49 protein-coding genes and 1 pseudogene (2 of these 50 cut by a window edge) are annotated in these 57671 nt (G+C 72.2%); 23 read left to right on the top strand and 27 right to left on the bottom strand.

All coding sequences use genetic code 11. From position 1 onward, the window contains the following. Positions 1-17, top strand: the end of a protein-coding gene (locus tag AB0K14_RS33945; protein ID WP_360465364.1) for a PHB depolymerase family esterase. 1132 nt of this gene lie to the left of the window's left edge; 17 of the gene's 1149 nt are visible here — the last part of the coding sequence; its start codon lies beyond the left edge, outside the window; the stop codon is at positions 15-17. A gap of 181 nt (positions 18-198) precedes the next feature. On the opposite strand, the gene AB0K14_RS33940 is transcribed toward AB0K14_RS33945, so the two are convergent. Both AB0K14_RS33940 and AB0K14_RS33935 read right to left on the bottom strand, forming a co-directional pair. Next, the gene (locus AB0K14_RS33940; RefSeq protein ID WP_360465367.1) at positions 199-996 is read right to left on the bottom strand and encodes a hypothetical protein; all 798 of its coding nucleotides are present in this window, start codon (positions 994-996) and stop codon (positions 199-201) included. Then, positions 993-1490: a SigE family RNA polymerase sigma factor gene (locus tag AB0K14_RS33935; protein ID WP_360465370.1), complete on the bottom strand. Its 498-nt coding sequence runs from the start codon at positions 1488-1490 to the stop codon at positions 993-995. The genes AB0K14_RS33940 and AB0K14_RS33935 overlap by 4 nt, the downstream gene beginning before the upstream one ends. Before the next feature lie 275 nt (positions 1491-1765). Between AB0K14_RS33935 and AB0K14_RS33930 the strand changes: the two genes are divergently transcribed. After that, positions 1766-3088 carry an amidohydrolase gene (locus AB0K14_RS33930; RefSeq protein WP_360465373.1) on the top strand — a complete coding sequence of 441 codons (1323 nt, stop codon included), beginning with the start codon at positions 1766-1768 and terminating at the stop codon, positions 3086-3088. Here AB0K14_RS33930 and AB0K14_RS33925 read toward each other — a convergent pair. From AB0K14_RS33925 to AB0K14_RS33905, 5 genes are all read right to left on the bottom strand, one after another. Continuing rightward, entirely contained in the window at positions 3072-3659 is a 588-nt protein-coding gene (locus tag AB0K14_RS33925; RefSeq protein WP_360465375.1) for a hypothetical protein, read from the bottom strand. The genes AB0K14_RS33930 and AB0K14_RS33925 overlap by 17 nt on opposite strands. An 18-nt stretch (positions 3660-3677) precedes the next feature. Continuing rightward, positions 3678-4994, bottom strand: a complete 1317-nt coding sequence (locus tag AB0K14_RS33920) for a hypothetical protein (protein WP_360465378.1) — start codon at positions 4992-4994, stop codon at positions 3678-3680. Further along, complete coding sequence (locus tag AB0K14_RS33915) at positions 4991-6349, bottom strand: alpha/beta hydrolase domain-containing protein (protein WP_360465381.1); 1359 nt, start codon at positions 6347-6349, stop codon at positions 4991-4993. Before AB0K14_RS33915 ends, AB0K14_RS33920 begins: the two co-directional genes overlap by 4 nt. A gap of 142 nt (positions 6350-6491) precedes the next feature. Further along, positions 6492-7034 carry a QsdR family transcriptional regulator gene (locus tag AB0K14_RS33910; protein WP_360465384.1) on the bottom strand — a complete coding sequence of 181 codons (543 nt, stop codon included), beginning with the start codon at positions 7032-7034 and terminating at the stop codon, positions 6492-6494. Between the two features lie 231 nt (positions 7035-7265). Continuing rightward, entirely contained in the window at positions 7266-7688 is a 423-nt protein-coding gene (locus AB0K14_RS33905) for a hypothetical protein (RefSeq protein ID WP_360465386.1), read from the bottom strand. 148 nt (positions 7689-7836) lie between these two features. On the opposite strand from AB0K14_RS33905, the gene AB0K14_RS33900 reads away from it, so the two are divergent. Together AB0K14_RS33900 and AB0K14_RS33895 are read left to right on the top strand one after the other, a co-directional pair. Next, the gene (locus tag AB0K14_RS33900; RefSeq protein ID WP_360465389.1) at positions 7837-7965 is read left to right on the top strand and encodes a hypothetical protein; all 129 of its coding nucleotides are present in this window, start codon (positions 7837-7839) and stop codon (positions 7963-7965) included. 56 nt (positions 7966-8021) lie between these two features. Next, positions 8022-12380 (top strand): cation-transporting P-type ATPase, encoded by a 4359-nt coding sequence (locus AB0K14_RS33895; RefSeq protein WP_360465391.1) that lies wholly within the window; start codon positions 8022-8024, stop codon positions 12378-12380. On the opposite strand, the gene AB0K14_RS33890 is transcribed toward AB0K14_RS33895, so the two are convergent. From AB0K14_RS33890 to AB0K14_RS33880, 3 genes are read right to left on the bottom strand one after another with little or no spacing between them, the layout of a single operon-like run. Next, positions 12361-13176, bottom strand: coding sequence for a carbohydrate ABC transporter permease (locus AB0K14_RS33890; RefSeq protein ID WP_360465393.1), 816 nt, complete (start codon positions 13174-13176; stop codon positions 12361-12363). The genes AB0K14_RS33895 and AB0K14_RS33890 overlap by 20 nt on opposite strands. Beyond that, positions 13173-14075, bottom strand: coding sequence for a sugar ABC transporter permease (locus tag AB0K14_RS33885; RefSeq protein ID WP_360465396.1), 903 nt, complete (start codon positions 14073-14075; stop codon positions 13173-13175). Before AB0K14_RS33885 ends, AB0K14_RS33890 begins: the two co-directional genes overlap by 4 nt. A 4-nt stretch (positions 14076-14079) precedes the next feature. Then, positions 14080-15387, bottom strand: a complete 1308-nt coding sequence (locus tag AB0K14_RS33880; RefSeq protein ID WP_360465399.1) for an extracellular solute-binding protein — start codon at positions 15385-15387, stop codon at positions 14080-14082. Between the two features lie 194 nt (positions 15388-15581). On the opposite strand from AB0K14_RS33880, the gene AB0K14_RS33875 reads away from it, so the two are divergent. Both AB0K14_RS33875 and AB0K14_RS33870 read left to right on the top strand, forming a co-directional pair. Continuing rightward, the gene (locus tag AB0K14_RS33875) at positions 15582-16793 is read left to right on the top strand and encodes an SGNH/GDSL hydrolase family protein (RefSeq protein ID WP_360465401.1); all 1212 of its coding nucleotides are present in this window, start codon (positions 15582-15584) and stop codon (positions 16791-16793) included. Between the two features lie 153 nt (positions 16794-16946). Continuing rightward, positions 16947-18929, top strand: coding sequence for an alpha-glucuronidase (locus tag AB0K14_RS33870; protein ID WP_360465404.1), 1983 nt, complete (start codon positions 16947-16949; stop codon positions 18927-18929). Here AB0K14_RS33870 and AB0K14_RS33865 read toward each other — a convergent pair. The 7 genes from AB0K14_RS33865 to AB0K14_RS33835 form a co-directional block, all read right to left on the bottom strand. After that, positions 18923-20947 (bottom strand): beta-galactosidase, encoded by a 2025-nt coding sequence (locus AB0K14_RS33865; RefSeq protein ID WP_360465407.1) that lies wholly within the window; start codon positions 20945-20947, stop codon positions 18923-18925. The genes AB0K14_RS33870 and AB0K14_RS33865 overlap by 7 nt on opposite strands. After that, positions 20944-21636, bottom strand: coding sequence for a DUF624 domain-containing protein (locus AB0K14_RS33860; protein WP_360465410.1), 693 nt, complete (start codon positions 21634-21636; stop codon positions 20944-20946). Before AB0K14_RS33860 ends, AB0K14_RS33865 begins: the two co-directional genes overlap by 4 nt. A gap of 2 nt (positions 21637-21638) precedes the next feature. Beyond that, positions 21639-23171, bottom strand: a complete 1533-nt coding sequence (locus AB0K14_RS33855; protein WP_360465413.1) for a xylan 1,4-beta-xylosidase — start codon at positions 23169-23171, stop codon at positions 21639-21641. An 83-nt stretch (positions 23172-23254) separates the two neighbouring features. After that, a complete protein-coding gene (locus tag AB0K14_RS33850; protein WP_360463814.1) occupies positions 23255-24850 on the bottom strand; it encodes an extracellular solute-binding protein in 1596 nt (531 codons plus the stop codon). Positions 24851-24935: 85 nt separating this feature from the next. Beyond that, positions 24936-25871: a carbohydrate ABC transporter permease gene (locus AB0K14_RS33845; protein WP_360463817.1), complete on the bottom strand. Its 936-nt coding sequence runs from the start codon at positions 25869-25871 to the stop codon at positions 24936-24938. Beyond that, positions 25868-26857 carry an ABC transporter permease subunit gene (locus tag AB0K14_RS33840; RefSeq protein ID WP_360463820.1) on the bottom strand — a complete coding sequence of 330 codons (990 nt, stop codon included), beginning with the start codon at positions 26855-26857 and terminating at the stop codon, positions 25868-25870. The genes AB0K14_RS33845 and AB0K14_RS33840 overlap by 4 nt, the downstream gene beginning before the upstream one ends. After that, positions 26854-29247 (bottom strand): glycoside hydrolase family 3 N-terminal domain-containing protein, encoded by a 2394-nt coding sequence (locus tag AB0K14_RS33835; RefSeq protein ID WP_360463823.1) that lies wholly within the window; start codon positions 29245-29247, stop codon positions 26854-26856. Before AB0K14_RS33835 ends, AB0K14_RS33840 begins: the two co-directional genes overlap by 4 nt. A 299-nt stretch (positions 29248-29546) precedes the next feature. Between AB0K14_RS33835 and AB0K14_RS33830 the strand changes: the two genes are divergently transcribed. Next, positions 29547-30605 carry a LacI family DNA-binding transcriptional regulator gene (locus tag AB0K14_RS33830; RefSeq protein WP_360463826.1) on the top strand — a complete coding sequence of 353 codons (1059 nt, stop codon included), beginning with the start codon at positions 29547-29549 and terminating at the stop codon, positions 30603-30605. A gap of 147 nt (positions 30606-30752) precedes the next feature. Here the strand turns inward: AB0K14_RS33830 and AB0K14_RS33825 are convergent, their stop codons facing one another. After that, positions 30753-31136, bottom strand: coding sequence for an SH3 domain-containing protein (locus AB0K14_RS33825; RefSeq protein ID WP_360463829.1), 384 nt, complete (start codon positions 31134-31136; stop codon positions 30753-30755). Between the two features lie 393 nt (positions 31137-31529). Then, the gene (locus AB0K14_RS33820) at positions 31530-32534 is read right to left on the bottom strand and encodes a glutathione S-transferase C-terminal domain-containing protein (RefSeq protein ID WP_360463898.1); all 1005 of its coding nucleotides are present in this window, start codon (positions 32532-32534) and stop codon (positions 31530-31532) included. Positions 32535-32760: 226 nt separating this feature from the next. On the opposite strand from AB0K14_RS33820, the gene AB0K14_RS33815 reads away from it, so the two are divergent. Both AB0K14_RS33815 and AB0K14_RS33810 read left to right on the top strand, forming a co-directional pair. Further along, complete coding sequence (locus tag AB0K14_RS33815; protein ID WP_360463831.1) at positions 32761-33909, top strand: AI-2E family transporter; 1149 nt, start codon at positions 32761-32763, stop codon at positions 33907-33909. Positions 33910-34082: 173 nt separating this feature from the next. Continuing rightward, complete coding sequence (locus tag AB0K14_RS33810) at positions 34083-34556, top strand: helix-turn-helix domain-containing protein (protein ID WP_360463834.1); 474 nt, start codon at positions 34083-34085, stop codon at positions 34554-34556. Here AB0K14_RS33810 and AB0K14_RS33805 read toward each other — a convergent pair. From AB0K14_RS33805 to AB0K14_RS33790, 4 genes are all read right to left on the bottom strand, one after another. Further along, entirely contained in the window at positions 34507-34881 is a 375-nt protein-coding gene (locus tag AB0K14_RS33805; protein ID WP_360463837.1) for a DUF4345 domain-containing protein, read from the bottom strand. The two genes, AB0K14_RS33810 and AB0K14_RS33805, sit on opposite strands and share 50 nt — an antisense overlap. 166 nt (positions 34882-35047) lie before the next feature. Further along, positions 35048-35875 carry an MBL fold metallo-hydrolase gene (locus AB0K14_RS33800; RefSeq protein ID WP_360463840.1) on the bottom strand — a complete coding sequence of 276 codons (828 nt, stop codon included), beginning with the start codon at positions 35873-35875 and terminating at the stop codon, positions 35048-35050. Positions 35876-35945: 70 nt separating this feature from the next. Further along, complete coding sequence (locus AB0K14_RS33795; RefSeq protein ID WP_360463843.1) at positions 35946-36563, bottom strand: alpha-ketoglutarate-dependent dioxygenase AlkB; 618 nt, start codon at positions 36561-36563, stop codon at positions 35946-35948. 76 nt (positions 36564-36639) lie between these two features. After that, complete coding sequence (locus AB0K14_RS33790; protein WP_360463846.1) at positions 36640-36804, bottom strand: hypothetical protein; 165 nt, start codon at positions 36802-36804, stop codon at positions 36640-36642. A gap of 213 nt (positions 36805-37017) precedes the next feature. Between AB0K14_RS33790 and icmF the strand changes: the two genes are divergently transcribed. The 4 genes from icmF to AB0K14_RS33770 all read left to right on the top strand — a co-directional run bounded on the left by icmF (position 37018) and on the right by AB0K14_RS33770 (position 44395). After that, positions 37018-40257, top strand: a complete 3240-nt coding sequence (gene icmF, locus AB0K14_RS33785) for a fused isobutyryl-CoA mutase/GTPase IcmF (RefSeq protein WP_360463849.1) — start codon at positions 37018-37020, stop codon at positions 40255-40257. Positions 40258-40339: 82 nt separating this feature from the next. Beyond that, on the top strand, positions 40340-40903 hold the full coding sequence (locus tag AB0K14_RS33780) for a hypothetical protein (protein ID WP_360463852.1): 564 nt from the start codon (positions 40340-40342) through the stop codon (positions 40901-40903). Then, entirely contained in the window at positions 40900-43569 is a 2670-nt protein-coding gene (locus AB0K14_RS33775; protein ID WP_360463855.1) for a hypothetical protein, read from the top strand. Before AB0K14_RS33780 ends, AB0K14_RS33775 begins: the two co-directional genes overlap by 4 nt. Positions 43570-43606: 37 nt before the next feature. Next, positions 43607-44395: an MBL fold metallo-hydrolase gene (locus tag AB0K14_RS33770; protein ID WP_360463858.1), complete on the top strand. Its 789-nt coding sequence runs from the start codon at positions 43607-43609 to the stop codon at positions 44393-44395. Positions 44396-44398: 3 nt separating this feature from the next. On the opposite strand, the pseudogene AB0K14_RS33765 reads toward AB0K14_RS33770, so the two are convergent. Together AB0K14_RS33765 and AB0K14_RS33760 are read right to left on the bottom strand one after the other, a co-directional pair. Beyond that, a pseudogene (locus tag AB0K14_RS33765) lies at positions 44399-45510 on the bottom strand (Nramp family divalent metal transporter). Between the two features lie 182 nt (positions 45511-45692). Then, the gene (locus tag AB0K14_RS33760) at positions 45693-46544 is read right to left on the bottom strand and encodes a manganese catalase family protein (protein WP_360463861.1); all 852 of its coding nucleotides are present in this window, start codon (positions 46542-46544) and stop codon (positions 45693-45695) included. 222 nt (positions 46545-46766) lie between these two features. Here AB0K14_RS33760 and AB0K14_RS33755 point away from each other — a divergent pair, with 222 nt between their 5' ends. The 6 genes from AB0K14_RS33755 to AB0K14_RS33730 all read left to right on the top strand — a co-directional run bounded on the left by AB0K14_RS33755 (position 46767) and on the right by AB0K14_RS33730 (position 51020). Continuing rightward, the gene (locus AB0K14_RS33755; RefSeq protein WP_360463864.1) at positions 46767-47468 is read left to right on the top strand and encodes a BTAD domain-containing putative transcriptional regulator; all 702 of its coding nucleotides are present in this window, start codon (positions 46767-46769) and stop codon (positions 47466-47468) included. After that, complete coding sequence (locus tag AB0K14_RS33750) at positions 47465-47719, top strand: hypothetical protein (RefSeq protein WP_360463867.1); 255 nt, start codon at positions 47465-47467, stop codon at positions 47717-47719. The genes AB0K14_RS33755 and AB0K14_RS33750 overlap by 4 nt, the downstream gene beginning before the upstream one ends. A gap of 71 nt (positions 47720-47790) precedes the next feature. Continuing rightward, positions 47791-48222 carry a hypothetical protein gene (locus tag AB0K14_RS33745; protein WP_360463869.1) on the top strand — a complete coding sequence of 144 codons (432 nt, stop codon included), beginning with the start codon at positions 47791-47793 and terminating at the stop codon, positions 48220-48222. Next, complete coding sequence (locus AB0K14_RS33740; RefSeq protein WP_360463871.1) at positions 48219-49388, top strand: zinc-dependent alcohol dehydrogenase; 1170 nt, start codon at positions 48219-48221, stop codon at positions 49386-49388. Before AB0K14_RS33745 ends, AB0K14_RS33740 begins: the two co-directional genes overlap by 4 nt. A gap of 163 nt (positions 49389-49551) precedes the next feature. After that, entirely contained in the window at positions 49552-50082 is a 531-nt protein-coding gene (locus AB0K14_RS33735; protein ID WP_360463874.1) for a hypothetical protein, read from the top strand. Continuing rightward, entirely contained in the window at positions 50079-51020 is a 942-nt protein-coding gene (locus AB0K14_RS33730; protein WP_360463877.1) for a hypothetical protein, read from the top strand. The genes AB0K14_RS33735 and AB0K14_RS33730 overlap by 4 nt, the downstream gene beginning before the upstream one ends. Positions 51021-51094: 74 nt before the next feature. On the opposite strand, the gene AB0K14_RS33725 is transcribed toward AB0K14_RS33730, so the two are convergent. Next, on the bottom strand, positions 51095-52129 hold the full coding sequence (locus AB0K14_RS33725; protein WP_360463880.1) for a LacI family DNA-binding transcriptional regulator: 1035 nt from the start codon (positions 52127-52129) through the stop codon (positions 51095-51097). Positions 52130-52400: 271 nt separating this feature from the next. Between AB0K14_RS33725 and AB0K14_RS33720 the strand changes: the two genes are divergently transcribed. The 3 genes from AB0K14_RS33720 to AB0K14_RS33710 are packed head-to-tail and all read left to right on the top strand — an operon-like array spanning position 52401 to position 55455. Continuing rightward, positions 52401-53645 carry an extracellular solute-binding protein gene (locus AB0K14_RS33720; RefSeq protein WP_360463883.1) on the top strand — a complete coding sequence of 415 codons (1245 nt, stop codon included), beginning with the start codon at positions 52401-52403 and terminating at the stop codon, positions 53643-53645. Then, a complete protein-coding gene (locus AB0K14_RS33715) occupies positions 53645-54565 on the top strand; it encodes a sugar ABC transporter permease (protein WP_360463886.1) in 921 nt (306 codons plus the stop codon). Before AB0K14_RS33720 ends, AB0K14_RS33715 begins: the two co-directional genes overlap by 1 nt. 11 nt (positions 54566-54576) lie before the next feature. Then, the gene (locus AB0K14_RS33710; RefSeq protein ID WP_360463889.1) at positions 54577-55455 is read left to right on the top strand and encodes a carbohydrate ABC transporter permease; all 879 of its coding nucleotides are present in this window, start codon (positions 54577-54579) and stop codon (positions 55453-55455) included. Here the strand turns inward: AB0K14_RS33710 and AB0K14_RS33705 are convergent. Beyond that, complete coding sequence (locus tag AB0K14_RS33705) at positions 55430-56722, bottom strand: RNA-guided endonuclease TnpB family protein (RefSeq protein WP_360463892.1); 1293 nt, start codon at positions 56720-56722, stop codon at positions 55430-55432. The genes AB0K14_RS33710 and AB0K14_RS33705 overlap by 26 nt on opposite strands. A gap of 35 nt (positions 56723-56757) precedes the next feature. Here AB0K14_RS33705 and AB0K14_RS33700 point away from each other — a divergent pair, with 35 nt between their 5' ends. Continuing rightward, positions 56758-57671, top strand: partial view of a GH1 family beta-glucosidase gene (locus tag AB0K14_RS33700; protein WP_360463895.1) — the 5' portion only. It continues 433 nt past the right edge of the window; the window shows 914 of its 1347 coding nt (coding positions 1-914); its start codon is at positions 56758-56760; its stop codon lies beyond the right edge, outside the window.

Here is a 57671-nt window from a genome sequence, read left to right as displayed (position 1 = left end):
ACTGCTCGGCGATCTGACCTCCGCCTGCCCGGTCGGGACGTCGGTGTCGCCCACCCGGGGCGGCCGATCGACCGGAGCGTGCTGCGGGCCGACCGGCTCAGGGCCTGATCGGGGTGGCGGGATCGCGGCCGACCCGTGCCGCGATCCCACCACCGCGGGGATCGCGACGACGCCCCCCTCGGAGCGTCGTCGCGGCCGTCACCAGCGGTCGGAGGTGGCGATCTGCACCAGCTGCTCGACGGTCAGCGGCGGCCGGTCGGCGAGCAGGGCGCCGCTGCCCTTCGGCGACTGCCGGTTGCTCACGTGCATGCCGAACACCAGGCCGTCGGGGCGGATGAGCTTGACCTCGTTGGTCACGCCCGAGCCCTCCAGCGCGACCTGGCTCGTGGCCAGGGACGAGCCGTCGGGCAGGTCGCGCACGGTGCAGCCGGGCTCCTCGGGCAGGTTGCACTGGGCCTTGTCGCCGACCCTGCCCGGGTACATCAGCAGGTCGAACCCGCCGGTCACACCGGTCGCGGTGAGCGTGCCGACGATCGCCGCGCCGACCCGCTTGCCCGGCTTGGGCCCGAGGTCGGTCGGCGCACCGGTGGGCGGTCCCGCGGGCAGGGTCATCACCGACGCGCCGGGGCCGCTCTCGGTCACGACGAACGTCGCCAGGTCGCCCAGCACGGCCCGGAACCGCTCCGCCAGCACCTCGGGGCTCTCGTGGGCGGGAGGCGGCGGCGTGGACGTGGTGGTGACTGGCGGCGCGGTCGAGGAGGCGCCGGGCTGCGCGGTCCGCGTCACGGGGCCGTCGTCGGGCACGAGCAGCACCGCGCCGGTCGCCACACCGGCCACCACGGCCGCCGCGAGGGCGATCGGCACGAGTCGGGTGCGCGACCGGGACGCGTCGGCACGCGTGCCCGGCGCGATGCCCGGCGGCAGGCCGGCGGTGGCCGCGTCCGCGCGCCGTTCCAACTCGTCGAACGCGTCGTGGAGCGTGCGCAGGTCGGTCATCTCGTCTCCTGGTAGCTGTGGGGGTTCGCGGTCAGGTCGACGCGGAGGGTCGCGAGCGCACGGGAGATCTGGCTGCGCACCGTCGTCACCCGGCAACCCAGCTCGACGGCGATCTCGGCGTCTGGCAGCCCGGCGTAGTAGCGCAGGACGACCGCCGCGCGCTGCCGCCGGGGCAGGCGTGCCAGGCGGCGGATCATCGCGTCCCGGCTCGCCCGTTCGTCGGCGCCGTCGCCGATCCGCGCCACGTCCGGCTCGACGTCGGCCCGTGGCGACGTGCGGGCCAGCCGCCGTCGCCAGGACAGGTACTCGTTGACGACCATCCGCCGCACGTAGGCGTGCGGCTCGGCCATCACCGAGATCCGGTCCCACCGCTCGAAGGCACGGCCGAGCACGTCGCTGACGATGTCCTCGGCCAGCCAGGTCCGGCAGGTCAGCACCGTGGCGAACCGCATCAGCGCCGGTCGCTGCCCGACCACGTACTCACCGAACTCCATCGGCTCTCTCCCGATCGGCCACTTGGCTTGTGATCACGCCCCTCAACGGGGAACCCGGCCGATCTGTTGCACGCCGCCGGGAAAAAGTCGCCGGCGGACCCTCCCCGGCACGTCCGGCGAGCATCCCCGCGCGGCCGGCGGTGCGTCCGCCGAACGGGCGATAACCACTCCCCGCAGTGGATCTTGCACGTACGGTGGGTGATTATGGGCCCGCACACGTGCGACGTGTCGCACCCCGAGGCGGCCTGACGCCCTGGCACGAACGGCGAGCCACCATGACCTTTGTCGCGAGCAACCTGCTGCCGCCGTCGACCGGCTCGGCGGTGGTCACCGGCTCGGGGGTGGTCACCGACGTCCCGCTCGGCTCGGCCGCCGAGGACCTGGTGCCGGTGGCCGACCTCGGCGCCGGTCGCGGGCCGCGGTGGCTCGACGAGTGGCTGGCCGCGAACCTCACGCTGGTGATGTCGTGGCGGCGCACCCTGCACGCGAACCCCGAGCCGATGCGCCGGGAGTTCCGCACCACGGCGATGATCGTGGAGATCCTGGAGTCGCTCGGCCTGCGACCACGCGTGCTGCCCTCCGGGACGGGTGTGATCTGCGAGGTGGGCAGCGGGCCGCGCGGGGTGGCCCTGCGCGCCGACATCGACGCGCTGGCCGTGGCCGAGGGCACCGGCGAGTCGTTCGCGTCCCGCGTGCCGGGCGTCTCCCACGCGTGCGGCCACGACGTGCACACCGCGATCCTGCTCGGCGCGGCCGCGGCGCTGGCCTCCGCGCCGGACCTGCCGGGCCGGGTGCGGCTGCTGTTCCAGCCCGCGGAGGAGGAGCCGGGCGGCGCGCACGACGTGATCGAGGCGGGCGGGGTCGAGGGCGTGGAGCGTGTCTACGGCCTGCACTGCGACCCGAAGGTGCTCGTCGGCCGGGTCGGGACCAGGGTCGGACCCGTCACGTCGGCGTGCGACATGCTCGAACTGCGCGTGACGGGGTGCGGTCCGGGCAGGCGCAACGAGCTCAGCGCCGACGTGGTGCACGCGCTCGGCGTGGTGGCGACCGGGCTGCCCGCGATGCTGGCCCGCCGCGTCGACCCCCGCTCCGGGACGGTGCTGGCGTGGGGCCTGATGGACGCGCCGGAAACGCCGTGCGGCACGCCCCGCGAAGGCCTCCTGCGCGGCACCCTGCGCACCGGCGACCCGGTGGTCAACGGCCAGTTGCCCGCGCTGGTCGAGGAGATCGTCGGCTCGTTGCTGCGACCGACGGGCGTGCGGTTCGAACTCGACCACGTCCCCGCGGTGCCGGTGGTCGACAACGACCCGGACAGCACCGCCGTGCTCCAGACCGCGATCACCACCGCCCTCGGGCCGCAAGCCGTCACGTCGACCACCCAGTCCACCGGTGGCGAGGACTTCGGCTGGTACCTGCGGCACGTCCCCGGCTCGTACGCGCGCCTGGGCGTCTGGTCGGGCGAGGGACCCCAGGGCGACCTGCACCAGCCGACGTTCCACGTCGACGAACGCGCGCTGGCGGTGGGGGTGCGCACGATGGCGCAGGTGGCGCTCGGCGCGCTGACGTCGCCCGCCCCGTCCCTCACCAGCGCGCCGTGAACCCGTACCAGGGGCCGTCGATCGGTTCGAACGTGTAACCCTCGCCGCCGGCGACGACGTCCACCGGTGCCCGGTCCGGGCAGTGGGCGTATCCCGTCGCGTCGAGGAAGCCCGCGTCGGCGACCTTGAGCACCGTGCACCCGGTGGACCCGTCGACGTTCGCCCACGAGACCGTGAACAACCCGACCCGGCGGTCCCGCACCGACCGGTCCGGTGCCGCACCCACCTCCGCGACCAGGGCTTCGAGCGCGGACCGGTGTGCGGCGAACGCGGCGCGCGGTACCACGCCGGTGTCGACCACCACCTCCGTCGTCACCATCAACGCGGGCACCAACAGGTACGGCCACAACCGGGCCAGGTGGCGCGGCCGCGGGGGTGGCAGCACCACCACCGCGGCCACGCCCGTGAACAACCACACGGAACCCACCGCGACCCAGCACAGGAGCGCGACGACGGACGTGGTGAAGTAGCCGCCGGGCGGCGTGTGCGACCACAGCGTGAGCACCACCGGCACGGCCGCCGCGATCACGGTCCACCACGGAGACCACCGGCGCGTCACGCGTTCGAGCATCGAACCCCCCTCGTCCGCTCAGGGGGACGTTCCGCGCAGGCCTCCGGTTCCACTGTCGAGGTAGTCCTTGAACTGCACGGTCACCGCGTGCGCGTCCGACGGCCAGTTCGGCACCGCGATCGTGCGCGTCCGGCCGTCCGTGCCGCGCGCGGTCTGGGTGACGCGGATCGTGCCGGTACCGTCGGCCCGGGCGGGCAGGTAGCTGTCGACCGCGGTCAGGAACGGCAACGTGGTGAAGGGCGGCAGCACGACGCCCGGCGTGGACGTCAGGTCGCAGTGGTCGTCGAACGCGAACGCGGCGAGGACCTGGCGCGCCTTCGGCGAGACGGCCGGTTCGAGGACGTTGACGCCGTTGAGCTCCAGCCGGTCGCCGTCGGGTTGGTCCGACCACCACTCGCGGTTGCGGACCACGGTGAGCGCGGTGTGGGTCGGGCACCGGTCGATGTTGTCGGTGATCCCGCCGGGGCGCGACACCTGCAGCCGCACGAAGCGGTCGCCGCGCTCGAACGGTTCGAAGTACGAGTGGTGGGGGAGCTGACCGTCGCGCAGCACCACCAGCTCGTAGTGGTTGCGGCCGTTGACGGGCAGCGGGCCGAACGCGCCGTCCGCGCCGGTCCGGACGCTGTGCCTGGGTCCGCCGACCCGCGCGCCGGTGCGGCTGTCGAGCTCCCACACCTGCACCACGCCCTCCACGCCCGCGTTCTGCGGGTAGTACGTCGCCCGGCCCGCGATCCGGACCAGGGCGGGCGGCTCGGGCACCACGCGGGTGGTCCACGCGGGCCTGCCGCGCAGGAACCGGTGCATGTGCGCGAAGCCGTCGGCCGACGTGGTGGTTTCGGTGTGCCCCAACGTGGTGAGGTAGACGTTGGTCGCGCCGGTGATGGAGCCGTTGGGTTGCAGGCCGCCCCACAGGGCGAGCGTCGGCACGCCGCCGGGTGGTGCGGCGCTGGACCGCCCGTCGACGTTGACGTACTTGCGGACCGACGCGGCGCGGTCGGGTGAGGCCAGGTAGGCGTGCATGACGGTCGTGCCGCGCGAGTGGGCGATGACGTCCACTCGAGACGCACCGGTGCGGGCCTTGACGGTGGAGATGAAGGCTTCCAGGCCGGCGATGGCGTGGTCGTTGGTGGGGATGCTGGTGTCGTACTCGTAGGCGTGCAGCGAGGCGTCGGGGTAGCCGTTGGTGGAGAACCGCTTGGCGTTGGACTGCCACTGCTGCGCCGAGCCCTGCTGGCCGTGCACGAAGACGACCGGGGTGGGGAGGTCGGCCTGGGCGGGTGCCGCCACGACCGTCGACACCAGTGCGGCGATCAACGCCACCAGGGGGATCCTCATCGCGTGCCTCCGATGGCGTCCGCCAGGTTCTGCCGCGCGTCGGCGGGGAGCAGGTAGCCGGCGTGCACGTTGGCGACGTCGGTGGTGACCACCCGGTGCACGTGGTCGCCGCGCCGCGGGTACAGGCGGGCCAACGTCGCCGCGTCGAACGGCACGTGCGTGCCGAACAGCCGGCAGAACGTCTCGCCGGAGTTGTCGCCGGTGTTCAGCGCCCGCGGCGCGGCGACCTGTGACAGTCGGATGCCGCCGAGGGCGAGACCCAGCTCGTCGCGCTTCTTGGTGACGCCGTCGGCCTCGAACTCCAGCGGTCGGGCGGTCGGCGGCGGTGTGCCGCGCTCGACCCACCGGCGCAGGTGGTCGTAGGACGCGGCGGTGACGTGGTGCATCGGGATCCGGCTGAACGGCGGCCGGTCGCAGTCGTAGTGCGGCGCGCCGCCGAGGTCGCGTTCGGAGATCGGCGCCCGGTAGACCTGGCCCTCGTGGCCGGAGTGCGCGGCGCCCGCGACCTCCCAGCGGCGGAACCGGTCGGTGTCGGCCGGGCGCTGCGCGGTCCGCACGTCGGTCTCCGACAGCACCTGGAAGACGGGTTCCGCGCCGACCCGCGTCGGCGCGGTGCCGACGATGAAGCCGTAGCCGTCGAACACGGGCTGTTGCTGCGGCAGGACGCGGTCGTACAGCACGGTCATCCGGGCGGCGGACTGGGACGCGCCGATGGCCAGCAACGTCCTGGTCCGCAGCCCGCCCGTGGCCGCGCCCGAGTCGATCGCGCGGCCCGCCTGGGTGAACACGTCGTAGGACAGCTCGTCGGCGGTGAACCGGCCGCCGCCGGTCACGTCCAGGGCGCCGTACCGGGCCGGGCTCCAGGTCTTGAGCTGGTCGACCCCGACCCGCTGCGCGGACACGCCGACCCACGCGTGACCGGCGCGGATGGCGGACTCCGCGTTCCACAGGGCGTCCAGGTCGTACCCGGCGGTGACGTTCTGCCACTCGACCAGCGTCGTGCCGGTGAACTCCCGGGCGTGCGCGGGGCGGCGCACGACGACCCGGGTCGTGTACGGCACGCCGGTGGCGACCTTCGTGCCGTCGAGGGCGAAGCCGTCGGCCGTGCCGGAGAGGTGGAACTCCTCTTCGACGTAGCCGGCGGCGGCGAGGTCGTCGGGCGTGGCGAAGAACGGGTAGGTGTCCTCGATCCGGTCGGCCAGCCGGTCGCCCGGCACGGTCCCGGGCAGCGGACCGACCACGCGCGGCACGGGTGCGGCGGAGACGGGTGCGGCGGAGGCGGGCGCGGACGTCGGGAGGAGCAGACCGAGCACGGCCGCGGCGAGGCCGAGGCGGTGCCAGGGGGAAGGGGACATACCGGCTCCCACAGCGATGGGGGATGGGGATCATCGCCGACCGTAGCCGGCCGCGCACGGCGCGCACCAGCACGCGGCCCGATCGTGAGACCGCTGTCGCAGCAAGGGCCGCGGGGTCGCGGCGGTCGGTGGACCGGCGGCCTCAGCGGTGCTGGAGCAGGACCGTTCGGGCGGCCGTCTCGGCCAGGTCGGGGTCCAGCGGCGCGCCGGTGAGGAGTTCCGCGTAGAGCGCCGACTCCACGATCCGCACGTACAGGAAGGCCACCTGGTCCAGGGCCGCGGTCGACCACTGCCCGCCGTCGACTTCGAGCAGGATCTCCTTCTGCGCCGACACCGCCCGCCGGTGCACCCCGCCGGACGCGTTGAACAGCACCCGCGCCGCCGTCTCCGGCTCACCGCGCAGGAACGCCCGGAACGGCCCGGCCGCGCGCAGCTCCGCCACGAACCGCCGCGTCACCTCCAGCACGCCCTCGACCCCGCCGTTCGTGCGTTCCTGCCGGGCGCGGGCCAACGACCGGTCGGCCAGCACCCACAGCACGTCGCCGAGCAGCCCGTCCCGGCTGTGCACGACCCGGTACAGCGTGGCCCGGCTGATGGCGAGGCTCGTCGCCAACGCGTCCATGTCCACCCGGCCGTGCCGCAGGAAGAACCGGCAGGCGCCGCGCAGCACCTGGTCCTGGCTCACGACCCGCCGGGTGCCGGTCGAACCCACCGCTCGCCCCCGCTCCCGCCGGCGCGCCCGTCCGGCTCACCCCGCATCATCGCGCCCACCCCGTCGGTCCGCGAGGGCCGTACCGGTGTGTGCGCCAGGTCACTAGCCGGCGACGCCGACGGCCTGGGGGCGGGCTGGTGGTGATCACGGTGGTGGCGGCGGTCGTCGTCCTCGCCGGCACGCTCCGGGCCCGGGGCTGGTGCCCTACTTCGCGGACGAGGCCGGTTCCTGGAACAGCACGGGCGGCGCGTCGCCGGCCGGACGCGGCGAGGTCGACTCCGGCCGGGGCGCCCACTCCTCGACGACGACCGGCGCCGGCTCGGACGTGACGTCCTCGACCACGACGGTCTCCACGACCGGTGCGGCGGTGGCCTGCACGGCCAGCTGCTGCTGGACCTGACCGATCCACATCAGCCACATGGCCTCGTCGCGGTGACCGCGGTACTCGGCCTTCAAGCCCGCCAACGCGCCGCGGACGCGGGCGGCGATGATGTTGTCCTCACGCACGGCGGACCAGACGGCGCGCGCGGCGGCGTCCCGGGCCTTGACCAGGAGGCGGACCTGGTCTGTCAACTCCGGTGCGGGCAGGCTTGCCCACGCCGCTGCGATTCTCTGTGCCTTGGTCACGGTGCCATCCTTGTCGAGCGGACGGCCCGCGGTGGCCGTGACGCGATGTTATCAACCTCTCGTTTTTCGAGGTCAGGCCCGGGCGCTCGGTGACGTTCGGCCACCGCGCGGCTACGTCCGGGGGTCGAGCGCGTCCCCACGTGGACCCGTGGGCCGCTCGGTGATCCACGGCACCGACCAGCAGCACGTCGAACGCGGCCCAGTCCTCAAGGTGCTCGCGCAGCCACCTCGCGACCTCGTCGGGCGCGTGTGGGCCGAGCTGGTCTTCGACGACTGAGCCCTACCGCCCGATCGTGACGCATAGGTCGCCACCCGATCGGGAAGACAGGCACGGTGGAACTCCTCGGCATCGACCCCGTGCGCGCCGCAGGCGGCATCGCCAAAGGGCTGGTCGGACTGGCCCTCGCACCGCTGGAGCAGACCGCCGTGCTGCGCCGCGACCGCCGCAAGGTGTGGTCCTGCCCGGGACGGCTGCACATCGAGGCCCACGGCGTGCACGGCCCGCGGGGCAGGCAGGTGGCCACCCGGATCGAACGCTCCCTCGAAAGCCACCCCGGGGTGCTCTGGGCCCGCGTCAACGCGCCGTCCGCCAGGGTGATCGTCGCCGTCGAAGAGCCCGCTCCACCGACGAAGGACCTGGTCGCGCTGGTGCGCCGGGCGGAGGCCGAACCCGCCACCGAGGACGAGCGCCTGGTCGAGGACGAGCTGCACCACCCGGCGGACGGCCTCAAGGGCACCCGACTGCTGCCGACCCTCGCCGCCGACGCCGCCGGCCTCGCGCTGGCCGCCCTCACGAAGATCGCGCCGTGGGCGCCGGTACCCGGTGAACTGGGCGCGTTGGTCGCCGCGGTCGACCTGCACCCGAAGCTGCGCGAACTGGCCGCCGGTCGGTTGCAGGGCCGGGAACGCGCCGACACCGCCACGTCGGTGGTCGGCGCGCTCGTGCACGGCCTGGCCTCGCGCAGCGAGGGCACGTTGCTCGACATCGCCCAACGCGTGCAGCAGTGGCGCGAGGTGCGGTCGCACGAGCAGGCCTGGTGCGAGGCCGAGTCCGAGCTGATCCACGGCCCGGACGACGCCGAGGCTGAGCCGATCGTGGTGGAACGGCCGCGCCCGTTCCCCGAAGGCCCGGTCGACCGCTACGCGCGGCAGGCGTTGGCGGCGGGTGCGGCGGCGGTGGTCGGCGCGATCCCGTTCACCGGACTCCGCCGGGCCGCCGCGCTGGGCGTGGCCAGCCTGCCGAAGGCGCCGACGGTCGGCCAGGCCGCGTTCGCCGCGCAGCTGGGCCGCGTGCTGGCCACCAGGAAGGCGCTGGTGATGGAGCGCTCGGCGCTGCGCCGCCTCGACGCGGTGGACGTCCTCGTGCTGGACGAGACCGCGCTCGGTTCGGGCCGGTCCGTGCTCGGCGACCTCGTGCCGCTGCCGGACACCGATCCCACCGAGGCCGCCGAGCGGGCGTTCGCCCTGTTCGACCCCGAGGACCCGACGGCGGTGCGCCAGGACGGCGACTGGGCCATCGGCCCGATCGACCGCCTCGCCCCGCAGGGGCGCAAGGGCGTGCGCGAACAACGCCGGTTGGCGGGCCACGCGGCGGTGCTCGGCCTGACCAGGGGCAGGCGGCTGCAGGCGGTGCTCGCGGTGGACGTCGAGACGCCGCCGGCGGTGGACGCCATCGCGGCGGCGGCACGGGAGGCCGGGCTGCGCGTGGTCGTGGCCACCGACCGCGACCACCTGCCGGTGCGGTTCGCCGACCGCCGCGTCCCGTCCGGCAAGGGCCTGGTGGGTGCGGTGCGCGAGCTCCAGGGCGACGGGCACGTGGTGATGCTCGTGTCCGACGACCGCCGGGCGCTGGGCTCGGCGGACTGCGGCGTCGGCGTGCACCGGGACGGCGGCCCGCCGCCGTGGGGCGCGCACGTCGTCGTCCGGGACCTCGACGTGGCCGTGCTGCTGGTGGAGGCGGTCCCGGCCGCACGGCGGGTCAACCGGGACGGGATCATGCTCGCCCAGGCGGCGAGCGGCATCGGCGCGGTCAGCGCGTTGAGCACGCGCGGCCCGGCACCGGCGCGAGGTGCGGCGCGCGCGGTCGACGGCGCGTCGGCCATCGCCTTCGTGGACGGCGTGTGGCGGGCGAAGCGGTTGCCGGGCAGCCGTGCCGCGGCGGTCGCGCCGGCCACCACCCAGCCGTGGCACCTGATGCCCGCGGCCACCGTGCTGGACCGGCTCGGCTCGGGCCGCGACGGGCTGGCCGAAGCCGAGGCGCAACGCAGGCAGCGCACGTCCACCGGGAGGCAGGCCGTCGGCACGAGCCTGGGCAGCGCGTTCCTGGCGGAGTTGGCCAACCCGCTGACACCGGTGCTCGCGGGCGGCGCGGCCGTGTCGGCGGCGGTGGGCTCACCGGTCGACGCGGCGCTGGTGGCCGGTGTGGTGGGCGTGTCGGCGCTGATCGGCAGCGTGCAGCAGGTCGTCACGGATCGGGCGCTGGCCACCCTGCTCGGCCGCTCGGCGGTGCGCGCCACCGTGGTCCGCGACGGCCGCGACCGCGAGGTGACGGCCGACGAGCTGGTGCGCGGCGACGTGGTGCGCCTGGCGGCGGGCGACGTGGTGCCCGCCGACTGCCGCCTGCTCGCCGGCGACGGGCTGGAAGCCGACGAGTCGTCGGTCACCGGCGAGTCCCTGCCGGTGACCAAGGACCCGGCGCCGGTGGTGGCCGCGGACCTGGCCGACCGGTCGTCCATGCTCTACGAGGGCACCACGATCGCGGCCGGTGAGGCGCTCGCCGTGGTCGTCGCGACCGGCGACGCCACGGAGGTCGGGCGCAGCATGGCCGCGGCCCGCCGCAACACGCCCACCACGGGTGTCGAGGCACGGCTGGCGGAGCTGACCCGCAAGACGCTGCCCGTCGCGCTGGGTTCGGCGGCGGCGGTCACCGGCGCGGGCCTGCTGCGCGGCGTGCCGCTGCGGCAGAGCATGGGCGCGGCGGTGAACCTCGCCGTCGCCTCGGTGCCCGAAGGGCTCCCGTTCCTGGTCAACGCCGCCCAGCTGGCCGCGGCACGCAGGCTGGCCGAGCACGGCGCGCTGGTGCGCAACCCCCGCACCATCGAGGCGCTGGGCCGGGTCGACGTGCTGTGCTTCGACAAGACCGGCACGCTGACCGAGGGCAGGCTGACCGTCAGCCGCGTCGACAACGGTCGCCGCGGCGCCGACCTCGACCAGCTCAACGACGAGCTGCGCCGCGTCCTGGCCGCCGCCGTCCGCGCCACACCCGCCGCCGACGACCCCCGCGACCTCGCCCACCAGACCGACCGGGCGGTGCTGGAGGGCGCCCGGCGAGCCCGCGTCGGCCCCACGACCGGCGCACGCGGCTGGACGCTGGTGGAGGCGTTGCCGTTCGAACCGTCCCGCGGCTACCACGCGACCGTCGGCCAGGTCGGCCGACGGCGGGTGCTGAGCGTCAAGGGCGCGCCGGAGACGGTGCTGCCGCGCTGCGACGTCGACCCGGGCGCGCTGCGGCGGCTGGAGGAGCGGGTGCGCCTGCTCGCCGGTCGTGGCCACCGGGTGCTGGCCGTCGCCGAACGCGCCGGGTTCGACGGCGACTCCGTGACCGACGACGACGTGCGCGGCATGTCGCTGCTGGGTTTCGTCGCGCTGGCCGACCCGGTGCGCGACGGCGCGCCACCGGCCGCGGCGAAGCTGCGCGAGGCGGGCGTGCGGATCGTGATGATCACCGGTGACCACCCGGCCACCGGTGAGGCGATCGCCTCCGAGGTCAACGGCGGCGACGACATGGCCGTGGTGACCGGATCGCGGCTCGACGAGCTGGGCGACGAGGAGCTGGACGCCCTGCTGCCGACGGTGGACGTGATCGCCCGCTGCACGCCCGCGCAGAAGGTGCGGATCATCGAGGCCTACCAGCGGCTGGGCCGGGTGGTCGCGATGACCGGCGACGGCGCGAACGACGCGCCCGCGATCCGGCTCGCCGACGTCGGCATCGCGCTGGGCAAGCGCGGCACGCCGGCCGCCCGTGCCGCCGCCGACCTGGTGGTCACCGACGACCGGCTGGAGACGATCATCGCGGCGCTGGTCGAGGGCCGCGCCATGTGGGCGTCCGTGCGGGAGGCGTTGGCGATCCTGCTCGGCGGCAACCTCGGCGAGATCGCGTTCAGCGTGCTCGGCTCGGCGATCACCGGCCGGTCGCCGCTGACCGCGCGGCAACTCCTGCTGGTCAACCTGCTGACCGACCTGGCGCCCGCGCTGGCCATCGCGCTGAGCCGGCCCGCCCGCGAGTCCGTGCCCGACCTGTTGCGCGAAGGCCCGACCTCGTCCCTGGGCAGCGCCCTGACCAAGGACATCACCGCCCGCGCGATCACCACCACGCTCGGCGCGACGGCGGCGTGGACGGTCGCGAGCCTCACCGGCCGCCCCCGCCGGGCGAGCACCGTGGCGCTGGCCGCGCTGGTCGGCACCCAGCTCGGTCAGACCCTGGTGACCGGCGGGCTGGACCGCTCGGTGCTCGCCGCGAGCCTCGGCTCGGCGGCGGCGCTCGGCGCGGTGATCCAGACACCGGGGGTCAGCCAGTTCTTCGGCTGCACACCGCTGGGCCCGGTCGGCTGGGGCATCGCCCTGTCCAGCGCCACCGCCGCGAACGTCCTGGGCCTGGTGCTGAACCCGCTGGTCACTCGACGTGCTGAGTGACGGTTCCGCGCACGAAGTGCCGTTGCGCCACCAGGAAGAGCAGCACCATCGGCACGGTCGCGACGGCGCTCGCGGCCAGCACCAGCTCCCACTGCTCCTCGCCGCCCTCACCGAACCGGTCCAGCACCGCCTTCAACCCGCGCGGCAACGTGTAGAGCTGCGGCTCGCGCAGGTAGATCAACGGCTTGACCAGGTCCGTCCACGCCGCCTTCAGCTCGAACACGAACACCACGACCAGCCCCGGCTTCGCCAGCGGCAGCGCCATCGAGGTGAACAGCCGCCACGCGCTCGCGCCGTCGACCTTCGCCGCGTCGAACACCTCGCGCGGCAGGCCGAGGAAGAACTGGCGCAGCAGGAAGATGTAGAACGCCGAGCCGAACAGGTTCTGCGCCCACAGCGGGATCTGCGTGGTCGCCAGGCCCAGCGCGTGCCACTCCAGGTACACCGGCACCATCGTCACCGCGCCGGGCAGCATCATGGTCGCCAGCACCACGCCGAACAGCAGGTCGCGGCCCGGGAAGCGGAACATCGCGAAGCCGAACGCCACCAGCGCGCTCGTCACCGTGGCCGCCGCGGCGGCCGCCAACCCCACCGCGACGCTGTTGCCGATCCACGTCAGCAGCGGTACCGCCTGCCACACCTCGACGTAGTTGCCCGGCGAGAACGGCCGGGGCAGCAGGGCGTTGTCGAACACGTGCGCCCGGTCCTTCAACGACGCGCTGACCAGCCACCAGAACGGGTAGCCGAACGCCAGCGTGACGACCAGCAGCGCCGCCCACAGCCCGACCCGCCTCACGACCGCTCTCCCTCGTAGTGCACGTACCGGCGCGACAACCGCACCTGCACGGCGGTGATGACCGCGATCACCGCGAACAGGCCCCACGCCAACGCCGACGCGTACCCCATCCGCAGCGACCCGAACGCCTCCTGGAACAGGTGGATCACGTAGAACAGCGCCGCGTCACCCTCGGCCGACGCCTTGGCCCGCGCGCCGAAGAACATCGCGTACGCCTCGGTGAACACCTGCAACGACGCGATCGTGTTCACCACGACGGTGAAGTACACCGTCCCGCTGATGCCCGGCAGCGTCACGTGCCAGAACTGCCGCCACGGGCTCGCGCCGTCCAGCCGCGCCGCCTCGTAGCGCTCCAGCGGCACCCTGGTCAACGCCGCCAGGTACAGCACCGCCGTGCTGCCGACCGTCCACAGCCCCATCACCACCAGGCCCGGTTTGATCCAGTCCGGGTCGGTGGTCCAGTTCGGCCCCTGGAACCCGAACCAGCCCAGGAACCCGTTCACCGCGCCGTGCTGACCGTTGAGCAGCAACAGGAACATGGCCGCCAGTGCCACCGGCGGCGTCATCACCGGCAGGTACAGCACGGTGCGGAAGAAGCCGCTGCCGCGCCCCGCCCGGCGCAGCAGGCTCGCCAGGCCCAGCGCCAGCACGATCTGCGCGGGCACGTGCAGCGCGGTGAAGAACACCGTGTTCCACAACGCCGTGCCGACCCGCTCGTCGCCCAACGCCTCGCGGTAGTTCTCCAGGCCGACGAACGCGGGCGGTTTGAGCATGTCGTAGTGCGTCAGCGACAGCCAGAGGCTGAACAGCATGGGCCCGGCGGTGAACGCCAGGAACCCGACCACCCACGGCAGCAGGAACAACCACCCCGCCCGCGACTCGCGTCGGCCGACCGTCACGGCACTACCTCCCGCCCACCCGCTTGAGCGCGCGTTCCGCCTCGCGCTGCGCCTGCTCCATCGCCTCCCGCGCGTCCTGCCGCCCGGTCAGCACGCGGTTCACCGCGCCCTCCCAGGCGCGCACCAGCTCGCTCGCGGCCGGGCTCGGCGGCAGCGCGAACGCGTCGTCCTGCAACGACAGCACCACCGGCACGCCCTGTTCGAGGATGCGGTTGCCCTTCGGGTCGAACACCTCGCGGAAGATCCGCTCGTCGGCCACCCGGTTGCCGGTGAACGTGCCGCCGTAGGGCCGCCCGGCCTTCGCCAACGCGTCCCGCCGCGCGGTGGCCGCCTTGACCCACGTCTCCGTGTCGCTCACCGTGACCAGGAAGCGGCAGGCCAGTTCCGGGTGCCGCGCGCCCTTCGGGATCGCCCACGCGTTCCCGCCCGACTCGGTCAACACCCGCCCGTCGCGGTCGGTGAACGGCGCGATCGTCACGTCGGCGTCGGGCGAGTTGGTCGCCAGCGTGTTGATGTACCAGGAGTCCATCGGCATCGCGGCCAGCTGACCGGTCACGTACTGGTTGTTCGCGCCGAACTGGTCGAACGTGTCGCGGAAGGCCTTGAACGACGCCCAGCCGCCCTGCCTGGCCACCAGGTCGGTGGTGTGGCGGACCGCCTCGACGACGCGCGGGTCGTCCAGCCGCGCGTCCGGGCCGATCAGCTCGGCGCCGTTCGCCTTGGCCCACAGCGGCAGGAACTCGGGCACCTTGGGGTCGAAGCCGATGCGCTCCACCCGCCCGTCGCCGACCCGGGCCAGCCGGTCCGCCAGCGCGGGCAACGCCGACCAGTCCGAAGTGGACAGTTGGGCGGGGTCGAGGCCGGCCGCCCGCACCACGGGGTTGTTGACGATCATCAGACGGACGCTGGAGAACTCCGGCAGCCCGTACACCCCGCCCTCGTAGGTGACCTGGCGCAGCGCGGCGTCCCGGAACCGGCCGAGGTCGACGCCGTGCTCCCTCAGGCAGCCGTCCAGGCTCTGCACCGCACCCCGGGCCGCGTACCCGCCGAGCTTGCGCCGCTCGGCGTAGACCAGGTCAGGCGGGTCGCCCGCGGCCACGGCGGACAGGAACTGCTGCTCGTCGAACGCGCCCTCGCTGATCCGCAGGTCCACGCCGGGGTTGGCCTCGCGGAACACCGCCACGCGTGCCGTCGCGTGCTCGTCGGGCAACCCGAAGCCCATGGTGACCAGCGCGTCGGGCGAACCCGACCCCAGCCCGCCGCACCCGGAGACGACCAGCGCCAGCGCCACCGCGACCAGGAGCCCCCGCATGCCCGCCTCCCCGTGCCCGACGTCGCCCGCCGATGACGTCACCGAGACGGTTCCCCGCCGCGACGGCCCGGCACACCAAGGTCGCCCGGTCGGCGCAAGGCCGGGTGGGTACCCACCGCCGACCCGGCTGGCCCGCTGCACCAGAATCGGCACGTCACGCCACACGTCACCGATCCCGGGAGGTCGGCCCACCCATGAGTCGCAGCGCACCACCCGTCGGCCGCTGGGTCCACACGTGGGTCAGCGCACCGCAGACGACGGAGCCGGACAACCTGCCGCCCGCGCCGTTCACCCGTAACGGCCTGGTGCTCGCCGACGCCACGCTCCGGCAGACCGCACGCGTCTCGATCGGCGGTGAACGGCTGCGGCTGCGGTTCTCCAACGCGTTCGGCGGTGCGGCACTGCCCATCACCGCCGTGTCCGTGGCGCGGCCCGTCGACGGCCGGGCCGGGGTCGGCGCGGTCGAGCCGGGATCGGCCCGCCCCGTCACGTTCCACGGCCGCACGGCCGTCGTGGTGCCGGTCGGGGCGCAGGTGGTGTCGGACCCGCTGGACTTCCCGGTCGCGCCGGAGTCGGACGTGACCGTGACGGTGTTCCTGGCCGACGGGCAGGCGTCCGAGCTGGTCACCTCGCACCCCGGCTCCCGGACGACCTCCCACCTGCTCGCGGGCGAGCACGTCGAGGCCGACGACCTGCCGGGCGCGTCGACCACCGACCACTGGTACTTCCTCAGCGGCATCGAGGTGTGGTCGCCACCCACCGCCTCGGCCGCGGTGGTGCTGGGCGACTCGCTGACCGACGGCCGGGGCTCCACCACCAACGGCAACGACCGCTGGCCGAACCGCCTGTCGGCCCGGCTGCGGGCGCACCCGGCCACCGCCGACGTGGCCGTGCTCAACCAGGGCACCGGCGGCAACCGCGTGCTCAGCGACGGGATCGGCCCGAGCGCGCTGGCCAGGCTGGACCGCGACGTGCTGGCGCAGTCCGGGGTGGCGTGGCTGGTGGTGTTCGAGGGCATCAACGACATCTGCACCGCCGACGCCACGCCCGTCGCGCAGAAGCAGGTGGTGGAGGACCTCTGCGCCGCCTACGAGCAGATCGTGGTGCGCGCCCACGCGCACGGCATCACGGTGTACGGGGCGACGCTCGCGCCGCTGGGCGGCAACGGCGCCTACGACGACGAGGGCGGTCACCGCGACGCCGCACGGCAGGCGGTCAACGAGTGGATCCGCACCAGCCGGGTGTTCGACGCGGTGCTCGACTTCGACGCGGCGGCACGTGACCCGCGGGAACACCGGCGACTGCGCGCGGCCTACGACGAGGGCGACCACCTGCACATGACCCCGGCCGGCTACCAGGCGCTCGCGGACGCCGTCCCGGTGGAGCTGTTCACCCGGCGCGCGTGAGGCGGCCCGGAGCGCCGAGGCGTTGCCACGCAAAAGTTTCGTAGCCGCCGCTGTCGAAAGTGGACGTACCCGACCGTCTCGTTTCCTTGCCCGGAAAGTGAACCCGACATAGGTTGGAGCTGTCACCGCGGCCGGACCGGAGGGAACCCGTTCATGATCGACGTGCACCCGGCGTGGCTGCCCTCCTCGGCGTTCCGGTCGATCGGCTCGCGGCGGGTCCGGGTCGTCGGCGCCGGACCGGTCGTCGCCACCGTCCGCGACGAGGTCGGGGCGGCAGTGGGCGAGCACGGCGGCGCTCTGGTCGACGACGGCCCGGTGGACCTGGAACTGGTGTGCGGGCCCGAGGACGGCGAGGCCGACCCCGAGGCGTTCCTGGTGGGACGCGCGGGCACGACCACCTCGGTCCGCGCGATCGACGGGGTCGGCCTGCTCTACGGCCTGCACCACGTGGTGCGCCTGGGCGAGGCGGCGTTCACCGGCGAGGCGGCGGCGCAGCGGCACGCGCCCAGGCAGCCGATCCGGATGCTCGACCACTGGGACAACGTCGACGTGCACCCGGTGATGGGCCAGGTCGAACGCGGGTACGCGGGCGGCTCGATCTTCTACGCCGACGGGGTCGTGCGCGCCGACCTGTCCCGGGCACGGGCCTACGCGCGGCTGCTCGGCTCGATCGGCGTCAACCGGGTGGGTCTCAACAACGTCAACGTGCACCGCACCGAAGCGCGGCTGCTGACCGACCTGCTGCCGGACGTGGTGCGGCTGGCCGAGGTGTTCCGCCCGCACGGGATCAGGGTGCACCTGTCGGTGAGCTTCGCCGCGCCGATGACGCTCGGGGGCCTGCCCACGGCCGACCCGCTCGACCCGGCCGTCCGGGACTGGTGGGCGCGCACCACGGCCGAGGTCTACGCCGCCATCCCCGACTTCGGCGGGTACGTCGTCAAGGCCGACTCGGAGGGCCAACCCGGCCCGTTCGCCTACGGCCGCAGCCACGCCGACGGGGCGAACGCGCTGGCCCGCGCCCTCGCGCCGTTCGGCGGCACGGTGTTCTGGCGCGCGTTCGTCTACGACCACCACCAGGACTGGCGTGACCGCTCGACCGACCGCGCACGTGCCGCGCACGACCACTTCGCCCCGCTGGACGGCTCGTTCGACCCGAACGTGGTGCTGCAGGTGAAGGCCGGACCGGTGGACTTCCAGGTGCGCGAACCGGTGTCCCCGGTGATCTCGTCGATGCCGCGCACGGCGCTCGCGGTCGAGTTGCAGGTGACCCAGGAGTACACCGGTCAGCAGAAGCACGTGTGCTACCTCAACCCGCTGTGGCGGGAGATGCTCGGCTTCCGACCGTGGGGCGGGGGCGGGGGCGGGCCGACGGTGGCGGACGTCGCCGCGGGCCGTGCGGACGCGCCCGCCGGCGGTGTGGTGGCGGTGTCCAACGTCGGCGACGACCCGTTCTGGACCGGGCACCCGTTGGCGCAGGCCAACCTGTTCGGCTTCGGCCGGCTCGCGTGGGACGAGCGGCTCGCGCCGGAGGCGGTGCTGGACGAGTGGATCGGCCTCACGTTCGGCGAGGGGTCGACCGCGCGCGAGGCGCTGCACGACATCATGGACGGCTCGTGGCTGACCTATGAGCGCTACACCGCGCCGCTCGGCGTCGGTTTCATGGTCAACCCGGGCGACCACTACGGGCCCGGGGTCGACGGCTACGAGTACTCGCCGTGGGGCACCTACCACTTCGCCGACCGCGACGGCATCGGCGTGGACCGCACGTGCGCCACGGGCACCGGTTACACCGGCCAGTACCCGGCGCCGTGGCGCGACCTCTACGAGTCCGTCGAGACGTGCCCGGACGAGCTGCTGCTGTTCTTCCACCACGTGCCCTACGGCCACGTCCTGCACTCGGGGACGACGGTCGTCCAGCACATCTACGACACGCACTTCGCCGGCCACGAAGAGGTGTCCCGGATGGTGGCGACGTGGGCGTCGCTGGACGGGCTCGTCCCCGACGCGGTCTTCGGCCGCGTCACCGAGCTGCTGGCCGAGCAGCTGCGGTGCGCGACCGAGTGGCGTGACCAGGTGAACACGTACTTCCGGCGCAAGTCCGGCGTGCCGGACGCCCGTGGCCGCCTGATCTACTGACGGATCACCAGCACCGCCGTCGGTGCCAGCTCCAGCGGCTCGCCGGCCCGCAGCACCCGCCCGTCCAGCAGGCTCGTCCCGTCGACCGGGCACTCCACCCGACGGGCGGGCCCGTGGTTGAGCACGAACAGGTGCCGCGCCCCGTCGGGTGAGACGCGTTCGGCGACCTCGACGTCCGGCACGTCGCCGAGCGGCCCGACCAACCCGTGCTCGTCCAACGCCGCACGCACCACGGCGGCCACCCCGGCGTCGTCGAGCAACGTCGCGACGTACCAGGCGCCGCCACGCCCCCGTGCCGCCCGGGTCACGGCGGGCGTGCCGGCGTAGAAGTCCGCGCCGTAGGTGCCGAGCACCTCCGCGTCGTCCGGCACGACCACCTCGAACACGTGCCGCGCGTCGTGCTCCGCGCCGAACAGCGCCACCGGGTTCACCACGTCGGGCTGCTGGGCGTCGGTCTCCTCGACCCGCAGCCCGAGCAGCGACGCGAACGGCCCCGGCACGTCGGTCGGGAACGCGTTGTCGTCCTCGTCCACCCGACCGGACAGCGCCGTGGTCACGAACGTGCCGCCACCCTCCACCAGCGCCGCCACGCGTTCGGCCAGGTCGCCCTTCACCATGTGCAGCAACGGCGCGACGACCACGTCGTACCCGGAGAGGTCGGCGGTCACCGGCACCACGTCCAGCGGGACGTTCGCCTGCCACAGCGCCCGGTGGCAGGCGGTCAGCACCTCCAGGTAGCGCACGTTGCGGTTCGGTCCGTCGGACATCTCCACGGCCCACCAGCTGTCCCAGTCGACGAGCAGCGCGACCCGCGCGGGCGTGCGACCGCCCAGCAACGCGCCACCGACCCGGGCGAACTCGGCGCCGACCTCGGCGACCTCCCGGAACACCCGCGTGTCCGTGCGGCCCGCGTGGTCGAGCACCGCGCCGTGGTACTTCTCGCACGCCCCGCGCGACTGCCGCAGCTGGAAGTACAGCACCGCGTCCGCGCCGTGCGCGACCGACTGCCACGACCACAGCCGCAGCACACCGGGCCGCTTGACCGGGTTCACGTCCCGGCTCGCGGTGACCGACGGGGTCTGCTCCATGACCCAGAACGGCTCGCCGCCACGCAGTCCGCGCATCACCCCGTGCGCCAACGCCATCCGCGCGGCCGTCCGCGACGACGAGCGGTCCTCCGGCGGGTAGTTGTCCCACGACGCGAAGTCCAGGTGCGGCGCCCACCGGTGGTAGTCGACCGGCTGGTACAGGCCCATCATGTTCGTCGTCACCGGCGTGTGCGGCGAGTGCTCGCGGATGGCCGCCTTCTCCGCCAGGAACCCGCCCAGCAGCGCGTCGGACGTGAACCTGCGGTAGTCCAGCGTGATGCCCTGGAACGCGGTGTGGTTCGGCCCGCGCCAGTGCTCGGACAGCGCGTTCGGCGGCTCGACCTCCGCCCACGCGGTGAACGTGTGCGACCAGAACGTGGTGTTCCACGCGGCGTTGAGCCGGTCGAGGTCGCCGTAGCGCCGGCGGAGCCACTCGCGGAACGCCTCGCCGCACGTCGGGCACCAGCACGCGCCGCCGTACTCGTTGCCGACGTGCCACGCCACGACCGCCGGGTTGTCCCCGTACCGCCGCGCCAGCCGCCCCGCGAGCTCCGCGGAGAGCCTGCGGAAGTCGGGCGAGGACGGGCAGGCGTTGTGCCGCTGCCCGTAGACGTGCCGCCGTCCCTCGAAGTCGACGCGGCACACGTCCGGGTACTTCCGCGCCAGCCACGGCGGCATCGCGCCGGTGGGGGTGGCCAGCACGATCCGCATGCCCTCGGCCGTCGCGCGTTCCACGATCGCGTCCAAGGTCGAGAAGTCGTAGCGGTCCTCGGCGGGTTGGAGGTGGGCCCACGCGAAGACGCCGACGGTCACCGTGTCGATCCCGGCCAGCGTGAACGCCGCGTAGTCGTCGTCCCAGACCTCGCGGGGCCACTGCTCGGGGTTGTAGTCGCCGCCGTAGCCGATGCCGGGCGCGGTCTGCCGGGTCACGCGGTGAACCTCTCGGTGGCGTCGCGCAGCACCGGGTCGGCGTTGCGCAGGAGCAGGAGGGTGAACGGCGAGGCGAGCAGCGCGAGCACCCAGTCCGAGGTCAGCACGACGAGCCCGCCCGCGGCGATGATCAGCGACAACGCGCCGAGCGCGCTCGCCGGCCGCGCGGCGAGGTAGTAGGACGCCAGGCGCGCGGTGTCACGGGTGCGCAGCGAGAGCGTGGACGACAGCACCAGCGCCTGGGTCGACCAGACCAGCACGGCCACCGCGACCACGACCAGCACCAGGCCGTACCCGGCGGGCACGCCGGCCAGGTCCAGGTTCGCCAGGCTGAAGCCGATCACGGTGAGCACCGCCAGCGCGGGCAGCCACCAGCGCAGCACGTCGAGCCAGTTGAGCCGGTAGCCGCGGCGGAAGTGCCGGGCGGGGGAGAGGTCGCGGTCGTGGAGGAACACCCGCCACGCGTAGACGGCGGCCGACAGCGCCGGGCCCACGGGGGCGAAGCACAGCCCGATGAGCGGCGCGTTGCCCGCGCTGCGGTCGAGGAACAGCAGCGCGAGGAACCCGGGCGCCGTCGTCAGCACGAGCATGACCTCGATGACGAGGAACCAGTACACGACGGACGCGATGCGCGACAGGATGCCCGCGCCGATCTCGGCGGCGGGATCACCCCGTCGTTCGGCGGACACCGTCACAGCCCCTCGTGCGGCGCCACGAGCCGGCCGTCGGACGCGCCGAGCAGCCGCCGGTCGTCCAGCCCCTCGTGCTCCTCGGCGTGCACCGGCGTGAGCTCTACGAACGTCACCTCGTGCCGCGCCAGCGCCAGGTCCAGCCCGACCCGCCCGTCCATTACCGCTTCCGACCGGTGTTCCACGGCCGGCCGCGCGCAGTCGCGCAGGACGTCGAGCGTGCGCAGGTCGGGGGAGCGGGGTCGGCCGAGCTCGCGCCACGCGCCGAACGCATTGCCGTCGTGCTCGTTGACCCGCTCACGGCGGACGAACGCGCGCGAACCGCTCATCGGGACCGAGAGCCGCACGTCGTGCCGCTCGGGCGCGTCCGGACCGTCGGTGCCGCCGACCGGCTGCCAGGCCAGCACGGTGACCCGGCCGTCGTCGGACGAGCACACCAGGTGGTCCTCGCCGCGCGCCAGCACGTGGGTGCCCATGCGGGCCATGAACGCGTAGAGGTGGTAGGTCGGCTTCGGCACCTGCCGGTGCGTGAGCAGGCCGAAACCGCCGTGGAACAACGACGTCGGCACGTCGACCTCCTCGAAGACGTCGCAGAACGTCCAGTAGGAGTACGAGTCCACCAGGTCAGTGCCTCCGGTGAGCACCGGGGCCAGGTAGGCGGCGTGGTAGGCGGTGTCGTGGATCGGGTTGTCCGGCCGGTAGGAGCTGTTGTACTCGGTGATGTGCACCGGCAGCCCGGCCAGCGCGGTGCCCGCCAGGTGCTTGCGCGGCGCGTCGAACTGGTCCAGCAGCCGCTGGGGCGCGGTGAGGGTCTGGTAGGTGCCGAACGGCACGGGTTGCGCCGGGCCGGACGAGTAGGCGTGCCTGCTGACGAAGTCGATCGGCACGTCGCGGCGGGTGACGAACTCGGCGAACGGCTCCCACCACTCGTCCGAGCCCGGTGAGATCGCCGGACCGCCGACCTGGAGCCCGGCGTCGACGTCCTTGACGGTCCGCGCGGTGACCTCGTACAGCCGGAAGTAGGCCTCCTGGTCGGCGTCCTTCCAGAAGTTGACCAGGTTCGGCTCGTTCCACACCTCGATCGGCCAGGTGCGGACCTCGTCGACGCCGTAGCGGTCCACGAGGTGGCGGACCACGGCGCGGACCAGCGCGGCCCACTCGTCCCAGTCCTTCGGCGGGGTGATGTTGCCCTTCCACCAGAACACCGTGTCGTCGCCCGAGGCGAGCGCGGTCGGCATGAACCCCAGCTCCACGAACGGCCGGATTCCCAGCTCCAGGAACCGGTCGAAGACCTGGTCCACGTAGGTGAACGAGTAGCGGGTCACCCCGTCCTCGGACCGCCGGTGCACGCCCATGTCGTCGGACAGCAGCCCGTGGCCGCGGATGTAGCGGAAGCCGATGTCGCGCTGCACGCGGGCCAGGGACTCCTGGTAGTCCGCGCGCAACGCGAGGTTGAGCCTGCCGGTACCCACGCAGTGCCGCCAGGACTCGGCGAGGCGGCCGATCGGCTCGCCGGGGACGGTGACGCGGTTCAAGTGCCCTCCCATGACCCCGTCGGGTCGAGTCGGTCGATGCGGCGGGTCCGGCCACGGCGCGACGCCGTGGCCGGACCGCTCGATCAGCCGTTCTTCTCCTTGTAGCGCTTGTGAGCGCCGTTGACCAGCTCGACGAGGTCGTTCGAGCCCTTGGCCTCCAGCTCCTTGACGTAGGCGTCCCACGTGGACAGGTCGCGCTGGCCGAGGATGAACTGCAAGGTCGACTGCGTGACGAAGTCCTTGAGCGGGCTCTCCAGCAGCGCGGCGCGCTCGCGCTCGTCCTCGTTCAGCGGCGCGGGCGGAGGCAGCGCCTCGACCTTCTTGTCGGCCATCGTCTTCTGGAAGGCGACCTCCTCCTCGGTGAACATCGACTGCAGCAGCTCGGTGGCGCCGCCGTAGTAGAAGACACCGCCCTGGAAGCCGAAGTCGCGCTGGAGGTTCTTCGGCGCGCCGACGTTCATGCCGCCGAACGCCACCTCGGGCTTGAGCGTCCGCTTACCCGACGAGTCCTTGTCGTAGGTCGTGCCCTTCACGCCCCACTTGGTGAACTCCTGCGCCTCGTCGGAGTACCAGAGCCAGTCGATGAACTGCATCGTCGCCACGAACTTGTCGCTCTCGACCGCCTTCGCCGACACCATCAGGCCGCTCTCCAGGCGCGAGCCGCGGATGACGTTGCCCTTGGGCCCGGCGGGCAGCGGGATCTTCGCCACCGTCGCGCCGGGGATCTTGGAGACGTTCGGCCGGTAGTCGTTGACGATGTTCTGCGCGTTGCTGCTGATCGCGAACGACTTGCCGCTGGCGAACTTCTGGATCGCCGCGTCGTCCTTCTGCGTGAAGCTCTCCGGGTCCATCAGACCTTCGGCGACGAGCTTGTGGAAGTACTCGATCAGCTCCTTGTACTCCGGGGTCGCGCCGGTGAACTCGTACTTCTGCGCGGACTCGTTCCAGATCGTGTTCCTGACGTAACCCCAACCGGCCTGCGTGCCGAAGGTCTGACCGGCGTAGTTGAGGATCGACTTGGCCTCGAAGCGGTCCGACAGCGGGTAGCTGTCCGGGTTCGCGGCCTTGATCGCCTTGAGTACGGTGTAGACCTCGTCCCAGTCCTTCGGCGCCTCCAGGTTCAGGCGCTTGAGCTCGTCGGTGCGGAACGCCAGCGTGTAGTCCTGCCACACCTTCTCGTGCATGCCGGGCAGCACGTAGAACTTGCCGTCCTCCTGGCGCAGGGTGTTCAGCTCGGGCTGGAGCTTCCACCTCTCGACCTTGTCCTTGAAGTGCGGCATCAGGTCGATGTAGTCGCTCACCGGGAGGATCGCGCCGGAGGAGACGAACTGCTCCTCCTGACCCGGGTAGGTCTTGGAGATGATCGTCGGGGCGTCACCCGAGCTGATCAGCAGACCGCGCTTCTGGTCGTAGTCGCTGTAGGGCACCACCGTCGGCTTGATCGTGACGTTGGTCCGCTGGGTGATCTCCTTCCACAGCAGCCAGTCGTCCTTGATCGGGTAGTGGGACTGGTCGAGGTAGAGCACGCCCACGTCGACCGGCTCGGTGGCCTTGAACTGCGCACCTGCCTTGTAGTCGGCCATCGACGCGGTCTTCTTGCCGTCGAGGTTGACGCCGCTGCCCGGGTCCGCGCCTTCCTCGCTGCACGCCGCCACGCTGACCACGAGGCTGCCGGCCACGAGAGTCAGAAGCGTGCGCTTCCATTTCGTTCGCATCGTGCTCTCTCCTCAGGTGTTGACACCGTCGTCGACTGAAGCGGACGCGCTACTGCTTGACCGCACCGAGCATCACGCCCGACACGAAGTAGCGCTGGATGAAGGGGTAGACAGCCACGATGGGCAGCACCGTGAGCACCATCGTCACAGCCTTGATGTTCGCCGAGATGGCCACCGCGTTGGTCTCGACGGCGCCGACCGAGGTCGCCGAGGTGGCGCCGGCGATCATGTTCCGCAGGTACACCGTCACCGGGAACAGGTCGGCCCGGTCGAGGTAGAGGAACGCCTGGAACCACGAGTTCCAGTTCGCCACCGCGTAGAACAGGATCATCGTCGCCAGCACGGCCTTCGACAGCGGCAGCACGATCCGCAGGAGGATGCCGTAGGTGTTCAGGCCGTCGATCGCGGCGGCCTCCTCCAGTTCCGCCGGCAGGCTCTCGAAGAACGCCTTCATCACCAGCAGGTTGAACACGCTGATCGCGTTCGGCAGCACGATCGCCCAGATCGTGTTGGTCATCCCGAGCCCGTTCACCAGCACGTAGTTCGGGATCAGACCGCCGTTGAAGAACATCGTGAACACCGCGATGCCGACGAGCAGGCCGCGGCCCTTGAGCCGGTGCTTGGACAGCACGTACGCGTAGATCGTGGTGAGCACGATCGAGATCGCGGTGGCCGTCACCGTGTAGACGACGGTGTTGAGGTAGCTGTTCCAGAACGCCGAGTCGGACGCCACGAGCTTGTAGGTGTCGAGGTTGAACCCGCGCGGCACCAGGTTGACCTGGCCGGTGCGGATGTAGAGCTCGCTGCTGAACGACTGCGCGACGATGTTGACGAACGGGTACAGCGTCACGGCCACCACGCCGAGCAGCACGACCACGTTGACCACGCGGAAGACCCGGTAGCCGCGCGAGTCGTCCAGCGAGGTGCGGCGGGCGCCGACGGGCTTGTCGATCCGCTCCATCAGGAGCGTCGGGTCGGTGGTCACCACAGGCTCGTCCCCACTGCTCGGCGCGAGATCGCGTTGGCGGACAGGACCAGCGTCAGCCCGATGATCGACTCGAACAGGCCGATCGCGGCGGCGTAGCTGAAGTTGTTGGACACCAGGCCGACCCGGTAGAGGTAGGTCGAGACGACGTCCGCGGTGGGGTAGGTCAGCGGGTTGTACAGCAGCAGGACCTTCTCGAACCCGACCGCCATGAAGGTGCCGATGTTGAGGATCATCAACGTCACCATCGTCGGGCGGATGCCGGGCAGCGTCACGTGCCAGGTCTGCTGCCACCGGTTCGCGCCGTCGATCCGGGCCGCCTCGTAGAGCTGCGAGTCGATCGTCGTCAACGCGGCCAGGTAGAGGATCGTGCCCCAGCCGACGGTCTGCCAGACCTCGGAGGAGACGTAGATCGAGCGGAACCAGCTCGGGTCCTGGATGAACGAGACCGCTTCGCCGCCGAACGCGCGCACGATCTGGTTGACCGTGCCCTCCAGCGAGACCAGCTGCATGACCATGCCGGCCACGATCACGATGGACAGGAAGTGCGGCAGGTAGGACACCGTCTGCACGAACCGCTTGAAGTAGCGCGAGCGGACCTCGTTGAGCAGCAGCGCGAGCAGGATCGGCAGCGGGAAGGTGAACAGCAGCGAAAGCGCGCCGAGCACCATCGTGTTGCCGAAGACCTCCCAGAAGTTCGGGTCGTTGATGAACAGCTTGACGTACCGCAGGCCGACCCACTGCTCGCCGTAGATGCTGCCGCCCGGCACGAACTTGCGGAACGCGATCACGTTGCCGAGCATCGGGGCGTAGCGGAAGACCAGGAAGAACAGCAGCGGGACGATGACGAGCGTGTAGAGCTGCCAATCCCGCTTCCACGCCTTGCGCCACGTGGTCCGGTACCGGGGCGACTTCGCCGCCTTCGGCGGTTTCCCGGGCCGGTCCGGCGCGGCTTCGGCCGCCGGTTCGCTGAGCTGGGTGGTCATGCCCGCTCCACCTCCTCGTGGGCCACCGACGCGGCGGTGAGCCAACGCCGCGTGTGGTCGACTTCTCGCGGCGGCCCGACGAGCCGCAGGTCCACCGCCTCGTGCACGTCCGCGCTCGACCGGGACACGCGCAGCTGCACGGCGCCCGGTTCCACCACCCGTCGCCCGGCCAGGCCGGTGAACGACGTGACGTCGGCCGGGACGCGGAACGTGACGCGTGCCGACGCGCCGCCGTCCAGCTCCACGCGCGCGTAGCCGACGAGCCGCACGACTGGGCGGGTCACCTGCGCGACCGGGTCGTGCAGGTAGAGCTGCACCACGTCCGCGCCGGGACGGGCGCCGGGGTTGCGCACGTCCAGTTCCAGCTCCACCTCGCCGTCGGTGGTCCACGGCTGTCCGCCGGACACCACCCGCACGGCCGACCAGGTGAACGTGTCGTAGCCCAGGCCGTGGCCGAACGGGAAGGCGTGCGTCGGGTCCACGTTGGACACTTCGGTGCGCAGGCCGAGGGGTGCGGACAGGTAGGTGCCGGGCTGGCCGGCCGGGTCGGCGGGGATGCCGACGGGCAGCCGACCCGAGGGCGCGACCGCGCCGGTCAGCACGTCCGCGACGGCCCGGCCGCCGAGCTGGCCCGGGAAGAAGGTCTGCACGACGGCCGTCGCGCCGTCGGCCAGGTCGCCGATCGCGTACGGCCGTCCCGTGATCAGCAGCAGCACGACCGGCGTGCCGGTGGCGAGGACCGCGCGGACCAGGTCCGCCTGCGCGCCCGGCAGGCGCAGGTCGGTCGCGTCGCACCCCTCGCCCGACGTGCCGCGCCCGAACAGGCCCGCCAGGTCGCCGACGGCGACCACGCAGACGTCCGCCGCGGTGGCCGCGGCCACCGCGGCCGCGATGTCGTCGGCGTCGGGCTCGGCGGAGACCTCGCAGCCCTTCGCGTGGGTCACCGTCCCGTCCACGGCGTCGCGCAGCGCGGAGAGCACGGTCGGGATCTCCAGGCCCAGCCCGGCGTCCGGGTGGTGCACGCCGATGTGCGCCGGGAACGAGTAGCAGCCCAGCATCGCCATCGGGTCGTCCGCCAGGGGGCCGACGACGGCGAGTTCCCAGCCCGGGCGCAACGGCAGCACGCCGTCGTTGGCCAGCAGCACCACGGACTCCCGTGCCAGGCGGAGCGCGACGTCCTGTGCCGCGGGCGAGTCCAACCGCAGGTCGTCGACGCGGTCGGGCAGCGGCGACCAGTCCGGGTCGAGCAGGCCGAGTTCGGCCTTCTGGCGGAGCACCCGGCGCAACGCCCGGTCGACCAGCGCCCCGTCGACGTCGCCGCGCTCGACCGCCTCGCGCAGCGGCGCGCCGTAGCAGCGGACGGTCGGCAGCTCCACGTCCACCCCGGCGGTCAGCGCCAGTGCGGCGGCGTGCGCCTCGTCCTCGGCGACTCCGTGCAGGGTCTGCAGGAACTTGATCGCGAAGTAGTCCGCGACCACCGTGCCGTCGAAGCCCCAGGTGTCGCGCAGCAGCGTGGTGAGCAGGCCGGCGTCCGCGGCGGACGGCACGCCGTCGATCTCGGTGTAGGACTGCATGACCGACCGCACGCCGCCGTCGCGGACGGCCATCTCGAACGGCGGCAGGACCACGTCGGCGAACTCGCGCGGTCCGATGGCCACCGGGGCGAGGTTGCGCCCGGCGCGGGAGGCCGAGTAGCCGGCGAAGTGCTTGAGCGTGGCGACGACCCCGGACCGCTCCAGGCCGCGCACGTACGCCGTGCCCACCGTGCCGACGAGGTACGGGTCTTCGCCGATGGTCTCTTCGGTGCGGCCCCAGCGGTAGTCGCGCGTGACGTCGAGGACCGGCGCCAACCCCTGGTGCACGCCCGCCGCGCGCATCGAACGGCCGATCAGACCGGACATCTCGGCGACCAGGTCCGGGTCGAACGACGCGCCCCAGGCCAGGGGCGCGGGGTAGGCGGTGGCCTGCCAGGCGGCGAAACCGGTGAGGCACTCCTCGTGCACCAGCGCCGGGATGCCGAACCGGTTGGCTTCGGCCACCTGGCGCTGCGACGCGGCGAGCGAACGGGCGCCCGCGACCGGGTCGACGGGCCTGGTGCCGAACGGGCGGGTGAGCTGGCCGAGGCCGGCGGAGATGACGTCGTCCCAGATCACCGGGTCGTCGGTCAGGTCGTGCTGGTGCGGTGCGACGCCCGCGCCGGAGGGGTCGGCGCCGACCCAGACACCGACGAGCTGGGCGAGCTTCTCCTCCAGCGTCATCGCGCCCACGAGCGCTTCGACCCGCTCCGCGACGGGCCGGGTGACGTCCCGCCACACCGCGCCCGGTCGGTCGGCGGCAGTCGGACCGGCATCGCCGACCGGCGTTGCCGCGACCTCCGTCGTCCTGTTCATCATCGACCAGGTACCCCCGCTCACGTCCTCGTGAAGGCCGAAACTATCGAAGTAACTTCCGACACGCCGATCCGGTGTGGAGACCGTAGGAGGATCTCCGCACGACGTCAACAGTCCGTGTCCTTCCTGTGTCTTCGCAGTTCACAGGTATGAACAGGGCCCGGAAAGCGGCCAGAAAACCGCAGAGATGAACGCTGTGAGCTGCCATGCTGGAGAAGGAAAGGTCGAACCTTTACGCTCGGCCGTCGAAACTTTAGATCGGTGTTCGGGGCACCTGCCGGACGCGAACAGGGGGCAGCATGAGTTCGTCGACCGAGCGGGACGCCGGCGCGGTGCCGGAGAAGACCGTGAAGGGCGCGGCGTCGATCTCGTCCATCGCGGCCGAGGCCGGCGTGTCGATCCCGACCGTCTCGAAGGTCCTCAACGGACGCCCGGACGTCGCCCCGGACACGCGCGCCCGCGTCGAGAGCATCATCGAGCAGCACCGGTACCGACGACGGCGGTCACGCCAGTCGTCCCGGCCCGCGCTCATCGACCTCGTCTTCCACGAGATGCACTCGGCGTGGTCGACCGAGATCATCCGCGGCGTGGAGCTGGCCGCGGCGAACGAGCGCGCCGCCGTGGTGCTGTCGGAACTCGGCGGGGAGCACCGGCCGCGCCGCGAGTGGTTCGACGACCTGCTGGCCCGCCGGCCGCTCGGGGTGATCCTGGTGCTGGCCGGGCTGGACGCCGAGCAGCGCCGTCAGCTCACCACGCGCAACATCCCGTTCGTGTTCGTGGACACCGCCGGCGAACCGCCGCCCGGCGTGCCGACGGTGGGTTCGGCGAACTGGGCGGGCGGCCTGGCCGCGACCCGGCACCTGCTCGCGCTCGGGCACCGCCGGATCGCCGTCATCTCGGGGCCGACGACCATGCTGTGCAGCCGGGCCCGGGTGGACGGCTACCGCAGTGCGCTGGAGGACGCGAACGTCGTCGTGGACCCCGACTTCGTGCGCTACGGCGACTTCTACGTCCAGGGCGGTTACGGCCACGGCATGGAGCTGCTCGGCCTGCCCGACCCGCCGACCGCGATCTTCGCCGGCTCCGACTTCCAGGCGCTGGGCGTCATGCGTGCCGCCCGTGAGCTCGGACTGTCCATTCCGGACGACCTGTCGATCGTCGGCTACGACGACCTCTCGGTCAGCGAGTGGATCGGTCCCCAACTGACCACCGTGCGCCAACCGCTGCGCGAGATGGCGACCACCGCGGCGCAGATGGTGTTCAGCCTGGCGCGCGGCGAGCGCCCGCCGAACGAGCGCATAGACCTCGCCACCGAACTGGTGGTGCGGGAAAGCACCTGCCCACCACGCTCGCCCTAGCTCACCGGCCGTCGCGGTCGGCCGCGGAGCCGACCGGTTGATCGCCCAGGCTGTTGGTGGTTCCTCGGCGTGCCGGTGGCCGGACGACGGGGCGGGTCGGCTCCGCGACAGAGGCGTCGCGAAGCCGACCCGCCGGGAAGTCCGTGGTCAGCAGCGCACGCCGCTGCCGCCGTCCTTCAGCAGGTCGTCACGGACCCAACCGGCGACATCGGTGCGGTCGTTGCGCAGGTAGGTCCAGGTGTAGTTGTCGTTGCCGTACGTGAAGCAGTGGTAGTCCAGCCGGTCGGAGGTCTGCACTGTGCCCAGGGCGGCGCACGACGTGGACGACCCGCTGCGCTGCTTGGCCGCGGTTCTCGCGGTGGCCAGCCACGGGCTGGAGTCCTTGTCGGGCGCGGTGGTCCCGCACGACGCATGTGCCGCGCCGACCTCGTTGCCGGGCTTGGCCGAAGCGGCCCCGGCCGGTAGCGCGAACATCGTCGCCAGGGCGGCGGCGGTACCGGTGACGGCGAGCAGGCGTGTTCGAGCAGACATGGTTGTGCCCCCTTGATCACAGAACCAGGAGCCGGCATGGGCGACGGACATCCGCGTTGAAAGTCGACGCGATGTGGACTCCCCCGAGTCCCCCCTGGTGACAGGAGAACATCTCCCGCACTACAAGCATTACACGAAAACTTCCCACCGATCGGTAGGTTTGCCCTGATCAGCATGGAAATGCCGTCTGATTGAGCCGATCGGACTGCTCGTCGTCGTATGTCCGGCGGCGTCTTCGGGGAGATTCCTCTCGACCTCGGACTGGCCGACTTGCCGCGGGTGAGACCACACCGCACACGGGGCCGTGAAGCCCGGCCCGGTGGTGGCGCGGGGAGTCCGTCGGCCTGAACGGACCGTTCGCCTACCTGACAACGGTCCCGGTGAGGTGCGGTCTCAGCGCAGCGGGGTGTGCGCCGGGTCCACCCGTTCGCCGTCGCGGACCGGGCCCGGTGGTGTGCCGTCGCCGAAGGGGCGACCGCCGAGCGCCTCCCGCCCGTGCGGGGTGACCCAGCCGGACAGGTCCGGCCCGGCGGGCACGATGCCGCTCGGGTTGATGTCCTTGTGCACGACGTAGTAGTGCTGCTTGATCTGGGTGAAGTCGACCGTGTCGCCGAACCCGGGCGTCTGGAACAGGTCGCGGGCGTAGGCCCACAACGCCGGCATCTCGGCCAGCTTGTTCCGGTTGCACTTGAAGTGGCCGTGGTAGACCGGGTCGAAGCGCACGAGCGTGGTGAACAGGCGCACGTCGGCCTCGGTGATGGTGTCGCCGACGAGGTAGCGCCGGTCGCGCAGGCGGTCCTCCAGCCAGTCGAGCGCGGTCCACAGGCGGGCGTACGCGTCGTCGTAGGCCTCCTGCTTGCCCGCGAACCCGCACCGGTAGACGCCGTTGTTGACCTCGGTGAAGACCCGTTCGTTCACCGCGTCGACCTCGTCGCGGTGCCGTTGCGGCCACAGGTCGGGCGCACCCTCCCGGTGGTGGTCGCGCCACTGCGTGGACAGGTCCAGCGTGATCTGTGCGAAGTCGTTGGTCACCACGGCGCCCGTGGTCGTGTCGACGATGGCCGGCACCGTGATGCCGCGCGGGTACTCGGGGTCGCGCTTGAAGTAGGCCTCCTGGATCCGCTCGATGCCCAGCACGGGATCCCGCCCGCCGGGGTCGAGGTCGAACGTCCAGGACCGCTCGTCGTGCGTGGGTCCGGGCAACCCGAGCGAGATCGCGTCCTCCAGCCCCAGCAACCGGCGCACGATGATCGACCGGTTGGCCCAGGGGCAGGCCCGGGCCGCCACCAACCGGTACCGGCCCGCCTCGACCGGGAACCCGTCCCGCCCGTCCACCGTGATCCGCGTGGTGATGTACCGCGTGTCGCGGGTGTACTCCTTGCCCTTCACCGAGTACATCCCGCCCCGTTGGTGCTCGGGGTTCCCACTGCCGACCGCGGCCGCCGAAGTCTCACTCACGCCCGTGAGCCTACGTCGCCCCACGCGCCGGGGCCTCTCGTCCGCGGAGCCGCCCGGACAGGGCGCGGGGCTTGTCACGGGGCGGGTGGCACGATCGGCGCGTGCGGTTCTGGCAGGCTGCCGCACAGGCGCCGCACGGCGCGACGCGGTGGAGGGATGGGGAGACGTGAGCGCTGGAGACCGCCGCTGGACCGATCGCGGTGAGGCCATCGGGCACGGAGTGACCTGGCTGGCGCGGTGGAGCACGCGCCTGGCGCTGGTCGCGGTCGGCTTCGTGCTGCTGTGGATGCTCATCGGCAGGCTGTGGGTCGTGGTCATGCCGGTGCTGCTGGGCCTGCTGATCACGACCGTGCTGTGGCCGCCCGCCCGCTGGCTGCGCCGGCGCGGTGTGCCCGCCGCCCTGGCCGCGACGACCGTGCTGCTGGTCGGGCTGGCCGTGCTCGGCGGCGTGCTGGCGCTGATCTCGTCCTCGATCGCCTCCGGCGTGCCCGAGATCGCCGACAGCGCCACCCGCGCCCTCCAGCAGGCCCGGGAGTGGATGGCGGGTCCGCCGCTCAACCTCGGCAAGAGCCAGCTCGACCAGCTGCTCCAGCAGGGCATCGACCAGCTCCAGTCCAGCGTCGGCTCGATCGCGAACGGTCTGATCACCGGGGTGGGCACGGTGACCTCGGGCATCGTCACCGGCATCGTGGCCCTGCTGCTGGCGTTCCTGTTCGTCAAGGACGGGCCGCGGTTCACGCCGTGGCTGCGCGGCGTGATCGGCGAGCGCGCCGGCGGCCACGTGACGATCGTGCTGGACCGGATCTGGACCACGCTGGGCGACTTCATCCGCACGCAGGCGGTCGTGAGCCTGGTGGACGCGGTGCTGATCGGCCTCGGCCTGGTCGTGCTGGGCGTGCCGCTGGCCGTCCCGCTGGCCGCGTTGACGTTCCTGGGTGGTTTCGTACCGATCGTCGGCGCGTTCATCGCGGGCGCCCTGGCCGTCCTCGTCGCCCTGGTGAGCAACGGCCCGACCACGGCGCTGATCATGCTGGTGATCGTGGTCGTGGTGCAGCAGGTCGAGGGCAACGTGCTCCAGCCGGTGCTCCAGTCGCGGAGCCTGCGCCTGCACGCCGCCGTCGTGCTGCTGGCCGTGACCGCGGGCAGCACCCTCTACGGCATCGCGGGCGCGTTCCTCGCCGTGCCGGTCGTCGCGGCCGCCGCGGTCGTGCTGCGGTACCTGGGCGAGGTCATCGACGAGCGGTCCGCGTCGCAACCCGCCGCACCGGACCACCCGGACGAACCGGATCGCACCACCGGCGACGAGGTCCGGTGAACCGAAGTGTCGCGTGGGGTGGTGTCCAGGAAGTGAGAGCGTTCCCAGAATGGGGGACGCCCGGGCCCACCCCACGTGATCAGCATCGCTGACCGCGACGCCCCGATCACGGCCGGCGATCGGATCACCGGATGAATCGGTTTCTTCACGAAACCCGTGGTTATCATGCGGAGATGCTCCGACGCACTTACGACGACCAGGTCTGCTCCGTCGCACGCACACTTGAGGTCGTCGGTGAGCGCTGGACGCTGCTGATCGTGCGGGACGCCCTCTCCGGCGTCACCCGGTTCGACGGGTTCCTCAACCGGATGCCGATCGCGCGCAACGTGCTCAGCGACCGCCTCAACGGCTTGGTCGAGTACGGCGTGCTGGAACGCGTGCCCTACCAGGACCGGCCCCCGCGCCACGAGTACCGGCTCACCGCCAGGGGGCGCGAGCTGACGCCGGTGATCCTGGCGCTCACGGCCTGGGGCGACCGCCACCTGCCGACGCCCACCGGTCCGCCGAGCGTGGCCGAGCACGCGGGCTGCGGCGGGACCGTGCGCACCCGGATGGTCTGCGACTGCTGCGAGCAGGAGGTCGCGCCCGGCACCGTGGTCAGGCGGTCAAACGACGCTGCCACCACACCAGGACAGGCCCGACGATGAGCTCGATGGCGAGCAGCACCAGCATCAACGGGTGCGGCTGACCGACGGTCAGCCACGACACGAGCCGCGCCAGCCCGCCGACGAACACGGCCGCGCCGACGAACCGCAGCACGGTGGTGGCCTCGCGGACGCGGGGCACCACCGACAGCAGCGCCACGCCGATCGCGAGCCACATCGCGGAGAAGAACCGGTAGTTGCTGTCCAGGGTGGGCCCGGGCTCGGGGCTGCCCGGCAGCAGCACGGACGGTCCGAGCACGACTTCGAGCAACCCGGTGACCGCGGCGAACAGCCCGAGCACCGCGACCACCGCTTGGAACGCCTTCACTGCGACCCCCGTCGTCCGAGCGCGCCGACCTCCGCCGATCCCAACCGGTCCGCCGGTGGCGGCGGACGTCGTGCGGCAGAAGGAGGTCCTGCGTCACGATCAAGCTCCCCGGCCCGACGGTACCACCGGGTAACTTCGGGGGGCTCGGCGTGGAGGCCGGTGCGGCTCAGCTCGCGGCCGGGGGAACCGAGGTCGGGGTCGGTTCGAAGGAGGCGAGCATCCGTTCCAGGGCGGCCTGGTCCGGGCCGACGAACGCGTCCGCCGAGGGTGCTTCGGAGAGCGTCCGCAGGAGCTCCTCCGTGCGGTCCACCGCCGGCGGCAGGTGGGCGCTGAGGATGAGTTCCGGGTTCAGGGCGTGCAGCGGGGCGATCGTGTCGAGGTAGCGGTTCCGGTCGACCGAGTGCACCCACGGGCTGTCCACCGCGGCCCACAGGAGCTGCCCGGCGCGGAGGTCGGCGGACGGGACGGCGGCGACGTCGTCGGCGAGGGCGCTCTCGACGGTGGCCACGGGGGCGCCGAAGCAGTCGGAGCTGAACAGGGCGCCGCTGCGGTCGTCGTGGAACCCGACGGTGGCGGGGCTGTCGTACAGCGGCGGGCGGAGCGCGGTCAGCCGCCGGTCGCCCACGTCGATGGACTGGCCCGGGTTGAGCAGGTACACGCGGTCGAGCGGCAGGGGGCGTTCGGTGGACATGATGCCCGCGCCGATGAAGGTCGTGATCACTCGTGCCCTGGGCGCGGCGGTGAGCAGGTCGAACAGGCCGCCGGTGTGGTCGCGGTCGGGGTGGGTGAGCCAGATCCACTCGACGTCGGCGGGATCGATGACGGCACTGATCGTGTCCACGAAACGGCGGTTCGGCAGGCTCAGGCCCGTGTCGACGACGACGGGTTGGCGCGCGTGCAGCACGAAGGCGTTGACGGTGAGGAACCCCATTCCGGGCACCTCGACCTGATCTGCGATGACGCTGATGTCGCGCCGGACTCTGTTGATGTTCATCGGGTGTCCAATCCCCGAGGTGCGGTGAGCCGTCGAGGATATGTCCGGGTCGTGCGGAGCGCCGGACGGGTCAGCGCACGCCGCGCGGGCGGAACTGGACGCTGATGCGCGGGCCGACGGCCCCGGTCGCCTTGGGCACGGCGTGCTCCCACGTCCGCTGGCACGACCCGCCCATCACGATCAGGTCGCCGTGGCCCAGCGCGTACCGCACGGTGGCGCCGCCACCACGCGGGCGCAAGGCCAACGCGCGCGGCGTGCCGACGGACACGATCGCCACCATCGTGTCCTCAGTGGAACCGCGCCCGATCGTGTCGCCGTGCCAGGCCACGGAGTCGCGCCCGTCGCGGTAGTAGCACAGGCCGGCGGTGCGGAACGGCTCGCCGAGCTCGTCGGCGTACCAGGCGCTCAGCTCGGCTCGCGCCAGCGTCAGCACGGGGTGGGGGAGTGGCACGTGCTCGTCGTAGAAGCAGAGCAGGCGCGGGACGTCGACCACGCGCTCGTACATCTGCCTGCGCTCGGCCCGCCAGGGCACCTCGTCGGCCAGGCCCCGGAACAGCGCGTCCGCGCCGGTCAACCAGCCGGGGAGGACGTCGACCCAGGCGCCGTCACCCAGCGCGGTCCGCCGCACACCGGTCAGCGTGCGCAGCCCCGGCGCCTCGGCACCGTCGTCGAACAGCGACACCTGCATGGCAGCAGCATAACGTGAGGTCGAACAAACGTTCGAACCCCAATGAGCTCTATAGCTTCAGTGTTAACTGAAAAATTTAGGCATCCGGTTCGGGCTTGCGACGCCGGCCACCGGTGCGAACCGGCTTGGAGGCGTCGTCGGCCGGCTCGGTCTGCTGCTTCCCGGCGGCCGCGTCCGCGGTGCCGGGGTGGTCGGCGAGCAGGATGGCGGCCAGCTCGTCGTAGATAGGTGTGCTGCTCATGGAAGATCCTCTACCCCGTTTGGACGGAAGTTACACGTGTGCTCTAGGACACTTACGGCCAGGGTTGCGAAAACGATCGATGTGCGACCGAATGGGTCCGATTCGTCCCGGTTCGCCACGCCGTGGTGACCCGGCGCACAACTCGCTAGTACTTCCGATAGACGGATGTCCTAGTAATCTGGAGGCAGTTCCACGCTGCCGAAGGAGCCAGTCGTGACCGCTGCCCCGCTGCACACCCCGCTGCACCCGGTCCGCTTCGTGACGGCGGCCAGCCTGTTCGACGGGCACGATGCCGCGATCAACATCATGCGCCGGATCCTGCAGTCCCAGGGCGCCGAGGTGGTGCACCTGGGCCACAACCGGTCGGTGCGCGAGGTCGTCGCCGCGGCCGTGCAGGAGGACGTGCAGGGCATCGCGATCAGCGCCTACCAGGGTGGGCACGTCGAGTACTTCAGCTACCTGGTCGAGCTGCTGGCCGAGCGCGGCGCGGAGCACATCAAGGTCTTCGGCGGCGGTGGCGGCGTCATCGTGCCCGAGGAGATCGAGCTGCTGCACTCGCGCGGCGTGGCCCGCATCTTCTCCCCGGCCGATGGCCAGGAGCTCGGCCTCGCCCGCATGATCAACACCATGGTGGAGGCGTGCGACCACCCGCTGGCCGAGCGCCCGCCGTCGTCCTGGGACGGCCTGTTCACCGGCAGCGAGGACGTGCTGGCCCGGGCGATCACGTTCATCGAGGCGGGTGCGCTGCCGGGGGACGTGCGCGACCGGATGGCGCGTGCGGCGGCGGAGCGCCCGGTGCCGGTGCTGGGCATCACGGGCACGGGCGGTTCGGGCAAGTCGTCGTTGACCGACGAGCTGGTGCGCCGGTTCCGGCTGGACCAGCAGGACAAGCTGCGGGTGGCGGTGCTGGCGGTCGACCCGACCCGCCGTCGTGGCGGCGGTGCGCTGCTCGGCGACCGGATCCGGATGAACTGCCTGGACGGCGACCGGGTGTTCTTCCGCTCGCTGGCGACCCGGCGGGCGGGTTCGGAGGTGCCCGACGGCCTGGCCGACGCGATCGTGGCGTGCAAGGCGGCCGGGTTCGACCTGATCGTGGTGGAGACGCCGGGCATCGGCCAGGGCGACGCGGCGATCGTGCCGTTCGTGGACCTCTCGCTGTACGTGATGACGCCGGAGTTCGGCGCCGCGTCGCAGCTGGAGAAGATCGACATGCTGGACTTCGCCGACGCGGTGGCGATCAACAAGTTCGAGCGCCGCGGCGCGGAGGACGCGCGTCGGGACGTGGCGCGGCAGCTGGTGCGCAACCGGGAGGCGTTCGGGGTGTCGTGGGAGGACATGCCGGTCTTCGGCACGTCCGCGGCGACGTTCAACGACGACGGCGTGACCGCGTTGTACCAGCACCTGCGCGGCGAGCTGGGGCAGCGGGGGCTGGACGTGGCCGAGGGCGCGTTGCCGGTCGTGTCGGGCAAGGTCTCCACGTCGGCGGCGACGGTGGTGCCCGCGACGCGGGTGCGGTACCTGGCCGAGATCGCCGAGACGGTGCGGGGCTACCACCGCGCCACCGAGACGCACGTGGACGCGGTGCGGCGGGTGGCGCACCTGGCCGCGGCGCGGGCGGAGCTGGAGGCGGCCGGGCACGACACGGCGGCGATCTCGGCGCTGCTGGAGTCGGCGCGCGGGCAGGTCGACGCGGTGTCGGCGGAGCTGCTGGCGTCGTGGCCGCGGGTGGTGGACGCCTACAGCGGTGACGAGATGGTCGTGCGGGTGCGGGACAAGGAGATCCACACCAAGCTGACCCGGGAGACGTTGTCCGGCAACAAGGTCCGGCGGGTGTCGTTGCCCCGCTACGAGGACGACGGCACGTTGTTGCGGTTCCTGCGCAAGGAGAACCTGCCCGGTCACTTCCCCTACACGGCGGGGGTGTTCCCGTTCAAGCGCGACGGTGAGGACCCGGCGCGGATGTTCGCGGGCGAGGGTGACGCGTTCCGCACGAACCGCCGGTTCAAGTACCTGTCGAAGGGGTCGGAGGCGACCCGGCTGTCGACCGCGTTCGACTCGGTGACGTTGTACGGGCGCGACCCGGACACCCCGCCGGACGTCTACGGCAAGATCGGCACGTCGGGTGTGTCGATCGCGTCGCTGGACGACATGAAGGCGCTCTACGCCGGGTTCGACCTGACCTCGCCGTCCACGTCGGTGTCGATGACGATCAACGGGCCGGCGCCGACGATCCTGGCGTTCTTCCTCAACACCGTGGTCGACCAGCAGGTCGACAAGTTCCGCGCCGAGCACGGGCGGGAGCCCTCCGGGCAGGAGGCGGCGGAACTGGAGGCGTGGGCGCTGTCGACGGTGCGCGGCACCGTGCAGGCGGACATCCTCAAGGAGGACCAGGGGCAGAACACCTGCATCTTCTCCACCGAGTTCTCGTTGCGGATGATGGCCGACATCCAGGAGTGGTTCATCCGGCGGAAGGTGCGCAACTTCTACTCGGTGTCCATCTCGGGCTACCACATCGCCGAGGCGGGGGCGAACCCGATCAGCCAGCTCGCGTTCACGCTGGCGAACGGGTTCACCTACGTGGAGTCGTACCTGGCGCGGGGCATGGCGGTCGACGACTTCGCGCCGAACCTGTCGTTCTTCTTCTCCAACGGGATGGACGCCGAGTACAGCGTGATCGGCCGGGTGGCGCGGCGGATCTGGGCGGTCGCGATGCGCGAGCGGTACGGGGCGAACGAGCGGTCGCAGAAGTTCAAGTACCACGTGCAGACGTCCGGTCGGTCGTTGCACGCGCAGGAGATGGACTTCAACGACATCCGGACGACGTTGCAGGCGCTGTGCGCGTTGTACGACAACACGAACTCGTTGCACACCAACGCCTACGACGAGGCGATCACGACACCGACGGAGTCGTCGGTGCGCCGGGCGATGGCGATCCAGCTGATCATCAACAAGGAGTGGGGCCTGTCGGCGAACGAGAACCCGTTGCAGGGCTCGTTCGTGATCGAGGAGCTGACCGACCTGGTCGAGGAGGCGGTGCTGGCGGAGTTCGACCGGCTCTCCGAGCGCGGCGGTGTGCTGGGTGCGATGGAGACCGGCTACCAGCGGGGCCGGATCCAGGACGAGTCGATGCTGTACGAGCAGCGCAAGCACGACGGTTCGCTGCCGTTGATCGGGGTGAACACGTTCCTGCCGGAGGACGGCGAGCGGGAGCACGTGACCATCGAGCTGGCGCGGGCGACGGAGGACGAGAAGCGGTCGCAGGTGGAGCGGACGCGGGCGTTCGCGGTGGCGCACGCGGACGAGGCGGAGCCCGCGCTGCGGCGGTTGAAGGAGGCGGCGGCGTCGGGTGAGAACGTGTTCGCGGTGCTGATGGACGCGGCGCGGGTGTGCACGCTGGGGCAGATCACCGAGGCGTTCTTCGAGGTGGGCGGCCAGTACCGGCGCAACGTCTGATCGGTCGGCCGGCCCGTCGGCCCGTTGCCGCGCGGCGGATTCGCGGTACTACCCTTTCGATCACAGATCGGGGAGGGGGAGCATGACGGATCCGCTCGCGCTCTCGGTGCTCGGCGCCGCGGCGCTGACCGAGGGCATCAAGTTCCTGTACGGCCAGGCGACGGAGCTGCTGAGGCGGCGCCGGGAGCGCCGGGACGAGGCGGCCGAGGCCGGTGCCGTGGAGGTCGAGCCGGTGGACGTGCCCGAGCTGGAGGGCGAGCTGCGGTTGCCGCTGCGCGCCGACGGCGCGGTGCTGGACCGGGTCGAGCCCGACCTGCGGGAGCTGCGTCGCAAGTTGCAGGACTACGCCGACGGGGTGGAGCCGATCGCCTCCGACGACCGGGACCTGCTGGAGTCGGCCGACGCGGTGCGCGGGCTGCTGGAGGCGGTCTACGGGCAGCGCATCACGTTCCGCGGCGAGCGGCGGGCGTCCTCCGGCCCGGTGGTCGAGGGCGAGATCGACGTGGACGTGGTGGCCGGGTACGCGGCGGCGGTCCGGGCGCGTGCGATCACGGGCGGCGCCACCGTGCGCGCGTCCGTGCGCGCCAACGAGGTGGCCGAGGGCGCCGAGGTCGTCGGTGTGGACGTGGATCGGATCGGCGGGTGACCGACCCGGCTTTACACCGCCTCACCGAGGCCGAGCTGCTCTTCGAGCACGTGGTCGAGGAGCACCTGGCGCGGGGTTTCGTCGAGCGCGCCTGGCTGCTCGACCGGATCGAGCGGCACTTCCGGGATCCGGGCTGCCGGTTCGTGCTGCTGCTGGGTGGGCCGGGCACGGGCAAGAGCACGGTCCTGGCGTGGCTCGCGCGGCGGTTCGGCGTGTCGCCCCGGTACTTCCTGGGCAAGTTGGGCGGCGGGTCGTCGGTGGGTGGCGACGCGAAGTCGTTGCTGATCCGGCTGGGCAACCAGCTCGCCGCGCTCCGGCCCGGAGTGATGGGCGCCGACCTGGACGTGCGGGTCGAGCAGACGGTGGGGGAGGTGCGGGGACGGGCGGTCGGCGTGCGCGTCGACGTGCTGCGGGTGTCGCCGTTCCGGCACACGGCGATGCAGGTCGCGCAGCGGGCCGACGTCGTGACGGGCGAGGTCGTCGGCGTCGAGGTGGGTCTGGTGGTGTCGGAGACCAGGCTGCTCCAGGTGCCCGACCTGCACGAGTTCGCGCTGCTCGAACCGGCCCGCCGGTTGGCCGAGGACGAGCCGGACGCCTTGGTCGTCGTGCTGGTCGACGCGTTGGACGAGCTGCGGTTCCGGGCGACCGGTGCGGACACCGCCGACGTGCTGGACTGGCTGGCCGAGGTGCCGGAACTGCCGGCCAACGTGCGGGTGGTGGCGTCCGCGCGGCCCGACGACCACCTGCTCGAACGGTTCCGGCACGGTCAGGGGAGCTGGATCCGCGAGGTGGCGATCGAGGCCGCGGCCGAGGAGGTCCGGCGGGACCTGTTCGAGCACGCCCGGGGACTGCTCGCGGATCCGGTGGTGGCGGGGCTGCCGGTGGTGCGCGCGACCGGTGTGGACCGGCTCGCCCGCCGCATCTCCGACCGGGCCGACGGGAACTTCCTGTACCTGGCGCTGTGGGGCGCGGCGCTGCGGGAGGCGGCCGAGGCGGGTGACGGTGCCAGGGCGGCCGCGTTGGCGGACTTCGAGGTGCTGCCCACCGGGCTGGACGGGTTCTACGAGTACCTGCTGGTGCTGGTCCTGCACGCGGTCGAGCGGCGTGAGGCGCCGGCCGGGCTGCGGTACTGGGACGAGGTGTGCCGGCCGCTCCTGGACGTGCTGGCGGTGGCCCGCGCCCCGCTGCCGCGCGCCGCGCTGTTCGCCCTCGCCGGGCTGTCGGGCCGCAAGCGGGAGGCGGTCCGGGCGGTGGACCACCTCGGGCAGCTGCTCACCGCGGACGCCGCCGGGCTGCGGCTGTGCCACCTGAGCTTCGCGGAGTTCCTGACTTCGGCCGAAGATCGACGGGTGGTGGATCATTGGCACGTGGACGCCGACGAGAACCACTACCTGATCGCGGAGCGGCTGATCGACCGCTGGGGGTCCGACTGGGCCGCCTGCACGGACGACTACGCCCTCGACCACACCGTGGCCCACCTGGTCTCCGGTATCCGGGCCGGCGGGTCGCCCGAGGTGCGGGCCGACTGCGTCCGGGCGCTGACCGCGCTGCTCGCGGCGCCGGACCACGGCCTGGCCAAGGCACGGCGGCGTGGCGTGGACCCGGTGCTCGACGACTACGTCGACGCCTACGCGGCGCTGGACGGTGCGGCCACACCGGCCGGTTCGGCGATCGCCGGCGGGCTGAGCGGCGTGGTGGCCCGACTGGTGGACGAAGGCGTGCCGGACCTGGCCGACGTGCTGCACGCGGTGCTCGGGTACCGGCCGGTCGCGGCCGGGCTGAACCGGGAGGTGCTGGCCAGGCTCACCGACCCGGAGTACCTGGCGGACGCGGTCGCGGACGAACCGCGCCGGTCGATCGCGCTGCTCGCGTTCTCCCACGGCCAGGCGACCAGGCTGCGCCGCACCGGCGTGCCCGCGGACCTCGAAGAAGCGCGACGACTGCTGCTCGACGCGGTGGCGGCGGTGGAGGACATCGACCGGATCACCTCGACGCGGCAGCGGGCGGTGCTCTACTACGAGCTGGGCTACCTCGAATTCCTGCACGGCGAGCACGAGCAGGCGGCGTCGTGGTTCGCGCGGTCCGTCGAGGCGGCGGAGCAGGCCGACGACAGGGTCGGCGCGGCCTTCACCCGGCTGGTCGCGATGCGGGTGGCGCTGCTCAGCGGCACCGTGGAGCCGGAGGGCTACCGCGCCGCGCACGAGGAGGCGCTGGCGTTGTTCTCCGGCGGTGAGGTGTCCAGCCCGCACCTGTCGCGCTGGACGACCTCGGCGCACGCGCAGCTGCTGGACCTGGCCCTGTTCACCGAGGACCGGGACGGGGTCGTCGAGCGGCTCGGCACGCTGGTCGAGGACCGGTGGTACCGCGACAGCGGTCGGTCCGACCTGCTGGACAGGTACCGCGCCCGTGCGGCGGTGGTGACGGGGGAGTGGCAGACCGCGGTGGAGCTGTTCGCCGAGGTGCTGGCGGACGAGTTGGGCGACCCGCCCGCGCACCGCGAGGAACTGGCCCGCGACCTGTTCTACTACGGCCGCGCGTTGGCCGGGCTCGGTGACCGCGACGGTGCGCGCCGGCTGTGGGAGCTGGCGTTGCGCTGCCCGGACAACGCGGCCAACTGGCCGTGGAAGCCGCGGGTGGAGGAGGTCCTGCGCCGGCTCGACGCCTGATCGGGTTGACCGGGCCGCGTGCGGGCACCCCGCCGCCGTGAACTCGCTGTTCTTCGTCGGCAACGCGACGACGGTGCTGCGGCTGGGACCGTTCACGCTGCTGACCGACCCCAACTTCCTGCACCGCGGGCAGTGGACGCACATCGGGCAGGGCGTCCTGGCCCGGCGGGTCAAGGACCCGGCCCTCGGGATCGGCGACCTGCCGCCGTTGGACGCGGTGGTGCTGTCGCACTTCCACGGCGACCACTTCGACCGCGTCGCCGCCCGCGGGCTGGACCGCGACCTGCCGATCCTGACCACCCCGCACGCCGCGCGCAGGCTGGCGCGGCGCGGGTTCCGCGAGCCGGTGGCGCTGTCCACGTGGGCCGACCTGAGCCTGGACAAGGCCGGCGCGAGGCTCACCGTGACGTCGCTGCCCGGTCGGCACGGGCGCGGGCGGGTGGCCCGGCTGCTGCCGCCGGTCATGGGCAGCATGGTCGAGTACCGGGCCACGCCCGCCGCCGAGCCCCTGCGCCTGTACGTCAGCGGCGACACGCTGGTGCACGACGACCTGCGTGAGATCCGCGAGCGGTACCCGTCGATCGACGTCGCGGTGCTGCACCTGGGTGGCACCAGGGTGCTCGGCGTGCTGCTCACCATGGACGCCGAGCAGGGCGTGGACCTGCTGGAACTGCTCCGGCCGCGGCAGGCCGTGCCGGTGCACTTCGACGACTACAGCGTGATGAAGTCGCCGCTGTCGGACTTCGTCGCCGCGGTCGGGCGCCGCGAGCCGCCGACCGCGGTCACCTACCTCGACCGCGGCCAGACGTTGACGCTGCCGGGGTGACGGTCAGCCGGCGACCGTGCGGACGAGCAGGAAGACGTTCAGCGCGGAGACGACGCCGACGCCCGCCGCGCCGAACAGCGTGGTGGCCCGCCGGTTCACCGCGCTGCCCATGATGTCCGCACGGCGTCCGAGCAGCAACAACGGCACCAGCGCGAACGGGATGCCGAACGACAGCACCACCTGGCTGAGCACGAGCGCGCGGGTCGGGTCCACGCCCAGCGCGAGCACCCCGAGCGCGGGCGCCATGGTCAGCAGCCGGCGCAGCGCCAACGGGATGCGGCGGCGCACGAAGCCCTCCATGACGACCTGCCCGGAGTAGGTGCCGACGCTGGACGCGGCCAGCCCGGAGGCCGGCAGGGCCAGGGCGAACGCCAGGGCGGCGCCGGGCCCGAGCACGTCGCCGAGGCCGGCGTGCACGTCCTCCAGCGACTCCCTCGGCACGCCGGCGCCGTGGAACGCGCCCGCCGCGACGACCAGCATGGCGGCGTTGACCAGCCCGGCGACCCCGAGCGCGATCATGATGTCGGCACGGCCGGCGCGCAGCGTCCGGCGCCGTGCCGCGGGATCGTCGGTGTGGTGGTGCTGGGTGAGGGCGGAGTGCAGGTAGATGACGTGCGGCATCACGGTCGCGCCGAGCATCCCGGTGGCCGGCAGCACGCTGTCCGCGCCCGCGAAACCGGGACCAGCCCGGCCGCCGCGCCGGTCGGGGGTCCGAGCTGCGCCGCCTGGTAGAGGAACCCGCCGAGCACGACCGCGAGCAGCCCGACGATCACCGACTCGAACCGCCGCCGGCGCAGCGGCGCGAGCGCCGGCACCCCGGCCGACACCACGGCGGTGATCAGCGCGGCGGGCAGCAGCGGCACCCCGAACAGGAGGTTCAACGCCACCGCCGCGCCGACGAACTCGGCCAGGTCGGTCGCCATCGCGACCAGTTCGGCCTGCACCCACAGCAGGCCGGTGACGGGGCGCGGGTAGTGCTCCCGGCACAGCTGCGGCAGGTTCCGGCCGGTCACCACGCCCAGCTTCGCCGACTGGTACTGGATGAACATCGCCAACGCGCTCGCGCCGACGATGACCCACAGCAGCAGGTAGCCGTGGGCCGCGCCGCCCGCCATGTTGGTGGCGAAGTTGCCGGGGTCGACGTAGGCGACCGCGACCACGAACGCCGGGCCCATGACCGCGGCGGCCGAGCGCAGGCGCGCCGCCACCGGAGGGATCGACGAGGTGCCGACCATGCCACCGTGCCCTTCGGATCGGCGTGGCGGCCACCCGCGGTGGGCGGCCGCCACGGCGGTGATCAGGTCAGCTTGCGGATCGCCCGCTCGATCAGGCCGAGGTTGGCCGGGCTGGTCGCGTACAGCAGCGGGTCCGGCTCGGGCGCGGAGGCCGTCCCGCCGAGCGGCCGCGGGTCCATCAGGTAGGAGAACTCGTGCGCGCCGTCCGGGGTGGTGCCGGACGCCCAGCGGCCCTCGGGTCCGGCCGGGGCCGTCGGAGGTGTGCCCGCGTGCTCCTGGTGCTCTTCCTCGAACAGCGCGTTCGGGCTGATCGGGCCCTCCAGCCCGTCCTCCTGCAACTCCTCGATGGCGGCCGGCCGCATGTTCTGGTGCGCGGTGTCGTGGGCGAGGTTGAACTTGAGCATGTCGCGCACGCCCGGGTCGTCGGTCATGTTGCACAGCCGCGCGGTCTGCAGCCTGCCCTGGGCCTCGGCCGCCACGTTGGCCCGGAAGTCGGCCATGAGGTTGCCGCTCGCCACGATGTACCGGCCGTTCCAGGGCACGCCGTTGCTGTCGGACAACGTCGGCCCGCCACCGCTCACGATGGCCTGCTGCACGTCCATGCCGCCGACCACGGCCGCGATCACCGGGTCCTGCACGGCCTTGGCCGTCACCTCCGACGGAGCGCCCTCCAGCAGCCTGGCCACCATCGTCGCCGGCATCTCGACGTGGCCGATCTCCTCGGTAGCCACGTCCATGATCAGGTCCTTGTACTTGCCCTCCACGCGACAGTTCCAGCCCTGGAACAGGTACTGCATGGTCACGGTCATCTCGCCGTACGCGCCGCCGATCAGCTCCTGGAGCTTGCGGGCGAACAGCGCGTCCGGCTGCATGGGCTTCGCCTCGAACTGCAACTTGCCGGTGTGCAAGAACATCGCGCCTCCTCGGTCGGCTCAGGGCGCCGACGCCAGGAGCGCCGCATGACTGCGGCGGCGCGGTCGGGGCACGGCGGCGTCACCGCTCCGTCACCGCCGCCGGTGGGGCGGTCGGAAAACTCGTGACCGGTGGTGTGCCGGGCGGATTCGCGGGCACCCGTGCGGCCTGGATGCCACGAAGTCGATGGGTAGTTGCCGATGTCAGTGACCCGCGCTCAACTCGTGCCCCGACCGACCATCCGCCTGCTCGACGGCTTCGCCCTGGTGTGCGGGCACGCGGAGGTGCACGTCATACCGGTCACCCGGAAGCTGCCGGCCCTGCTCGCCCTGCGGGACGCACCGGTCAGCCGCGTCGTCGTGGCCGCGTCGCTGTGGCCGGACGCGACGGCGCGCCGTGCGGCGGCGAGCCTGCGGTCCACGCTGTGGAGACCGGCCGCGCCGACCGGGCCGCTGGTGGAGTCCGCGGACGACACGCTGCGGCTCGTGCCGCAGGTGGAGGTCGACTTCCACCGCGCGTGCCGCCTCGCCGCCACGGTGGCCGCATCGGACCACGTGCCCGACCCGCAGGCCGTCGTCATGCTCAAGGCCGACCTGCTGCCGGGGTGGGAGCAGTCCTGGCTGCTCGCCGAACGGGACTGGTGGCGCCAGGCGAGGCTGCGCGCGTTGGAGGCGTTGAGCGAGCGGTTCCGGTCGACCGGGGACCGGCACCGCGCGCACCAGGCCGCGCCGGCGGCCGTGCAGACCGATCCGTTGCGGGAGAGCGCGCACCGCACGCTGGTGGAACTGCACCTGGCCGACGGCAACCCGGCGCAGGCCGTGCGGCAGTACACCAGCTTCCGGGTGCGGCTGCGGACCGAGTTGGGGTTGGAGCCGTCGCCGGAGATCCGCCGCCTCGTCGGACCGCTCCTGGGCGGCAGGCGGTGAGCGGCGGCGTCCTGGGCGCGGTGCTGCTGTGGACCGGGCTGCTGTGGACCGGGCTGCTGTGGACCGGGCTGGTGTGGCTGGGCGGCCTCGGCGTGTTCGCGTTGGCCTGCAAGGTGTCCGCGACCGAGCCGCGCGGGTGGCGTGAGGCCCGCCGCATCGCCGCGTGGCGGCGGGTGGGCCCGCACGTCCGGGCGGCGTGCTCGTTGCCGGCGGCGGTCGGCGCGGCCCTGCTGGTGGTCTACCCGCGGTGAGCCGTTCCCACGTGATCGGGATGACCCGCCGCGCCACGGGTACCCGCTGGCTTCCGACGAGAGGTGGAGCGATGAACACAACCATGAGAGCCATCGCCGTCACGGGTGTGGGCGCGGCGGTGGCGGTCGGCCGACGGATGACGGCCCGTCGGCGCGAGCTGCACCGCGACCGGTCCGACCACTGGCTCGCGGTGACCATCGACCGGTCGATGGACGCCGTGACGGGACCGGCGCGGCTGCCCGGGCCCATGGGCGAGCTGGGCGGGCGCGTCGAGGTGCGGTTCCGCCCGGCTCCCGGCGGCCGGGGGACCGAGGTGCTGGCCGCGCCCCAGGACGACGACGTGTCGAGGGAGGACCTGCGCGTGGCGTTGCGGAAGACGAAGTCGCTGCTGGAGACGGGCACGGTGATCCGGCCGGACACACCGCCGACGACCCACCCCGGACCGGCCGGGAAGGTGCTGCGCCTGGTGGTCGGCAAGTCGGCGCGGGAGGGGCGGCTGTGAGGGCGTTGTGCTGGGAAGGCGTCAACGACGTGCGGGTGCAGGACGTGCCCGACCCCCGGATCCTCAACGACGGCGACCTGATCCTGAAGGTGCGGCTGAGCACCGCGTGCGGCTCGGACCTGCACCTGCTCACCGGCCACATCCCGTTCATGCAGGCCGGTGACGTGATCGGGCACGAGTTCATGGGCGAGGTGGTCGAGGTCGGCCCCGACGTGACCCGCCACAAGCCCGGTGACCGGGTCGTGGTGGCGTCGTTCATCGGCTGCGGGCAGTGCTACTACTGCCGCAACGACCTGTGGTCGTTGTGCGACAACACCAACACCAACCCCGGCATCACGCAGGCGTTGTGGGGCGCCGACCCCGGCGGGATCTTCGGCTACTCGCACGCGATGGGCGGCTTCAAGGGCAGCCACGCCGAGTACGTGCGCGTGCCCTTCGCCGACCACAACGCCATCCCGATCCCGGACGCCGTGGACGACCTCAGCGCGGTGTTCGCCTCCGACTCGGCGCCCACCGGGTGGATGGGCGCGGACCTCGGCGGCGTGCGGCCCGGCGACGTGGTCGCGGTGTGGGGCAGCGGCGCGGTCGGGCAGATGGCCGCCCGCTCGGCCCAGCTCCTCGGCGCGGAACGCGTCGTCGTGGTCGACCGCTTCGACTACCGGCTGCGGCAGGCGGAGAACGTGTTCGGCGTGGAGACGTTGAACTACGAGCACGTCGACATCGGTGCGGCGCTGCGCGAGATGACCGGTGGCCGCGGACCGGACGTGTGCATCGAGGCGGTGGGCTGCGAGGCGCACAGCTACGGCCCGCAGCACGCCTACGACCAGGTCAAGAGCAAGCTCAAGCTGGAGACCGACCGGCCGATCGCGGTGCGCGAGGCGATCCACAACTGCCGCAAGGGCGGCACGGTGTTCGTGCTCGGCGTGTTCAGCGGCGTGGTCGACAAGTTCCCGCTCGGCGCGGTGATGAACAAGGGCCTCACGCTGCGCGCGGCGCAGCAGCACGGGCAGCGCTACATCCCGATGCTGCTCGACCGGATGGCCTCGGGCGAGCTCACCACCACCCACCTGGCCACGCACGTCCTGCCGCTGGAGGAGGGCGCGCGCGGCTACCAGCTGTTCAAGGACAAGCAGGACGACTGCGTGCGCGCGGTCTTCCGCCCCTGACATTGGGCCGCTCGTATCTGAGCCCCTGCTCCGAAACTCCTATTCAGTGAACCCGAAGGAGCAACAGGGGCGGTGAAGCCCGATGAAGTGGCTAACTGGAGGATCATTCGCAATTCTGGCGTGCGCGGTGGTGGCCGGCTGTGCCGAGGATCCCGGACGACCGGTGTCCGGGCAGGCCACCACCGTCCGGTCGGCGGCGCCGGGGGACGTGGGAACCGCACCCGCGGAGTCGGGGACGGTCGCGCCCCCCGCGCCGGGGGAGCCCACCACGCGCGACGCGCCCGGGACCGACAAGGACGACCTGCCGGGGGTGCCCGGCAGTCCGATCACCTACGACCCCACCAACCTGCAGGGCCTGCACCCCGAGCGCGTGCGCAGGGTGATCGAGGAACGGGTGGCGGCGGAGTTGCCGCCCCAGTGCCGGGCGACCCTGTGCGGGATCAAGTTCGCGTACTCGACGACGCAGGACGGCGAGAAGTGCTTCCGGTCGGCCTCGCCGACGACCGTGTACCCCGGCGGCACCATCACGTTGTCCGTCGGGCTCACGTGCGACCAGCCCGAGCGGGACGAACCCGTCACGGAGGAGCCCGCGTCCGACGAGCCCGCGCCCGGCGAACCCGAACCCGGGGAGCCCGAACCGGAAGAGCCGGCCGGACCGACCACCACCGTGACGACGGCCGGCGGTGGGGGATGAGCACCGTCGGCACCCGCCGGTCGGTCGCCGCACCCGCACCGCAGGCGGCGCCCGACCCGGCCGACCCGGGGACGGGACCGGGGCGGGCGCTGCGGATCGCGGCCTCGGTCGTGGCCAACACGACCCTGCTCACGGCACTGCTGTACTTCTTCGGCATGGCGGCCACGCAGGTGTTCTTCGCCCACTTCCGGGTGCACTACACCCTGCTCAGCCAGACCCCGGACGAGGTCCTGGCGCGTGGCGCGGACGGCCTGTTCCTGCCGCTGTCCGGTATCGCGATCGCCGTCCTGGCCGCCACGTTCCTCGCCCGGTACCTCAGGACGCGGCTGTCGGCACGGCGGTGGGCGGCGTTGCTGCGCGCGTGCACGCCGGTCGCCGCCGTGCTCGGGCTCGCCCTGCTCGCGGTGGCGGTGCCGATCACCGTCGACCCCGACCCGTTCCGCGAGTACCCGGGCCTGCCGGGGTTGGGCTTCGCGGTCGGTGTCGTGCTGCTGGCGTTCGCCTGGCGGCAGTGGGGCACCACCGCCGGCCGGGGACGCCGGGGCTCCGCGTTCGGCGTGGTGGAGTCGCTGGCCGCGTTCCTGCTGGTCAGCATCGGTCTGTTCTGGTCCGTCGGCGACTACTCGGCCTCGGTCGGCACGCGGCGCGGCGCCGAGACCGAGGTACGGTTGCCGGAGATGCCCGCCGTGGTCGTCTACAGCAAGCAGAGCCTGAACCTGGCCGGCGAGGGCGTGCGCCAGGTGTCGTGCGCGCAGTCCGACGCGGCCTACCAGTACCGCTACGACGGGCTGAAACTGCTGCTCCAGTCGGGTGGCCAGTACGTGTTCCTGCCCGCGACGTGGAGATCGTCGGCGGGCACCGCGTTCGTCGTGCCCCGCACCGACTCGCTGCGCCTGGAGTTCGGGCCGCCGGACAGCAGGCCGGCACCGTCGTGCTGACTCCCGCCGTCGTGCCGACCGCCGTCGTGCCGGCCCCGCCGTCGTGCTGACCCCGCCGTCGTGCTGACCGCCGGTCACCGGCTGGAGGCCCGCACCACCAGCCTGGTCGGCAGGAACGCGGGCGACGGCTTGTCGCCGCCGTGCACCATGGTCAGCACGGCCCGTGCGGCGGCCACCCCGATGCCCGCCTTGTCCTGCGCCAGCGTGGTCAGCGGCGGGTCGACCAGGGCGGCCAGCTCGATGTCGTCGAACCCCACCACGGCCAGCTCGTCCGGCACGCGCAGGCCCGCGTGGCGTGCGGCCAGCAACGCGCCCACCGCCATCTCGTCGCTCGCGCAGAACACCGCCGTCGGCGGCTCGGGCAGCGCTATCAGCGACCGCATCGCCGCCTGCCCGCTCGGCCGGTAGAAGTCGCCCTCCACCACGTACTCCGGCGGCACCGCCAGACCCGCCTCGCCCATCGCCGCGCGGAAGCCGTCCAGCCGGTCCGCGGCCGGGCGGTTGGCGCGCGGCCCGGTGATCGTGGCGATCCGGCGGTGGCCCGTGTCGACGAGGTGCCGCACCGCCATCGCCGCGCCGCCGGAGTTGTCCGACGTCACGTACGTCGCACGGGGACCGTCCACCTCCACGTCCACCGCCACGCACGGCAGCCCGGACTGGGCGAACGCGGCGAACGCCGGGGCGTCGGACCCGCTGTCGATGAGCACCAGCCCGCCGAGGTGGTGCCGCCTGGTCATGTTCACGTACGCCACCGGGTCGGCCAGCGACGCGCCGACCGCCCGCAGCGCGGCCGACCCGCTCGTGGCGAGCATCAGCAGGTGGTAGCCGTGCGCGCTCAGCGCCGACTTCAGCCCGATCAGCAGCTCCTGCAGGTACGGGTGCCGCCAGCCCGGCCTGCGGTGGTCGGTGTCCCACACCAGGCCGATCAACCCCGACCGCTTGGTGGCCAGCGCGCGGGCCGACTCGTTGGGCCGGTAGTCCAGCTCGCGGGCCACCCGCTCCACCACTTCGCGCTTTTCCTTGCTGACCGTCAGCGGCTGGTTGAAAACGCGCGAAACGGTCGCCACGGACACCCCGCAGAGCTGGGCGATCTCACGGATCGTGGTCATCTCCCGCCTTTCTTTGTAACCGCTTACAGACCCTCCATCAGGGCGTCCTGACCAGGGTGGACACCCTATCACCTGCGGAAACGTCGAAGCGCTCGAACGGGCATGTTATGCGTTCGTTACTTGACGGTATCGTGTGGACACGGCTGTCATGTAGACCACACCGGCCGGGCGCAGATCCCGGTCGAATTCGCCGGAAACCCCCGGAACCACCTGTGCGGGTCCGGCGTGCCCTGAAAAGGCCCGCTTTGTGATGGAGAGGGAGAGCCGCGATATGAGACGAACTCCGACCCTGGTCGGCGTCGGCCTGCTGGCCGCGAGCCTGCTCGCCGGCTGCGGCAGCGGCGCGGGCGACGGCAAGACCCGGATCACCATCGGGATGTTCGGCAACTTCGGCTACCAGCAGCTGTTCGAGGAGTACGAGAAGGCGCACCCGGACATCGACATCACCGACCGCACCGCCTCCTACTCCGACCACCACAAGAACCTCGCCGCCCACCTCGCCACCAACAACGGCGCCGCCGACGTCGAGGCCGTCGACGTCGGCTACATCAACCAGTTCAAGGCCAACCCCGGCCAGTTCGTCGAGCTGAAGTCCGACATCAAGGACCGCTGGCTGGACTGGAAGTGGGAGGCCTCGCTGTCCAAGGACGGCAAGCAGATCGGCTACGGCACCGACGTCGGCGGCCTGGCCATCTGCTACCGCCGCGACCTGTTCGAGGCCGCGGGCCTGCCCGCCGACCGCGACCAGGTCTCCGCGCTGTGGCCCACGTGGGAGCAGTTCATGGCCACCGGCAAGCAGTTCGCGGCCAAGGCGCCGGCCGGCGCGAAGTTCTTCGACGGCGGGCCGACCGTGCTCAACGCGATCGTCGGCCAGGCGCCCACCGGCTACTACGACAAGGACGACAAGATCGTCGTCGGCGACAACGCCGACATCAGGAAGGGCTGGAACCTCGTCGCCCAAGGCGTCGCCGACGGCCTGTCCGCCGGTCTGCTGCACAGCACCCCCGCCTGGAACACCGGCTTCAAGCAGGGCCAGTTCGCCACCCTCGCCTGCCCGGCCTGGATGATGGCCAAGATCAAGGACCAGGCGCCCGACACCGCCGGCAAGTGGGACCTCGCGGCCGTGCCCGGCGGCGGCGGCAACTGGGGCGGCTCTTACCTGACCGTGCCCAAGCAGGGCAAGAACGTCGACAAGGCCGTCGCGCTGGCCACCTGGCTCACCGCGCCCGAGCAGCAGGCCAAGGTCTTCGCCACCGCAGGCCTCCTGCCGTCCGCGCCCAAGCTCTACAGCGAGCAGTCGGTCGCGCAGAAGACCGACCCGTTCTTCAACAACGCGCCCACCGGCAAGGTGTTCACCGACGCCGCCCGCGCCCTGAAGCCGCAGTACCAGGGCCCCAAGGCCGGTGACGTGCAGACCGAGCTCGGCAACGCCATGCAGCGCGTCGAGCAGGGCAAGCAGAGCCCGGACGAGTCGTGGACGCAGTTCGTCGGCGACGTCAAGAGGCTCGAAGACTGATGAAGACGGACTGGCGCGAACGCCGCCACCGGTGGGACATCCGGTACGCGCCGTACGCCTACATCGCGCCGTACTTCCTGCTGTTCGCGGTGTTCGGCCTGTTCCCCCTGCTCTACACCGCGTGGGTGTCGATGCAGGACCGCAACCTGCTCGACGGCGACGCGGCCACGTTCATCGGCTTGGACAACTACGTCGAACTGCTCACCGCGGACCCGTACTTCTGGAACGCCATGGGCAACACGCTGAGCCTGTGGCTGCTCACCACCGTCCCGCAGATCCTGTTCGCGCTCGGCATCGCGCAGCTGCTCAACCGGCGGCTGCGCGGCCGGACGTTCTTCCGGATGGGCGTGCTGCTGCCCAACATCACCTCCGTCGCCGCAGTGACGATCATCTTCGCGCAGCTGTTCGGCCGCGACTTCGGCCTGATCAACTGGACGCTGGAGCTGTTCGACGCCGGCCGGATCGACTGGCAGGCGGGCACCGGCAGCTCCCACACCGCCATCGCCGCGATGGTGGTGTGGCGCTGGACCGGCTACCACGCACTGATCTTCCTGGCGTCCATGCAGGCCATCCCGACCAGCGTGTACGAGGCGGCCCGGTTGGACGGCGCGAGCTCGTGGCAGCAGTTCTGGCGGATCACCGTGCCGATGCTGCGCCCGCAGATCATCTTCTCCACCGTGATCGCCACCGCGGGCAACATGCGGCTGCTGGCCGAGCCGCTGCTGTTCAACCCCGGCGCGGGCGCGGCGACCGGCGGCTCGGACCGGCAGTTCCAGACCGCCGCGCTCTACCTCTACGAGCAGGGCTTCACGAAGTTCGACTTCGGCTACGCGTCGGCCATCGCCTGGCTGCTGCTCATCGCGACGGTCGTCATCACCGGGTTGAGCTACCTGGCCGCACGCCGCATCCGGACCGACTGAGAGGGCTGGACATGACCACCGTGCTCGAACCGCTGGTGCCGGCCACGCCCGCGCCGCACCGGCAGCGCCGGGCGATGCGGCTACCCGGACCGTGGACCTACGCGGCGTTGATCGCGGTGCTCGCCGGGTCGGCGTTCCCGGTGTACTGGTCGCTCGTCGTGTCGTCGCAGACGCCGGACAAGGTCGACAGCGTGCCGCCGGTCCTGGTACCCGGCGGCAACCTGTTCGCCAACATCTCGCGCGTGTTCGACCAGTCGGACTTCGCGCTGGCGATGATGAACTCGCTGATCGTGTCGGGGACGATCACCCTGTCGGTGGTGTTCTTCTCCACCCTGGCGGGCTTCGCCTTCGCCAAGCTGAGGTTCCGCGGCAGGTCGGCGCTCATGCTGCTCGTCGTCGCCACCCAGGCCGTGCCCACCGAACTCGGCGTGATCCCGCTGTACATGATGATGAGCGACTTCGGCTGGGCGGGGGAGATCCACGCGGTCATCGTGCCCGGCCTGGTCACCGCGTTCGGCGTGTTCTTCATGCGACAGTACTTCGAGCGGGCGGTGCCCGACGAGCTGTTGGAGGCGGGGCGGATGGACGGGTGCAGCTCCTTGCGCCTGTACTGGCACGTCGTGCTGCCCGCCGCCCGCCCTGCCGCCGCCGTGCTCGGCCTGTTCACGTTCATGCAGGCGTGGAACGACTTCTTCTGGCCACTGGTCGTGCTGACCCCGGAGAACCCCACCGTGCAGACCGCCCTGTCCACCCTGGCCAGCGGCTACACCACCGACTACACCCTCGTGCTCACCGCGGCGACCATCGGCACCGTGCCGGTGCTCGCGGTGTTCCTCCTGTTCGGCCGGCAGATCGTCGGCGGGATCATGCAGGGTGCGTTGAAGGGCTGATTCGAGAGCTCCTTGCTTGACGTCCACCCCGGCCGCGAAGCCGGGGTGCCGCCAGGCTCACGCCCGGCGGTTCCTGTTTCTTCCACCCATGAGAGGAGGATTGCGCCAGATGCCTCGCCGACTGACGTCGGGTCGGTCTTGCTCCGACTCCGCAGGCTGTGACCGCCCGCCCGGCGGCCAGGATGTTCTTCGCGGCGTTCACGTCGCGATCGTGTTCGGCGCCGCATCCGGGGCAGGTCCACTCCCGGACGTTCATCGGTATCCGGTCGAGCAGGTGCCCGCATCGCGAGCACGTCTTCGTGCTCGGGTACCAGCGGTCGACCACGACCAGTGCACGCCCGTACCACCGGGCTTTGTAGTCGAGCATCGACCGCAGTTGCGCCCAGGACGCGTCGCCGATGACGCGTGCCAGGTGCCGGTGACTCATCATGCCCCGCACGTTGAGGTCCTCGATCGCGACCGTTTGGTTTTCACGGACGAGCCGAGTGGACAACTTGTGCAGGAAGTCCCGGCGCCGGTCGGCAATCCCGGCGTGGACGCGTGCGACCCTCAGCCGGGCCTTGGTACGGTTGTCGGACCCGTTCTGCTTGCGGGACAACGCCCTTTGGGCGCGTGCCAGCCGGAGGTGGTCCCGTTCCCCGTGGCGGGGGTTGGCGATCTTCTCGCCGGTGGACAGGGTGACCAGGGCGGTCAGCCCGGCGTCCACCCCGACCTCGGTCGTGGTCGGTGGCAGGTGCTCGATCGTGGCCTCGACCAGGATCGACACGTGCCACCGGGCCGCTGTGTCCCGCGACACGGTGACCGTGGACGGTTCGGCGTGCTCCGGCAGAGGACGGGACCAGCGGATGTCCAGCGGTTCGGCCATTTTCGCGAGGGTGAGCCGGCCGTCGCGCCAGTGGAACGCCGAACGGGTGTACTCCGCCGATGCCCGACCACGCTTGCGGGACTTGAACTTCGGATACCGCGTCCGCTTCTCCCAGAAGGACGTGAACGCGCCTTGCAGGTGACGCAGGCACTGCTGGAGCGGCACGCTCGACACGTCGTTCAGGAAGACGAGGTCTTCGGTCTTCTTCCACGCGGTGAGCAGCGTGGAGGTCTCCCCGTAGCTCATTCGCCGCTGTTGCTCGTACCAGCCGACGGTCCGGGCTTCCAGTGCCTTGTTGTACACGAGTCGGACGCAGCCGAACGTGCGCAGCAGTTCCCGCTCCTGCGACGCGCTCGGGTAGAAGCGGTACTTGAACGCCCGCTTCACGCGGTTGCTCGCCACCTTCCCCACATTAACAGCGTGCCTAGGAGTTTCAGTTGACCGACTTCCCCCAAGGATTCCGCTGGGGCGTCGCCACTTCGGCCTACCAGATCGAAGGTGCGGTGGACGCAGACGGGAGAGGCCCGTCGATCTGGGACGCGTTCGGCGCGGTGCCGGGCGCGGTCGCCGGTGGCGACACCGGAGCCGTCGCGTGCGACCACTACCACCGGATGCCGGAGGACCTGGCGCTGCTCGGCGAGCTCGGCGTGGACGCGTACCGGTTCTCGGTGTCGTGGCCGCGGGTGCTGCCGACCGGCGCGGGCCGGGTCGAGCCGCGCGGGCTGGACTTCTACAGCCGGCTGGTCGACGGGCTGCTGGAACGCGGTATCGAGCCGTTCCTCACGCTGTACCACTGGGACCTGCCGCAGGCGTTGGAGGAGCTCGGCGGCTGGCGGTCGCGGGACACCGCGCAGCGGTTCGCCGAGTACGCGGTGGTCGTGCACGACGCCCTGGGCGACCGGGTGTCGAAGTGGACGACGTTCAACGAGCCGTACGTGTCCGCGATCGTCGGCTACGGCGAGGGCAGGCACGCGCCCGGCGCGCGGGAGGGCCACGGCTCCCTCGCCGCCGCGCACCACCTGATGGTGGCGCACGGGCTCGCGGTGCAGGCCATGCGCGGCACGGCGGGCCACGAGTTCGGCATCGTGCTCAACCAGTCGCCGTCGACCCCGGTCACCTCGTCGGAGGCCGACGTCGCCGCCGCGCGCCGGCACGACCTGCTGCTGCGCCGCCAGTTCACCGAACCGCTGTTCGCCGGCCGCTACCCGGACGACTACGAGGACACCTTCGCGGGAGTCACCGACCTGTCGTTCCGGCAGGACGGCGACCTGGAGCTGATCTCCACGCCGCTGGACTACGTGGGCATCAACTACTACTACCGGCAGCACGTGGCCGACGCGCCGCACCGCGA

The organism is Actinosynnema sp. NPDC050801, from assembly GCF_040673975.1.
Lineage (GTDB): Bacteria > Actinomycetota > Actinomycetes > Mycobacteriales > Pseudonocardiaceae > Actinosynnema.
The sequence above is the reverse complement of the archived record's forward strand: the minus strand, read 5'-3'. Positions and strand labels throughout refer to the sequence as shown.

What these genes read in the sequence shown, in the direction of transcription:
- AB0K14_RS33940 (WP_360465367.1), bottom strand. Translation starts at nt 996, where the DNA reads ATGACCGACCTGCGCACGCTCCACGACGCGTTCGACGAGTTGGAACGG.
- AB0K14_RS33935 (WP_360465370.1), bottom strand. Translation starts at nt 1,490, where the DNA reads ATGGAGTTCGGTGAGTACGTGGTCGGGCAGCGACCGGCGCTGATGCGG.
- AB0K14_RS33930 (WP_360465373.1), top strand. Translation starts at nt 1,766, where the DNA reads ATGACCTTTGTCGCGAGCAACCTGCTGCCGCCGTCGACCGGCTCGGCG.
- AB0K14_RS33925 (WP_360465375.1), bottom strand. Translation starts at nt 3,659, where the DNA reads ATGCTCGAACGCGTGACGCGCCGGTGGTCTCCGTGGTGGACCGTGATC.
- AB0K14_RS33920 (WP_360465378.1), bottom strand. Translation starts at nt 4,994, where the DNA reads ATGAGGATCCCCCTGGTGGCGTTGATCGCCGCACTGGTGTCGACGGTC.
- AB0K14_RS33915 (WP_360465381.1), bottom strand. Translation starts at nt 6,349, where the DNA reads ATGTCCCCTTCCCCCTGGCACCGCCTCGGCCTCGCCGCGGCCGTGCTC.
- AB0K14_RS33880 (WP_360465399.1), bottom strand. Translation starts at nt 15,387, where the DNA reads ATGCGGGGGCTCCTGGTCGCGGTGGCGCTGGCGCTGGTCGTCTCCGGG.
- AB0K14_RS33875 (WP_360465401.1), top strand. Translation starts at nt 15,582, where the DNA reads ATGAGTCGCAGCGCACCACCCGTCGGCCGCTGGGTCCACACGTGGGTC.
- AB0K14_RS33870 (WP_360465404.1), top strand. Translation starts at nt 16,947, where the DNA reads ATGATCGACGTGCACCCGGCGTGGCTGCCCTCCTCGGCGTTCCGGTCG.
- AB0K14_RS33840 (WP_360463820.1), bottom strand. Translation starts at nt 26,857, where the DNA reads ATGACCACCCAGCTCAGCGAACCGGCGGCCGAAGCCGCGCCGGACCGG.
- AB0K14_RS33835 (WP_360463823.1), bottom strand. Translation starts at nt 29,247, where the DNA reads ATGAACAGGACGACGGAGGTCGCGGCAACGCCGGTCGGCGATGCCGGT.
- AB0K14_RS33830 (WP_360463826.1), top strand. Translation starts at nt 29,547, where the DNA reads ATGAGTTCGTCGACCGAGCGGGACGCCGGCGCGGTGCCGGAGAAGACC.
- AB0K14_RS33825 (WP_360463829.1), bottom strand. Translation starts at nt 31,136, where the DNA reads ATGTCTGCTCGAACACGCCTGCTCGCCGTCACCGGTACCGCCGCCGCC.
- AB0K14_RS33820 (WP_360463898.1), bottom strand. Translation starts at nt 32,534, where the DNA reads ATGTACTCGGTGAAGGGCAAGGAGTACACCCGCGACACGCGGTACATC.
- AB0K14_RS33810 (WP_360463834.1), top strand. Translation starts at nt 34,083, where the DNA reads ATGCTCCGACGCACTTACGACGACCAGGTCTGCTCCGTCGCACGCACA.
- AB0K14_RS33800 (WP_360463840.1), bottom strand. Translation starts at nt 35,875, where the DNA reads ATGAACATCAACAGAGTCCGGCGCGACATCAGCGTCATCGCAGATCAG.
- AB0K14_RS33795 (WP_360463843.1), bottom strand. Translation starts at nt 36,563, where the DNA reads ATGCAGGTGTCGCTGTTCGACGACGGTGCCGAGGCGCCGGGGCTGCGC.
- AB0K14_RS33790 (WP_360463846.1), bottom strand. Translation starts at nt 36,804, where the DNA reads ATGAGCAGCACACCTATCTACGACGAGCTGGCCGCCATCCTGCTCGCC.
- AB0K14_RS33780 (WP_360463852.1), top strand. Translation starts at nt 40,340, where the DNA reads ATGACGGATCCGCTCGCGCTCTCGGTGCTCGGCGCCGCGGCGCTGACC.
- AB0K14_RS33760 (WP_360463861.1), bottom strand. Translation starts at nt 46,544, where the DNA reads ATGTTCTTGCACACCGGCAAGTTGCAGTTCGAGGCGAAGCCCATGCAG.
- AB0K14_RS33745 (WP_360463869.1), top strand. Translation starts at nt 47,791, where the DNA reads ATGAACACAACCATGAGAGCCATCGCCGTCACGGGTGTGGGCGCGGCG.
- AB0K14_RS33730 (WP_360463877.1), top strand. Translation starts at nt 50,079, where the DNA reads ATGAGCACCGTCGGCACCCGCCGGTCGGTCGCCGCACCCGCACCGCAG.
- AB0K14_RS33725 (WP_360463880.1), bottom strand. Translation starts at nt 52,129, where the DNA reads ATGACCACGATCCGTGAGATCGCCCAGCTCTGCGGGGTGTCCGTGGCG.
- AB0K14_RS33720 (WP_360463883.1), top strand. Translation starts at nt 52,401, where the DNA reads ATGAGACGAACTCCGACCCTGGTCGGCGTCGGCCTGCTGGCCGCGAGC.
- AB0K14_RS33715 (WP_360463886.1), top strand. Translation starts at nt 53,645, where the DNA reads ATGAAGACGGACTGGCGCGAACGCCGCCACCGGTGGGACATCCGGTAC.
- AB0K14_RS33710 (WP_360463889.1), top strand. Translation starts at nt 54,577, where the DNA reads ATGACCACCGTGCTCGAACCGCTGGTGCCGGCCACGCCCGCGCCGCAC.